This is a genomic window from Metabacillus schmidteae (assembly GCF_903166545.1).
Lineage (GTDB): Bacteria > Bacillota > Bacilli > Bacillales > Bacillaceae > Metabacillus > Metabacillus schmidteae.
Genome location: NZ_CAESCH010000001.1, coordinates 1,637,479 through 1,695,149, shown reverse-complemented (window position 1 = coordinate 1,695,149; position 57,671 = coordinate 1,637,479). Strand labels below are relative to the sequence as shown.

The 57,671-nt window shown below is 36.0% G+C and carries 48 protein-coding genes and 1 pseudogene (2 of these 49 only partly in view); 10 read left to right on the top strand and 39 right to left on the bottom strand.

Features of this window, described 5'->3' with window-relative positions; translation table 11 throughout:
* From HWV59_RS08110 to HWV59_RS08090, 5 genes are all read right to left on the bottom strand, one after another.
* Positions 1-960, bottom strand: the 5' portion of a protein-coding gene (locus tag HWV59_RS08110; protein ID WP_175638561.1) for a TRAP transporter substrate-binding protein. 36 nt of this gene lie to the left of the window's left edge; 960 of the gene's 996 nt are visible here — the first part of the coding sequence; it begins with the start codon at positions 958-960; its stop codon lies off the left edge, out of view.
* Positions 961-1,050: 90 nt separating this feature from the next.
* On the bottom strand, positions 1,051-2,154 hold the full coding sequence (bglB, locus tag HWV59_RS08105; protein WP_175638560.1) for a beta-galactosidase BglB: 1,104 nt from the start codon (positions 2,152-2,154) through the stop codon (positions 1,051-1,053).
* 510 nt (positions 2,155-2,664) lie between these two features.
* Positions 2,665-3,429: a DeoR/GlpR family DNA-binding transcription regulator gene (locus HWV59_RS08100; RefSeq protein WP_175638559.1), complete on the bottom strand. Its 765-nt coding sequence runs from the start codon at positions 3,427-3,429 to the stop codon at positions 2,665-2,667.
* 154 nt (positions 3,430-3,583) lie between these two features.
* A complete protein-coding gene (locus HWV59_RS08095) occupies positions 3,584-4,222 on the bottom strand; it encodes a bifunctional 4-hydroxy-2-oxoglutarate aldolase/2-dehydro-3-deoxy-phosphogluconate aldolase (RefSeq protein ID WP_175638558.1) in 639 nt (212 codons plus the stop codon).
* 12 nt (positions 4,223-4,234) lie between these two features.
* Positions 4,235-5,185, bottom strand: coding sequence for a sugar kinase (locus HWV59_RS08090; RefSeq protein WP_175638557.1), 951 nt, complete (start codon positions 5,183-5,185; stop codon positions 4,235-4,237).
* 256 nt (positions 5,186-5,441) lie between these two features.
* On the opposite strand from HWV59_RS08090, the gene HWV59_RS08085 reads away from it, so the two are divergent.
* The 5 genes from HWV59_RS08085 to HWV59_RS08065 are packed head-to-tail and all read left to right on the top strand — an operon-like array spanning position 5,442 to position 7,760.
* Complete coding sequence (locus HWV59_RS08085; protein WP_102230124.1) at positions 5,442-5,687, top strand: spore gernimation protein GerQ; 246 nt, start codon at positions 5,442-5,444, stop codon at positions 5,685-5,687.
* 17 nt (positions 5,688-5,704) lie between these two features.
* Positions 5,705-6,073 (top strand): spore coat protein, encoded by a 369-nt coding sequence (locus HWV59_RS08080; RefSeq protein WP_175638556.1) that lies wholly within the window; start codon positions 5,705-5,707, stop codon positions 6,071-6,073.
* An 18-nt stretch (positions 6,074-6,091) separates the two neighbouring features.
* The gene (locus HWV59_RS08075) at positions 6,092-7,228 is read left to right on the top strand and encodes a zinc-dependent alcohol dehydrogenase (RefSeq protein ID WP_175638555.1); all 1,137 of its coding nucleotides are present in this window, start codon (positions 6,092-6,094) and stop codon (positions 7,226-7,228) included.
* A 17-nt stretch (positions 7,229-7,245) separates the two neighbouring features.
* Positions 7,246-7,446, top strand: coding sequence for a hypothetical protein (locus tag HWV59_RS08070; protein WP_175638554.1), 201 nt, complete (start codon positions 7,246-7,248; stop codon positions 7,444-7,446).
* Positions 7,447-7,460: 14 nt separating this feature from the next.
* On the top strand, positions 7,461-7,760 hold the full coding sequence (locus HWV59_RS08065) for a spore coat protein (RefSeq protein ID WP_175638553.1): 300 nt from the start codon (positions 7,461-7,463) through the stop codon (positions 7,758-7,760).
* A gap of 74 nt (positions 7,761-7,834) precedes the next feature.
* Here HWV59_RS08065 and HWV59_RS08060 read toward each other — a convergent pair whose 3' ends face one another.
* The 12 genes and pseudogenes from HWV59_RS08060 to uxaC all read right to left on the bottom strand — a co-directional run bounded on the left by HWV59_RS08060 (position 7,835) and on the right by uxaC (position 20,899).
* Positions 7,835-9,238, bottom strand: a complete 1,404-nt coding sequence (locus HWV59_RS08060) for a cadherin-like beta sandwich domain-containing protein (RefSeq protein ID WP_175638552.1) — start codon at positions 9,236-9,238, stop codon at positions 7,835-7,837.
* Positions 9,239-9,287: 49 nt separating this feature from the next.
* A complete protein-coding gene (locus HWV59_RS08055; protein ID WP_175638551.1) occupies positions 9,288-9,701 on the bottom strand; it encodes a hypothetical protein in 414 nt (137 codons plus the stop codon).
* A 47-nt stretch (positions 9,702-9,748) separates the two neighbouring features.
* Positions 9,749-10,927, bottom strand: a complete 1,179-nt coding sequence (locus tag HWV59_RS08050) for an ABC transporter permease (RefSeq protein ID WP_328824323.1) — start codon at positions 10,925-10,927, stop codon at positions 9,749-9,751.
* Positions 10,866-11,606 (bottom strand): ABC transporter ATP-binding protein, encoded by a 741-nt coding sequence (locus tag HWV59_RS08045; RefSeq protein ID WP_328824322.1) that lies wholly within the window; start codon positions 11,604-11,606, stop codon positions 10,866-10,868. The genes HWV59_RS08050 and HWV59_RS08045 overlap by 62 nt, the downstream gene beginning before the upstream one ends.
* Before the next feature lies 1 nt (position 11,607).
* On the bottom strand, positions 11,608-12,582 hold the full coding sequence (locus HWV59_RS08040) for an efflux RND transporter periplasmic adaptor subunit (protein ID WP_175638550.1): 975 nt from the start codon (positions 12,580-12,582) through the stop codon (positions 11,608-11,610).
* Positions 12,583-12,788: 206 nt separating this feature from the next.
* Positions 12,789-14,123: pseudogene (larC, locus tag HWV59_RS27015) on the bottom strand (nickel pincer cofactor biosynthesis protein LarC).
* Between the two features lie 44 nt (positions 14,124-14,167).
* Positions 14,168-14,923 carry a nickel pincer cofactor biosynthesis protein LarB gene (gene larB / locus HWV59_RS08025; protein ID WP_175638547.1) on the bottom strand — a complete coding sequence of 252 codons (756 nt, stop codon included), beginning with the start codon at positions 14,921-14,923 and terminating at the stop codon, positions 14,168-14,170.
* A 50-nt stretch (positions 14,924-14,973) separates the two neighbouring features.
* Positions 14,974-16,446, bottom strand: coding sequence for a gluconokinase (locus HWV59_RS08020; RefSeq protein WP_175638546.1), 1,473 nt, complete (start codon positions 16,444-16,446; stop codon positions 14,974-14,976).
* A 75-nt stretch (positions 16,447-16,521) separates the two neighbouring features.
* Entirely contained in the window at positions 16,522-17,319 is a 798-nt protein-coding gene (gene larE, locus HWV59_RS08015; protein ID WP_102230104.1) for an ATP-dependent sacrificial sulfur transferase LarE, read from the bottom strand.
* A 63-nt stretch (positions 17,320-17,382) separates the two neighbouring features.
* On the bottom strand, positions 17,383-18,153 hold the full coding sequence (locus HWV59_RS08010) for an SDR family oxidoreductase (protein WP_102230103.1): 771 nt from the start codon (positions 18,151-18,153) through the stop codon (positions 17,383-17,385).
* Between the two features lie 60 nt (positions 18,154-18,213).
* A complete protein-coding gene (locus HWV59_RS08005) occupies positions 18,214-19,482 on the bottom strand; it encodes a nickel pincer cofactor-dependent isomerase, group 22 (RefSeq protein WP_175638545.1) in 1,269 nt (422 codons plus the stop codon).
* A 13-nt stretch (positions 19,483-19,495) separates the two neighbouring features.
* Positions 19,496-20,899 carry a glucuronate isomerase gene (gene uxaC, locus HWV59_RS08000; RefSeq protein ID WP_175638544.1) on the bottom strand — a complete coding sequence of 468 codons (1,404 nt, stop codon included), beginning with the start codon at positions 20,897-20,899 and terminating at the stop codon, positions 19,496-19,498.
* Between the two features lie 364 nt (positions 20,900-21,263).
* On the opposite strand from uxaC, the gene HWV59_RS07995 reads away from it, so the two are divergent.
* Positions 21,264-22,442, top strand: coding sequence for an ROK family transcriptional regulator (locus HWV59_RS07995; RefSeq protein WP_175638543.1), 1,179 nt, complete (start codon positions 21,264-21,266; stop codon positions 22,440-22,442).
* Between the two features lie 41 nt (positions 22,443-22,483).
* Here HWV59_RS07995 and HWV59_RS07990 read toward each other — a convergent pair whose 3' ends face one another.
* The 4 genes from HWV59_RS07990 to HWV59_RS07975 form a co-directional block, all read right to left on the bottom strand.
* Positions 22,484-23,617: a glycosyltransferase family 4 protein gene (locus tag HWV59_RS07990; RefSeq protein ID WP_175638542.1), complete on the bottom strand. Its 1,134-nt coding sequence runs from the start codon at positions 23,615-23,617 to the stop codon at positions 22,484-22,486.
* 13 nt (positions 23,618-23,630) lie between these two features.
* Positions 23,631-24,578 (bottom strand): NAD-dependent epimerase/dehydratase family protein, encoded by a 948-nt coding sequence (locus HWV59_RS07985; protein ID WP_175638541.1) that lies wholly within the window; start codon positions 24,576-24,578, stop codon positions 23,631-23,633.
* Positions 24,575-25,864 carry a UDP-glucose dehydrogenase family protein gene (locus HWV59_RS07980; protein ID WP_175638540.1) on the bottom strand — a complete coding sequence of 430 codons (1,290 nt, stop codon included), beginning with the start codon at positions 25,862-25,864 and terminating at the stop codon, positions 24,575-24,577. The genes HWV59_RS07985 and HWV59_RS07980 overlap by 4 nt, the downstream gene beginning before the upstream one ends.
* A 342-nt stretch (positions 25,865-26,206) precedes the next feature.
* Positions 26,207-26,449: a hypothetical protein gene (locus HWV59_RS07975; protein WP_175638539.1), complete on the bottom strand. Its 243-nt coding sequence runs from the start codon at positions 26,447-26,449 to the stop codon at positions 26,207-26,209.
* Positions 26,450-26,807: 358 nt separating this feature from the next.
* Here HWV59_RS07975 and HWV59_RS07970 point away from each other — a divergent pair, with 358 nt between their 5' ends.
* Positions 26,808-27,344: a hypothetical protein gene (locus tag HWV59_RS07970; protein ID WP_175638538.1), complete on the top strand. Its 537-nt coding sequence runs from the start codon at positions 26,808-26,810 to the stop codon at positions 27,342-27,344.
* A gap of 226 nt (positions 27,345-27,570) precedes the next feature.
* On the opposite strand, the gene HWV59_RS07965 is transcribed toward HWV59_RS07970, so the two are convergent.
* Both HWV59_RS07965 and HWV59_RS07960 read right to left on the bottom strand, forming a co-directional pair.
* A complete protein-coding gene (locus HWV59_RS07965) occupies positions 27,571-29,175 on the bottom strand; it encodes a glycosyltransferase family 4 protein (RefSeq protein WP_175638537.1) in 1,605 nt (534 codons plus the stop codon).
* A 1-nt stretch (position 29,176) separates the two neighbouring features.
* Positions 29,177-30,277, bottom strand: a complete 1,101-nt coding sequence (locus HWV59_RS07960; protein WP_175638536.1) for a CotS family spore coat protein — start codon at positions 30,275-30,277, stop codon at positions 29,177-29,179.
* Positions 30,278-30,752: 475 nt separating this feature from the next.
* On the opposite strand from HWV59_RS07960, the gene galU reads away from it, so the two are divergent.
* The gene (gene galU / locus HWV59_RS07955) at positions 30,753-31,634 is read left to right on the top strand and encodes a UTP--glucose-1-phosphate uridylyltransferase GalU (RefSeq protein WP_175638535.1); all 882 of its coding nucleotides are present in this window, start codon (positions 30,753-30,755) and stop codon (positions 31,632-31,634) included.
* A 349-nt stretch (positions 31,635-31,983) separates the two neighbouring features.
* Here galU and gndA read toward each other — a convergent pair whose 3' ends face one another.
* On the bottom strand, positions 31,984-33,396 hold the full coding sequence (gene gndA, locus HWV59_RS07950; RefSeq protein ID WP_102230091.1) for an NADP-dependent phosphogluconate dehydrogenase: 1,413 nt from the start codon (positions 33,394-33,396) through the stop codon (positions 31,984-31,986).
* Between the two features lie 308 nt (positions 33,397-33,704).
* Between gndA and HWV59_RS07945 the strand changes: the two genes are divergently transcribed.
* A complete protein-coding gene (locus HWV59_RS07945) occupies positions 33,705-33,860 on the top strand; it encodes a hypothetical protein (RefSeq protein WP_175638534.1) in 156 nt (51 codons plus the stop codon).
* 200 nt (positions 33,861-34,060) lie between these two features.
* On the opposite strand, the gene HWV59_RS07940 is transcribed toward HWV59_RS07945, so the two are convergent.
* The 4 genes from HWV59_RS07940 to HWV59_RS07925 all read right to left on the bottom strand — a co-directional run bounded on the left by HWV59_RS07940 (position 34,061) and on the right by HWV59_RS07925 (position 39,484).
* Complete coding sequence (locus tag HWV59_RS07940) at positions 34,061-36,460, bottom strand: glycoside hydrolase family 31 protein (protein WP_175638533.1); 2,400 nt, start codon at positions 36,458-36,460, stop codon at positions 34,061-34,063.
* Between the two features lie 78 nt (positions 36,461-36,538).
* Positions 36,539-37,834 carry a TRAP transporter large permease gene (locus HWV59_RS07935; RefSeq protein ID WP_102230089.1) on the bottom strand — a complete coding sequence of 432 codons (1,296 nt, stop codon included), beginning with the start codon at positions 37,832-37,834 and terminating at the stop codon, positions 36,539-36,541.
* Between the two features lie 51 nt (positions 37,835-37,885).
* A complete protein-coding gene (locus HWV59_RS07930) occupies positions 37,886-38,365 on the bottom strand; it encodes a TRAP transporter small permease (RefSeq protein WP_175638532.1) in 480 nt (159 codons plus the stop codon).
* Between the two features lie 90 nt (positions 38,366-38,455).
* Positions 38,456-39,484: a TRAP transporter substrate-binding protein gene (locus HWV59_RS07925; protein WP_175638531.1), complete on the bottom strand. Its 1,029-nt coding sequence runs from the start codon at positions 39,482-39,484 to the stop codon at positions 38,456-38,458.
* A gap of 388 nt (positions 39,485-39,872) precedes the next feature.
* On the opposite strand from HWV59_RS07925, the gene HWV59_RS07920 reads away from it, so the two are divergent.
* On the top strand, positions 39,873-40,871 hold the full coding sequence (locus HWV59_RS07920) for a LacI family DNA-binding transcriptional regulator (RefSeq protein WP_175638530.1): 999 nt from the start codon (positions 39,873-39,875) through the stop codon (positions 40,869-40,871).
* Between the two features lie 84 nt (positions 40,872-40,955).
* Here the strand turns inward: HWV59_RS07920 and HWV59_RS07915 are convergent, their stop codons facing one another.
* The 11 genes from HWV59_RS07915 to HWV59_RS07865 all read right to left on the bottom strand — a co-directional run.
* Positions 40,956-42,617, bottom strand: a complete 1,662-nt coding sequence (locus tag HWV59_RS07915) for a glycerol-3-phosphate dehydrogenase/oxidase (RefSeq protein ID WP_175638529.1) — start codon at positions 42,615-42,617, stop codon at positions 40,956-40,958.
* 164 nt (positions 42,618-42,781) lie between these two features.
* Complete coding sequence (glpK, locus tag HWV59_RS07910) at positions 42,782-44,272, bottom strand: glycerol kinase GlpK (protein ID WP_175638528.1); 1,491 nt, start codon at positions 44,270-44,272, stop codon at positions 42,782-42,784.
* Between the two features lie 324 nt (positions 44,273-44,596).
* Positions 44,597-44,746 (bottom strand): hypothetical protein, encoded by a 150-nt coding sequence (locus tag HWV59_RS07905; RefSeq protein ID WP_175638527.1) that lies wholly within the window; start codon positions 44,744-44,746, stop codon positions 44,597-44,599.
* A gap of 172 nt (positions 44,747-44,918) precedes the next feature.
* A complete protein-coding gene (locus tag HWV59_RS07900) occupies positions 44,919-45,092 on the bottom strand; it encodes a hypothetical protein (protein ID WP_175638526.1) in 174 nt (57 codons plus the stop codon).
* A gap of 475 nt (positions 45,093-45,567) precedes the next feature.
* Positions 45,568-46,854, bottom strand: coding sequence for a Gfo/Idh/MocA family oxidoreductase (locus HWV59_RS07895; RefSeq protein WP_102230083.1), 1,287 nt, complete (start codon positions 46,852-46,854; stop codon positions 45,568-45,570).
* Positions 46,855-46,959: 105 nt separating this feature from the next.
* On the bottom strand, positions 46,960-48,318 hold the full coding sequence (locus HWV59_RS07890) for a sulfatase-like hydrolase/transferase (protein WP_235991809.1): 1,359 nt from the start codon (positions 48,316-48,318) through the stop codon (positions 46,960-46,962).
* 165 nt (positions 48,319-48,483) lie between these two features.
* Complete coding sequence (locus HWV59_RS07885) at positions 48,484-51,762, bottom strand: glycosyl hydrolase (protein WP_175638524.1); 3,279 nt, start codon at positions 51,760-51,762, stop codon at positions 48,484-48,486.
* 151 nt (positions 51,763-51,913) lie between these two features.
* On the bottom strand, positions 51,914-54,238 hold the full coding sequence (locus HWV59_RS07880) for a helix-turn-helix transcriptional regulator (RefSeq protein WP_175638523.1): 2,325 nt from the start codon (positions 54,236-54,238) through the stop codon (positions 51,914-51,916).
* A 125-nt stretch (positions 54,239-54,363) separates the two neighbouring features.
* A complete protein-coding gene (locus tag HWV59_RS07875; RefSeq protein WP_175638522.1) occupies positions 54,364-55,869 on the bottom strand; it encodes an extracellular solute-binding protein in 1,506 nt (501 codons plus the stop codon).
* Between the two features lie 56 nt (positions 55,870-55,925).
* Positions 55,926-56,795: a carbohydrate ABC transporter permease gene (locus HWV59_RS07870; protein WP_102230079.1), complete on the bottom strand. Its 870-nt coding sequence runs from the start codon at positions 56,793-56,795 to the stop codon at positions 55,926-55,928.
* A 14-nt stretch (positions 56,796-56,809) separates the two neighbouring features.
* On the bottom strand, positions 56,810-57,671 hold the 3' portion of the coding sequence (locus tag HWV59_RS07865; protein WP_235991690.1) for an ABC transporter permease. Its footprint extends 101 nt past the window's final position; the window shows 862 of its 963 coding nt (coding positions 102-963); the start codon falls outside the window, past its right edge — the gene reads right to left on this strand; its stop codon occupies positions 56,810-56,812.

Sequence of the window (57,671 nt, the reverse complement as noted above, 5' to 3'; positions counted from 1 at the left end):
TAGCTTTTTAAACGTTTCATTTTTAGCAAACTCATCATGTAACGGCTGCACCGCTACTTGGAATGGTTTTTTATCAACATCATTAAAAACCACATTAAACTCATTTTCTGATCTTTCTTTTGCTTGATCTACAGCATCCTTCCAAACAACTTTTTCAAACTCTGTAGACTCTCTTGCCGCCTCGTATACAGCCTCTTGTTGATCTTTTGTCAGACCTTCTAATGTTTCTTTATTGATAACCATTATATCTGGTACTCTTGTATGTTCATCATATGAATAATATTTTGCTACTTCACCATGTCCAGCTTCTGTAATGGCAAACTCATTATTTTCTGCACCATCTAAGATCCCTTGCTGCAAAGAAGTATAGACCTCGCCACTATCCATAGGTGTTGGTGAACCACCTAGCAGTTGAACCATTTTTATTGCCGTTTGACTTTGCATAACCCTAATTTTCTTTCCTTTTAAATCATCTGGCGTCTCAATAGGTCCGTCTGTCATGTAAAAGCTTCTTTGTCCTGAATCATAATAGGTTAACCCTACAAATCCCAACTTTTCTGTTGATTGATAAATCGGTTTGACAAGATCACTATCCATAACTCGGTAAAAATGTTCTTCATTTTCAAACAAATATGGAAGACCGAATATTGAATATTGATTAGAGAAGCTTTCTAATGCTGATCCGCTAACCTTCGTAATATCTACTGCACCTGTTTGTGTTAATTCAATCAATTCCCGTTCCCCGCCTAGCTGACTATCTGGAAAATATTCAACTGTTACTTCACCATTTGTTTTTTCAGATAGAAGCTTTCCAAACTCAGCCATCGCATCTTTAACTGGTTGGCTATTACTTGCATAAGCAAATCGTAAAACTATGGAATCGTTCTCATTTTTGCTATAACCAGTAATTAAAATAATAGACAATAAGCCTATTATGATAATAGGAATGACCTTCTTCATTTTTTGTCCCCCTTGTGCCTATGTTTTTAATAGACTTGGAATCTGATGAACCAAGTCTATTAAAAATTAAGGATTTACACTCTTTTTAGTTTAGATATACTCATATAAGAATTCAGCCAAGCAAAGTACAGCTAAAGACTGTCCGTATGGCATTGTCGTGATTTTAATTTCTTTATAAAACTCTAATGAATCTCCCATACCTGTTCCTACAGACACTTTTTGTAAGGCACCATCTTCATTAATTTCTTCTACAATGCCTTTGATCGCTTTGTAAGCTACATCCTTGTACTCTTGGCTAATATAACGTTTATGGATAGATTTTAAGATACCATAGGCAAATCCTGCTGTTGCAGATGCTTCCAAGTAAGAAGTTTTATCATTAATTAAGGTATGCCATAATCCGCTTTCATTTTGATATTCAGCTAATGCCTCAACCTGTCTTTGTAACGTATCTATTAAAAATTCTCTTAAGAAATCTCCCTGTTGTAAATCCAGTATTTCAATAATTTCTGGAATTGCAATTGTAATCCAACAATTTCCTCGTCCCCATAAAGCTTCTGCATAATTGTGATTTTCTTCAAATGTCCAGCCATGAAACCACAGACCTGTTTTTCGATCACTTAAGTATTTGATGTGAATTAAGAATTGTTTTTTAGCTTCTTCGATATATTCTTGTTTATTGAAAAGCCTTCCAATTTTCGCTAGAGGTAATACCGTCATCATTAATGTATCATCCCACAGCTGATTTTTATTTTCAGGTCCATATGTCATATGCTGAAGACCATTTTCCTTTGTACGGGGCATATCATACATAACCCATTCAGCCCAGCTTTCTAAGTATGGCACAAATGTCTGATCCTTCGTTTCTTCATACAAAAATGCTAAGGTAAGGAGTGGAGCCATTGTGTTAACATTTTTAGGCGGTACACCCTCTTTAAATCTAGCATTAAACCAATCTGTTATAATTTTTAAAGCCTTCTGATCATTTGTTAGTTTCCAATATTTAAATATTCCATAAAGCCCAACACCTTGTGGCCAATTCCAAACATTCCAGCTTTTATCATCAACAACTAAACCATCAAAGTTTAATAAGAATTCACCCGTATCATCTTTAATTTGTGAAAGATTATCCATTAATACATCTATATAATTTAAGACGTCAATTTTTTCAAGAGATACTTGTTTTTGTACCATTATTTGTTCCCTCCCATTTTAAGTTCAACATATTCCCTAATTAAACGTTTTCATTTTTACTTTTTTCCGCAATGTGTTTTCTTTCCCTTTTGGGACTGTTTATTTATTTCTGTTTTTGTTTACTTATTTCCCTTTTGATTATAAAGAAAATATTTTCTCTGGTCAATGGAATTTTAGGTAATTTTCTAAATAATTAAGAGAATAGAAATCAGTTTTCCCTCTTTATATAAGGTTTTATTAGTAGCATTCCAGCTCTTTAGTATTTCTTATTCAGTGTCTATAAATACTATTTTCCAAATATTTTATACAGTTCTAAATTATCTTTTCCTCTCGTCTAATCGAAATACTTGAAGAAAACTAATGCATTCATCTGTTTGTTATTATTTGTTTATGTTTGTTTTTGTTTGATATGGTTTTATTATAGCACAAACAAAAAAGATGACAACGATAAAATCGTTATCATCTTTTTTCTCCTTATCTCCAGCTCCCTTTAACAAAAATGAAAACTCGTTATATTTTCGCAAGATGAAGTCGAATATTTTTTTCTTGGAATTTTTCTAGAACAAGGTGATCAAGATTAGAGTCTGTTACAATTTCATTCACTTCTTCCAGTGCAGCAAATTGAATGAGGGCCACCTTTTCAAATTTTGTTGAATCTGCTAACAATGTAATTTGATCGGCACACCTAATAATTTGCTTTTTCCAGTCAGCGTGAATACTATTAAATACCGTTAAACCATGATCGACTGACACGCCTGTTGTTCCGAAGAATAATCTGTTTACTCTCATACGACTAAGCATTTCTGTTGCCTGCGCCCCCATTAAAGAGGAAGATTTGTCGATCCTCATTCCTCCTAAAACCATTAATTGAACATTGGTTTTAGTTAGCAGTACATTCGCAATCTTTAAGTCGTTTGTAATAACGGTTATAGGAAAATCACCTAATAACTCAGCAATAGCAAGTGTAGTACTTCCACCGTCCATTAAAATTGTTTCATTTGGTTGAATTAATTTAAATGCCTCTCTTGCAATAGCAAGCTTTACCTCACTATGACCTGACTGACGCTCAGCTATCGGAAGCATTTTCCCGGCGTCCTCAGCTATAACTGCACCACCATGTATGCGATTCAACAATCCTTTATTTTCTAAGAGCTCAAGATCTCCACGAATTGTTTTTTCTGTAACACCTAAAAGGTTACTAAGCTCTGACACTTTCACAATTTTATTTTTATCTAATTGATCTAAAATTCTTTCATGCCGTTCTAAAGCAAGCATATTGTTCCCCCGTAATTTAAACATTTTCTATAACATTATAGGATAAGTTCATACAAAAACAAACAATATATCATTTTTTGTATGAATAATGGTATATCCTATTTAGAGGTTCACAAAAAGCAACCTTCATAAACGAATGGTTGCCAATTATGAGTTATTCTCCTCTTGCTTCTTTCACCGCTTTAATAAACTTGGCTGCAGTTGTTGTGATTTCGCTTAAGTAAGCTGATGTTAGTTCCTTTTTCGTATTTACTAACGAACTGCCAACTCCAACTCCAGCTGCACCTGCTTTAATATATTCACCTACATTATCTACAGAGATTCCACCAGTTGTTATAAGGGGAACTTGAGGCAGAGGCCCATGAATATCTTTAATATAACTTGGTCCAAATACATTTGCCGGAAATACTTTAATTAAATCTGCTCCGTTTTCATAAGCAGTAAGGATTTCAGTTGGTGTTAACGCACCAGGAATGCTCACAACTCCATATCTTTTGGCCATTTCAATTGTTTTACTATTTGTCGTAGGAGAAAAAATAAATTTCGCTCCAGACATAATGGCAATTCGTGCTGTTTCAGCATCGAGAACAGTGCCAGCCCCTACAAGAACATCATCAAGTTCTAAAGATGCTTTTTCAATTGCTGCACATGCACCTGGTGTTTCAACAGTTATTTCTAATACCTTTACTCCACCCGCTTTTAACGCTTCAGCAATAGCAATAATATTGTCAGTTGTTGCCCCTCGAATAACGGCTGCTACTCCAGTTTCCTTTATAATATCAATATGACTCATTTTATTCTCTCCTTATCGAACAACATCTTCACTGTTTTTATTTAGTAATTGCTCTACTTCATCTCTTTCAGGTAAACCATCAACATCTCCATTAACCATTGTTACTAAAGCACCAACAGCATTTGCACGTTCAACTGCTTTGCCCACTTCTAACCCATCAAGTAATCCTGATAGAAAACCTGCCGCAAAACCATCTCCTGCTCCAACAGGATCCACGACCTGTTTAACAGGAAACCCCGGAATTAAAGCGCTATCTTTTCCTGTGAAATAATACGCACCCTCAGCTCCCATTTTCAGGACAACAACTTTTGCACCTTGTTCCAAAAATAAATTTCCGAGTCTTTTAGGATCACTTTCTCCAAATAAAAATTCTCCCTCATCCACACCAGGCAACACAATATCGGCTTCCCTTGCCATCTTTAGCAATGTGTCTCTTGCTGTTTCCTCGTCCCAAAGCTTTGTACGAAGATTTGGATCGAAAACAATTGTACTTCCATTTTCTTTGGCTAACCTTATTGCTTCAAAAACAGTTTCCTTACAGCTTTCACTTAATGCCGGAGTAATACCGGTGATATGGAGATATTTAGCTTTGCCAAGATATTCTTGATTAAGATTAGTTGGCGAAAGCTTACTCGCTGCAGAGCCCTTCCGATAATAGTAAACTCTTGTACTATTCTGTCTTCTCGGCTCCTTAAAATATATCCCTGTTGGTGCATCAGAATCAAAAGTTACCTGACTTACATCAACATTTTCCCCTTTTAAACAGGCGAGGATAGCTTTTCCGAATTCATCATCACCAAGTTTGCTGATCCATCCTACTTGATGTCCTAATCTTGCAAGACCAACTGCAACATTTGACTCTGCTCCCCCAATTTTTTTTGAAAATTGAGAAGCGTTTCTCATGAAACCGTCACTCATTGGAGTAAAAACAACCATTGATTCCCCAATTGTTACAACATCCATATAAATCCCCCACCAACCGAGTTTATTTTTGTTTACAAATTATCTTTTTTGTTCACTTATGTATAGTATATAGTTTGTTGGAGAATTTCTCTATACTTTTTATAAATAATGTAAATGTTTTAGTCGGTGTGTCACTATACATTTTCTCCCCTCAATTACTCTAATAAGATAACTCTACTTACAAAAATTCTCAGTCTGAAACACCAATAGTCGGGAAAAATACCAACAGATATTTCATATTGGAGGTTTACTTATAATGAATGGTAATTCTTTAGCTCCACACGAGTCATTAGATTTACATGAAATAATTAACTTTAAGACACTTTGCGTAGCAAAATCAAAGCTAATGCAAGGTCTTGTTTTTGATGATGATCTTAAAAAGCTCATGCAAAAAGATGTAGAACAATCCATTCAGGCACTTACTGAATTACAGGCTGTTTATCAACGTGCACCATTTGAGGCTCCTGTTCCACAAAATCGTCCAACACCAATCATAAACTAAAAAGGAGGGTAAATGCTGTGAACAATGATTACTTAGATCCAATAAATTCTTTACATGTCCCCGAACTTGCAGATACCACCTTTGCGATGGATTTTCTTATTCGAGCTAAAGAAGGAGTAAGAAATATTGCAGCAGCTTTAACGGAAACCTCTTCCCCTGATCTAAGAGCTATATTACGTAAACAACTTATGCAAGGCATAGCCATGCATCAAGAAATTACTGACCTTATGGTTGAAAAAAAATGGTTTCACCCTCATGACTTAAAAGAACAATATCAATTGGATCAGCTATCAGCCAACAATACAAAAATGATTGGAAACATGAATTTATTCCCAAATGGGACAAATCGTAAAGGCATGTTCGATCGTACACCTGATGAACATTAACATTGGAGGTTTAATAACATGAAGGCTGTAACATATCAAGGCATTAAAAATGTTGAAGTGAAAGAAGTTGAAGATCCAAAAATCCTAAAGCCGGACGACATGATTATTAAAGTAACAAGTACAGCCATTTGCGGTTCTGATTTACATTTAATTCATGGAATGATACCTAATATGCAGGAAAACTATGTAATCGGACATGAACCGATGGGTATTGTTGAAGAGACTGGACCAGGTGTCACAAAAGTAAAAAAGGGAGATCGTGTCATTATTCCTTTTAATATTGCATGCGGTGAATGCCACTACTGTAAAAATCAACTAGAGAGTCAATGTGATAACTCGAATGATAATGGAGAAATGGGCGCCTATTTCGGTTATTCAGGTAATACAGGTGGTTACCCTGGGGGCCAAGCTGAATATTTGAGAGTCCCTTTTGCTAATTTTACTCACTTTAAGATTCCAGAATCCTGTGAAGAACCTGATGAAAAGCTAAGTGTGATCTCAGATGCCATGACCACTGGCTATTGGAGTGTTGACAATGCAGGTGTGAAAGATGGCGATACGGTTATTGTCCTTGGATGTGGACCTGTTGGTCTCTTCGCTCAAAAGTTTTGTTGGTTAAAAGGAGCAAAGCGTGTCATAGCTGTTGATTATGTTGATTATCGATTGCAGCATGCAAAACGAACAAACAAAGTAGAGATTGTTAACTTTGAAAGCAAAGAAAATGTGGGGAACTATCTCAAAGAAATCACGCTAGGTGGAGCTGATGTCGTTATAGATGCTGTTGGGATGGATGGCAAAATGAATGATTTAGAATTCCTTGCATCAGGGTTAAAACTTCAAGGTGGAACAATGAGTGCACTTGTCATTGCCTCTCAAGCTGTTCGAAAAGGCGGCACCATTCAAATTACAGGTATTTATGGAGGAAGATATAACGGTTTTCCATTAGGAGATATTATGCAGCGTAACGTGAATATCCGTTCCGGTCAGGCTCCTGTTATTCACTACATGCCTTATATGTTTGAATTAGTATCAACAGGTAAAATTGATCCGGGCGATGTGGTCAGTCATGTTATCCCCTTGAGTGAAGCGAAACATGGTTATGAAATATTTGACACCAAAACAGATAATTGTATTAAAGTCGTTTTAAAACCATAACGAAAGGAGAATGCAGTTTGGATTACGCTTTACATGAAGTGCTCGAAGTTCAGGAAATGGCAGCATTTAAGACAACCTGTTTAACGAAGTCCAAAACAATGAGAGCTCTAGTGTCCGACCCGGAGTTAAAAGAGATCATGCAACAGGATATTAATACATCAACGAGACAGTTAGAAGAATACTCGTCTATTTTATCAAAAGCAAAAGAAATGCACTAATTGGAGATGATATCATGAACTCAATCTTTGAAAGTTTAACTGGTATGAAGGCATTAACAGATCAAGTTGTCGCAATGGATTTATTGATTTCTGCAAAAAGTGGAGTTAGAAATTATGCAATGGCATTAACTGAATCAGGTACCCCTGAAATAAAGCATACTCTTACTCGCCATTTAGAGGAAGCACTTGACATGCATGAAAAAATCTCCGCTTACATGGTTTCAAAAGGCTGGTACCATGCATTTGACACAAATGAACAAATTGAGTTAAATCTAAAAAACATACACACTGCTATGAACCTACCGACTTTATAATACACTTGTAGAGGACGTTCTCAATTTGTTAATGTAAACGTTCCTCTACTAATATGTGTTTACTAACTAATGAACTATAAACCGAAAAATGATAAAAGTTTTTGCCAAAAAGAAGGATTTTCTGTTTGTCTTTCAGCACGAACATTCATTTGATTATTCGCTGTTGATTCTTTCATGCTTTCAGTATCTTCAGTATCTGTTTTTGACGAAACAGTTGTTGTCTCAGTTTCTGTATTATCACTGGTTTCTTTCTCCTCAGTCGTACCTTCTTCTATATCCTTTTCAAAGATTAATACATATGTTTTGCGATCCGCATCGTTTTTGACAACGATAGAAACGGCTGTTTTTGCTTTATCTCCAATTGTTACTGTCGAATTATCAGAGATCGCCTCATCTTCAATAAAAATTTCCGCGCTTGATTCCTCTGAGTCAGCAGATAAAGTGAGAGTTTTCACATCGTTTTCTAAAGAGATATGATACGTGTACGAATCAGAAGAAAACGTCTTGTTCCAGGTACCGCCCGAAACAGATAATGAGTCAAGATTGGCTGTTGTCTTTGTTTCACTCATACTTGTTGTAGAAGATGATCCAAAACTTTCGGTACTTTTTGTACTACTATCGTTTGAGACTGCCAATACATCAACATTTGCAAAACTGTTTGTTCCGCGATTATTTGACTCTGCCTGTGTTGGAGTAGCTTCCGAGTTATTGCTTTTTGAAGATGTTTCAGCAGTTGGCTGATCTTGAACTGATTGTTCTTTTTCTTCCTCTATGTCGTTTGAACTTGAAGTTTGCTCAGCTTCCCTTACAACAGTGACAGTATATGTTTTTTTGTTGCCGTTCTCTGCTGTTACAATGATCGTAAATGTCGTAGAACCAACAGGCAGTTGTGCCTCATATCCGTCACCACCTTTGACGTTAGTTCCATTAATTGTTACTGCTGACGTATCGGCTTCTGCATTAGGCTTTAGGGTTAATTTACTAATTCCGTTTTTTACTTCTATATGGTAGTCCGTCTTTTCCGGATCAAAATTAAAGTTCCCGTTGGATAAAGATAGATTTGAAAGCTGGTTATTATCATTTTTTGCTCGAACAACCACAATCGAATAAGAAGATACTTCAGTTCCATTTGTAACAGTAATTACAAATTCATTCTCTCCTGTTGATAGTGGTAAGCTTATTTTTACTCCACTGTCAATTTCTTCTCCATTAACTGTAATTGCAGCTGCTTCCTCTTTTTTCTCTACTAATAGATTCATTGTTTTAATATCGTTCTCAACTGATGCCGTATATTCTTTTACATCAGGTGAAAATTCTTGATCCAAGTTAAATTCTTCAATTGATACTGATTGTAATTCAGCAGCGTTCTCTAGAATGGTTATTTCCTCTGCATTTGCGTGAGCTATTGGATAGGCTGAAACATTGGCACCAATGATCGTGCCGGCAGCAATTAACTTTATTCCTAACTGTTTTCTCATTTAGCTTCACCTCTTAGAAATAGTATTTTGTCTTTAGTCTATTAAAAACTTAAACCACTAAACTTTGTTGCTTTTTTCTTGTAAGAAAAAATAGAAGAATCCACACAATACCTAATCCAAGAGATAAGCAATTTATGACAAATCCAGGAATACCGTTTTCAATGCTTCGTAAAGCGGTAGATAAAGAACTGTCTTGAGGTCCTCTATTCATCTGCATTTGACCATTCTGACTTGATGCATCTATACTTTTTTCTTGAGCACTGGAATTAGTTGAATTTGTTCCTTCTTCAGTATTTTGAGTTGGTGTACCACCGAAGCCATTACCTCCCTCAGCATTAAAGCTACCTCTATCCGGAAATCCTTGTGGCGTTCCCGTCGAAGAATAATTTATGATTCCTATCGTTGATTGAATAAGTAACAGTACTAATGCCAAAACTCCTACCAAGTTCATCATTTTTATCATTGAGTAGTCACTCCCTATTGAATTTTTCTTCTTTTAAAAATGTTTAGTTACTCCTGACGCAAAGCCTGAATAGGATTTAATTTAGAAGCTTTATTTGCAGGGAATACTCCAAAAATAATCCCAATGGCAAAAGAGAATAAGAAAGCTGATAATGTAACTGTTGGTGAATACGATATGGACAGACTAGAGAATAACTCAATTAGTTTTGAAATACCTAAACCTAATACAACCCCTATAAGTCCGCCAATTACACTTAAAACAACTGCCTCAATTAGGAACTGAAGAAGTATTGATTTGCGGTTTGCACCAATTGCTTTTCTGATCCCAATTTCCTTTGTTCGCTCAGATACCGAGACAAGCATAATGTTCATGACACCAATTCCGCCTACCAACAAGGATATACTTGCGATGCCGCCCAACATAACTGTCATGGTATCTGAAACAGATGTCATTGTTTCCATTAAATCCTCTTGACTTGATACCGAATAATAATCACTTAGATTTGGAAATAGTGTCGTCATCACACCTTGTACTTGAAATTTCGCTCTGTCTACCATTTGTTCGTCCTGTGCATTTAAATAAATCGTGCCTATCGTTGTATTTTTCGTGACTCTTTGTGTTGTAGAAAGAGGAGCAATGATGACACTGTCACCGCTTGTTCCAAGTGAGCTACCTACAGATTCAAGTACACCAATAACCTTAAAAGATACTCCATTTATTTGAATACTCTCTCCAATTGGATTTGTATTCGGAAACAAAGTTGAAGCAGTATCCGAGCCTAATACAACCACTTTTTGTCTTAACTCATTCTCCATGTCAGATAAGAACCGACCTTGACTTAGTGATAAATCTCTAACAGTTAAATAGGATGAAGTCGTACCCGTAATTGAAACTTGTGTAGAGTTCTCACCATATATTGCTGTTATTCTTCCCGAAACGATCGGAGCTACTTCTGAAATTCCATTTAATACAGTAAATTGCTCAAGCTGATCTTCTTTTAATGAAACTGATTCGGTATCTGTTACACTAAGAGTTAATAGATTTGTTCCAAGACTACCAATTTCCTCTGTTACTGAGTTTGATGAGCCTTGACCGACGCCTACCAACGTAATGACAGACGCAACCCCGATGATAATTCCAAGCATGGTAAGAAAAGCTCTTAATTTATTGCCTTTGATACTCTTTAGCGCCATCTTGATTGATTCCAACAGGTTCAAACCAGTCACCTCCATTTTCAAAAACTTTACCATCATGAATTCTTACAACCCGTTTAGCTTGCTTTGCAACCTCTAAATCATGTGTAATTAAAATGATCACATGTCCTTTTGCATTTAATTCTTTAAGCAATTGCAAGACCTCTTTACTTGTCTTACTATCTAAAGCACCTGTTGGCTCATCGGCCAGCAGGACAGAAGGGTTGCCCGCAAGTGCCCTTGCAATCGCAACCCTCTGCTGTTGCCCACCTGAAAGCTGAGTTGGCAAATGTTGGTATCTCCCAGTCAATCCCACTAAATCTAAGCAAGAAGCAGCCTTTTCTCTACGTTCTTTCGCTCCCATTCCTCGATAAACAAGGGGAAGTTCAACATTTTCTAAAGCTGTCAGCTTATTTAGCAAATTGAAGTGTTGGAAGACAAACCCGATTTTCACATTACGTACCATAGCAAGCTCTTGATCTTTCATTGTTGCGACATTTTTTCCATCTAGTAAGTACTCTCCTCCATCTGGTGTATCTAAGCAGCCAAGCATGTTCATGAATGTAGATTTTCCTGAACCAGAAGGACCAATGATGGATAGGAAGTCCCCTTCATTTATTTGAAGGGAAACATCCTGCAAGGCATGTACCGTTTCATCGCCAAGCTCATATGACTTTGACATGTTTTTAATTTCAATAATTGGTTTCGTCATATTACTCATTACCTCTTCCTGCTCCACTCGGCATTCCTTGTCCCCCATTACCTGGGAATCCTTGTCCACTACCAGCAGCACCCGGGAATCCCTGCTCTCTATTTCCACCTGTGAATCCTTGAGTAGATTCGCTTGCAGTTGACGTATTAACCTGTAACTGGATCGTTTGTCCTTCTGTTAAACCGGAAATGATCTCAATATTTTGATCATCATTAATTCCAGTTTCAACTACTTGATCTGTTGTACTTGCTTCAGTATCACTTGAAGCAGATTCTTGAAGGGTCACATATTTTTCTTCACCATTCACCTTTACTGATTCAATTGGAACATAAAGAACATCCTGCTTACTCTCTGTAATGATGTTGACCTCTGTTGACATCCCAATTAACAAGCTTTTTGGATCTTTTAGTTGTACAGTTACACTGAAGCTTGAAACACCGTTCTCAGCCGTTCCTTCTTTCGAAACCTCTGTTACCGTCCCTTCATATGTTTCATCAGGAAAAGCACTTGCTGTAATTTCTGCTGTTTGTCCTACTTTCATTTTCGAAATGTCAAGCTCATCAATACTAATCACTGTCTCTAACGTTTCATAATCTGTGATATGACCAAGTACTTGGGAATTTTGAACACGACTACCGCTTTCGACATCAATGGTCGTAATTGTACCTGCATGAGCAGCTGTAATCGGGTCACTTCCATCTGTAAAAGTAATAAGCTCGTCTCCCGCTTCAACAACATCATTTACCTCTACTAAAACTTCCTCAACCTCTCCTTCTAAATCAGCTGTGATATCAGAGCTATTAATAGAAGCAACTGTACCTGAGCCACTAACCCCAACCTGGATGTCTCCTTTTTGAACGGTTGTAGTCATGGCTTGTGCTGAAACAGGTGTTGCTGTTTGTTTACTTTGAAAAAACCAAACCCCTCCACCTACTGCTAGAATGATAATTACGATAATTGAAATCCACTTTTTCACAAGTATTCCTCCTATTTATAATGTTTGGTTTAAGTCGTATGTTCACTTCAGAAGTGATTATAGAATGTGAACCTTAACGAATCCTTAAAAATATAAGCCATAAAAAAACTTTTGAGGAAAATTGTTTTTCATTTTTTTACATACAAATAAAAAAGCTCCAATCCCTTGTAAACCAAGGAATTGAAGCCTTCTATATTAAAGTCCCGCTAATCTAGTTGTTTCCAAACCTGTTCATATACTTTCTTTAAAGGAATTTTATATGTACTCGCAATATTTTTACATTCCTCAAATTCAGGTGCCCTTTGGATAACTTGTCCATCATACATCCCTTCCTTAACAGTTACAGGTCCCCATTCCGTTTGAACCTGCCTAAACGTCCTTTCTGCCCTAAATACTGTTAAGGGATAATACCTTATACCAAGAGTTGTGGTTTCTTTTAGCAAAACTTCTCTTATCGTACCAAGTTTTTCACGATGACATAGAAGCTGAAGTAACACACCTGGTCTATTTTTTTTCATATAAATCGGTGTATAAAAAACATCATTTGCACCTGCTTCAAAAAGTAAATCCATTACATACCCAAGCCATTCTCCTGAAATATCATCAAGATTCACTTCTACTTTGAGCATTTGATCATCAATATGTTCCTCGTTTGGTGGTGGTTGAGAAATCATGAAATTACTCCTATCCGTTACCTATTCCCCTATTACTACTCTTAATACATTTGGTCGATCTTTAAATGTTTTTGTTCCTGCTCCATATCCGATTGCCTTTACTTCCATGGACGGAAGTGTACAAAATTCTTCAGAGAGGACCGATACAATGGCAGCTCCAGTTGGGGTGGTCAATTCAAATCTAACATTACTTTGTTCGATTGGAACACCTTTTAACATTTCTAACGTTGCAGGAGCTGGTACAGGATAAATTCCGTGATCGATGTGAATTCTTCCTGTTCCTACTGGAATAGCTGACGATTTTACCTTTTTAATACCTAACTGATGAAGTAATATGGCCGTACCAATAATATCAATAATGGAATCAACCGCACCTACTTCATGGAAATGTACGTTATCAAGAGGTAAACCATGTATATGCCCCTCTGCTTCACCAATTTTTCTAAAAACTTTTAAAGCTGTTTCTGTTACTTCACTTGAAAACCCTGCAGACTCTATTAATTTAACGATGTCTTTGTAGGTTCTGTGATGATGGTGATGTCCATGCTCATGATGGTGGTCATGGTCATGAGTGTGTCCATGCTCATGGTGGTGGTCATGGTCATGAGTGTGTCCATGCTCATGGTGGTGGTCATGGTCATGAGTGTGTCCATGTTCATGGTGGTGGTCATGGTCATGAGTGTGTCCATGTTCATGGTGGTCATGCTCATGTTGATTTTTTAGTATCACATCAAATTTCGTACTAGTAATACCATTTTTAACAACTTTTTTCCATTGGAGTTCATACTCTTCATCTATTTTAAGTTTTTTTAATTCTTCCACAAGATATGCCGGGTCTCCTCCAACATCAATAAGAGCCCCAATCATCATGTCACCGCTAATTCCAGAAAAACAGTCTAGGTAAAGTGTTTTCATTGTTGTTCTTCCCCTTTTTGAGCTAGTCGATCAATTAAAACTGCGTTATATGCAGCTCCAAAGCCGTTATCAATATTGACTACACTTATCCCTGATGCACATGAATTTAACATCGTTAATAAAGCAGACAATCCATTAAAATTTGCTCCATAGCCTACACTTGTTGGAACGGCAAGGATTGGATGACTAACGAGACCTCCAACAACACTTGGAAGAGCGCCTTCCATTCCTGCCACAACAACGGAAACTGTAGCATTCTGGATTTCTTCTATAGAATCAAATAAACGATGTATTCCTGCGACACCCACATCATAAAATCTCCTAACATTGCTTCCCAATGCCTCAGCTGTTACTGCCGCTTCCTCTGCAACCTTTAAATCTGATGTTCCTGCACAGACAATGGCAATATACCCTTTGGATTCCTCACTTTGCTTTTCATCTTTCCAGAAAAGAATTTGAGCGATCTCATGATAAGTAAATTCAGGATACTCTTCTAGAATATGTGTTGCTTTTTCTTTAGAAATCCGTGTAACAAGTACGTTATTTTCCTTTGATCGGATCGCTTTAATAATAGCTAAAATTTGTTCTTTCGTTTTTCCCTCACCATAAACGACTTCCGGGAACCCTTGTCGCTTCTTTCGATGATGATCAACCTTTGCAAATCCTAAGTTTTCATATGTTGAAAGCTTTTCTTTTGCTTCATTTATAGTTAATGATCCCGTTTGTACTTCCTTTAAAATATCTTCCAGCATTGTTTTTTCACTCACCTTAGTTTAAAAGCTTTTCCTTTATTATGCTATATTTAAAAATGCTTTGCTATGTCTTTTACCAATGCCTCATATTTTTTATAGATTTCTAAATAGTTTTTATGTCTATTTTCATCTGGCACAATTGGAGAACTCATCGGAATATTTTCTTTAATTTCTTCAAAGGAAGAAACTTTATCAAGAGCAACTAAGCCTGTCCAGGCTGCACCCCATGCAGCACTATGATGACTCTCGGAAACATAAACTTCTTTCCCGAAGATATCAGCAAGCATTTGAAGCCACAACTTTGATCTCGACAAGCCACCGTTTACATAGATTTTTTCTGGTGCACCTGCAAGACTTTCCAAGCTTTGTCCAATTTGATAGATGTTAAAAGTAATTCCTTCTAAAACGGCACGGACAAAATGTTCTTTCTTATGAGTAATACTCATTCCGAAAAAATTACCTTTTGCTTGTTGGTTCCATAATGGTGCCCTCTCACCATTTATATAAGGAAGAAAAATTAACCCCTCAGCACCCGGATCTACCTTTTCAGCTTCTTTTGTAAAATCATCAAAACTACCTTCATAGTTTAAAAGTTCCTTCAACCATTGTAATGCGATGCCACCATTATTTGTTGGACCGCCAATAATTGAATAATCCTCTGTAAAGGCATAGCAAAATGTTTCACGTTTATCTGTTATGCTGAAACCGTTTGTAAATTGTCTGATAGCTCCACTTGTTCCGGCAGTGATGGCTACCTCTCCAGAGGAAATGGCTCCAATTCCCAAGTTAGCCAATTGTCCATCTGCTGATCCTAGTACGAATGGTAAATCCTCTGAAACTCCCATTTCTTCTGCGATTTCTTTTTTCAGTCCACGTAAGACCGTCGTAGGTGATGCAACTTCCGAAAGTTGCTCCTTCTTAATACCAGTCATTTCCATTAATTCATGATCCCAATCAAGCGTATGTGCATTCAATAAACCTGTTGAAGTTGCCATTGAATAATCAACTACTCGTTTGTTAAACCATTTTAAAAGGATATATTCCTTAATCGAAATAAAATAACTTGCATTCTCATAAGCCTTATATCCTACCTCTTTCATCCACAATAATTTTGATAGTGGTGTCATCGGATGAAGCGGCACACCAGTTTTTTGAAAGACTTTCTCTCCATTCTGCTCTTTCAACATTTCTGCTTGCTCAATACTTCTTCCGTCTGCCCATATAATTCCGTTCGATAAAGGTCGATATTCCTCATCAATACAGACTAGCGAGTGCATAGCAGAAGAAAAGCTAATTGTAACCAGCTCGTCCTTTTGAATATTCGCTTTCTTTATCACATCTCTCACAGCTTTTACAGCAAACTGCTCAATTTCAATAGGATCTTGTTCTACCCACCCTTGCTGAGGGTATAGAGATGAAATCAGTTCCTCTGCTTCTGCCACTACTTTTCCAGTCATTTCAAAAACAACTGCTTTTACACTTGTCGTTCCAATATCAAGTCCAATAACAAACTCCCTTAACATCTAATCATCTTCTTTCGACAATATTCTCTTCTTTTCTATAGAAAAGGCCTTGGACTAATTCCAAAGCCTGTTTGATTATGATAGAACTTTATTCATACTACCGCTCTTATATCCAATTAAATCTAAAGTTATATATTTATATCCGTATTTTGTTAGTTCACTAGCGATCATCTCATGATTCTCAAGGATAATCTTCATATCATTTGGTTCAACTTCAATTCTAGCCATTTCCTGGTGTGTTCGAACACGTACTTGACGAATATTTAGTGTTTTTAAATATGCTTCTGCTTTTTCGACTTTTGTCAGTTTTTCAATTGTTATCTTATCTCCATAGGCTATTCTTGAAGACAAACAAGCAAAGGAAGGCTTATTCCAAGTTGGTAAATCTAATTCTCTTGAAAGTTCTCTTATTTCATCTTTAAATAAGTTTGCTTCCTGCAAGGGACCACGTACTCCCTTTTCCTTCGCAGCCTTCATTCCTGGTCGAAATTCATTTAAATCATCTGCAATAACACCGTATACGATATTTTGAAATCCCTCTTTCTCCATAACAGGGATCAGATGTTCAAATAAGCTGTTTTTACAAAAATAGCATCTGTTTCGATCATTTTCTGTATATCCAGGAATCGCTAATTCTGATGTTTCAATTACTCTATGTTTTGCTCCAATTTTTTCAGCTAATTCTTTAGCTTCCTCAAGCTCACTTGAAGGATATGTTTCAGAATCGGCTGTTACAGCTAGTACATGCTCAGGTCCTAGTGTATCTACTGCTACTTTCAGCAGAAAGGTACTATCAACTCCACCTGAAAAAGCGACAACAACTGATTTCATCTCTTGGAGAATTGACACTAAACTTTGTAGTTTTTCATTCATCGCTGCCTTCTCCCCTCTCTCTAACAATACTAATATACCAGATCCTTTACCGATGGATCTATATTAGATTGTCATGCTGCCAAAACCGCCGTCTACACGAATAAGGGCACCTGTAACAAAGCTTGATGCACTCTCTGAAGATAACCACACCGCTGCACCTTGTAGTTCATCCGGGCTACCAAATCGTTTCATAGGTGTGTGATTCATTATCGATTCAACACGCTCTTCACTTAATATTTTACGATTCTGTTCAGCTGGGAAGAAACCCGGTATGATCGCATTTACCCTAATACCATGTGGGGCAAATTCACGTGCAAGGAATTGGGTCATGCTATTTACACCTGCTTTTGAAACGGAATACGTAAATACTTTTGAAAGAGGTGTTGTAGATGAAACAGAAGAAATATTAATAATACTTCCTTTTCTTCCTTGGTCAATCATTTTCTTAGCGAAAATTTGACACGTAATCATCATTCCTTTTAGATTAACATCCATGATGTCATCCCATTCTTCATCAGTTAATTCAAAGAATGGTGTTGAGCTGTTTTTCCCTGGTGCATTTAGAAGAATATCAAATCCGCCAGACCACTCTTCAATTTCTTTCACTACATTTTCTAAAGATTCACGCGAGCTTACATCTGCCTGAAATGCTTTTGCCGTACCGCCTGATTCTTCAATTTCTTTTACAACTTCGTTTGCTTTTTCGAGGTTACGGCCAACGATTGCAATATTGGCTCCATGTGCAGATAGTCCACTGGCAATAGATGAACCTAAAACACTGTTACCACCTATTGCTACGGCTGTTTTTCCTGTTAAATCAAATAAATTAGACATCTTAGAAGTCCCCCTCATTCTATTCATAAAACAAATGGCATATGTTAAGTGATCAGGTAATTATGATAAGTTTCCTTCTTCATTAAATGTAAGTTCAAAAAGATCTGATAGTTGCTCCATATCCGGATGTTGAGCTACATGATCGATCAAAGCTTCTGAGACTTCAATTTCAGCGATATCTAATGTGTTTTTAATACGAACCATTTTCACCTTTGTAAAATCCAAAATATTACATGTTTTAATCGCTGCTTTAATTGCATCTTCATCATTTGCTAATGTCGTAGCGATTTTTGTAGGTGCACAAACTGTTGAAGTTAATCCGTTTGCATACGTTACTTCCCGATCCATTTTGTCAACAAGACGCTGTGTTGTAAAATCTGCAGTCCCAACTCCATTGGCATTTCCTTCTGTTTGATGAGTTAAATCAAGCACAACCATTTTATTTACATCAGGTCCGCCTTTAGCATACGGTGTTGGGTAACGTCCTGTAATATTTGGATCCATTCCGTCACCACTTATGTTTTTTCCAATTTCATCAATAACAAGGACATCAATTTGATCAAAGAACAGTTTTGGCAATAATTGCTTAGCTAATGCTTGTAGTGCCGGTTCTTTTTCTTCAATCTCCTCAACTGGTAAAACCTCAACCCTTGCTACTTTATCAAATGCGTTTTCAAGTGTGGCTACACCGAATAAAATTGGTGTTTTTTCCATCATCATTTTTGCCATAGCAGGTACATTTTCCGCCATATATTTAAACCCTAACTGATGAGTTGCTTCTGCTCCTTTTTGCTTTCCTAATCCAATACTAATCATTTTCATTATGCCGCTCTCAACAGGTCCCCGGAATGCAGTATGTGGTTTTATACGATTGATCACTACAATTCCATCTGCCTCTGAAGCATATTTATCTATATAAACAGGTAAGCCGTTAGGTAATTCCCCTAATTTTATGACTTCCATTGAAGAACGAATTTCGGCTTTTACGCTTTCTTCAGTTACACCAAGATGGGCTAAAACATCACGTTGACCTTCAGCTGTCGCTCCACCATGACTCCCCATACTTGGGACGATAAAAGGCACAGCACCTAAATCTTTTAAGAATTGAACAGTAAGTGCCGTAATCTCTACAAGTCGATCTACACCTCTGCTTCCGACAGCTACGGCAATTTCCATACCCGGCTTCACCTTTGAACGAATGGATTCTTGTTGAAACTTTTCTTGTATCACTTGTTCCAGGTTTTCTATTTTTGTATTATCAAAGTTCTGCTTCACTTTTGCCATTTTTGGGACAGGAATATCTTTTAATAGATCTTGAAGTATACCCATATTTTTTATCTCCTTACCGTTCAGAAAAATATTTTTTTGCGTTGTTGAAACCTATGTTCTCGACCATTTGCTTTAATATTCTTTCATCATTTGGCACTTTTCCTTCTTCAACCCACTCACCAATGATGTTACAAAGAATTCTTCTGAAATATTCATGGCGGGGATATGATAAGAAACTACGAGAATCAGTTGTCATACCAATAAAATGACTTAATACGCCTAAGTTAGCTAAGTCTTTCATCTGTCTAACCATTCCATCGTATTGGTCATTAAACCACCAGCCTGAGCCGAATTGTACTTTGCCTGGTACACCTTCTTCGAAGAAGTTGCCAATCATTGTACCCAATACATAATTATCTCGTGGATTTAAATTATAAAGGACCGTTCTAGGTAATTTTCTTGCCTGATCCAACGTATCTAAGAAGCGGGATAATCCTTCTGCCAGCAGGTGATCTCCAATTGAGTCAAATCCGCCATCAGCTCCAATTTTTTCCTGCATAAATGTATTATTATTCCTTAATGCTCCCATATGCAGTTGCATAACCCATTCTTTGTCAGCATACATTTTCCCTAGCTCAACAAGCATGTAAGAGCGATATCCAATTAGCTCATCATTTGTTACTTCCTCGTTATTCAAACGCTTTGAAAAGATCTCTTCTACTTTACTTTTCGGTAGTTGTTTATAGGCCATAAGTTGAATATCATGATCAGATGCATAACATCCGTGTTCAGCAAAATAATCTACTCTTTGCTGTAACGCATCGACTAATTCATTAAGAGATCCGATTTCTATACCCGAAACAGACTCCAGTTTTTTCAACCATTCTGGAAAGCTCGCTCTTTCAAGATATAAAGCCTGATCCGGACGGAATGTTGGTGCTACTTCAACAGCAAAAGTTGTATCTTCCTTTATTAACTTATGAAACTCAAGTGTATCTGTCGGATCATCTGTCGTACCGACTAGTCGAACATTCGATCTCTCAATATACCGACGAGTTGTAAAGTCATCTGTTTGAAGCTTTTCGTTGCATTCTTCCCAAATTTCCCGCGCAGTATCTGGTGACAGAAGCTTATTAATTCCGAAGAACGTTCTTAACTCCATATGTGTCCAGTGATATAATGGATTTCCAAATAAATGAGGGACAGTTTCAGCCCATGCTTCAAACTTCTCCCAATCACTTGCATGACCTGTAATAAAATCTTCTTTTACACCATGAATACGCATCGCACGCCATTTATAATGATCACCTGCAAGCCAAAGCTGTGTAATATTTTCGAACGCTTGATTTTCATAGATTTCCTTAGGACTTAAATGACAATGATAGTCAAATATCGGTAAATCCTTCATGATGTTATGATAAAGATTTTCTGCCGTAGCATTAGTTAATAAGAATGAATCACTTAAAAACGGTTTCATTTTATCTCCTCCATACCCTATTATTCTTTAAAAGATTTTTTTATATTCTCTGTTCGTCTTATACTTTTGTGTTATAATGTGTTTACTTCTATTAATTAGTTTACAAAACAAATTAATAATCTATGTGTAGAATATCATTTCTGCTATTTCTCGTCAATCATTTGCTGCCACTTCTCTTATGACTGTTTTTTGTAAGATGTGGCAGAATGTATAATAGATTTCGTTGATGATTTTAGAGTTAATTTTTAAAGCTGTATTTTCAAAGTTTTTTGCTTTTGAGGACTAATTTTAACCTTTAACTGTATTAATAAATAACAAAGTATACGAGAAAACAGACTTTCAAAAAAATGTAAGGGTGATTTACATGGCAACAGGTGACGCTGCCTATATAAAAAGTATTAATAGACGTTTAATTATAAGTAAAATTATTGAAGCAGGCATGATCTCAAGAGCAGATTTATCAAAGATTACGAAACTAACAAGAGCAACTATTTCTGTTCAGGTAGCTGACTTATTAGAAGAAGAATTAATTGTTGAATCACAACAGGAACATAATAGTGTTGGAAGAAAACCGATTATGCTATCCATAAATCTAAAAGCGGGTTATGCATTAGGAATTGATTTGGATCATAAACATATTACTTTCACACTTTCTGATCTTGGGGGAAATCCTGTAAGCACGGATATTATTGAGTTAAAAAACTCTAGCTATAACGATATTCTTAACATACTCATAGCTAAAATTAAACAATATGATGATGAATATTCCGAAAGTCGATTCGGTATTGTAGGTGTCGTTATAGGAATTCATGGGACTGTCTCTAAAAATGAAATAATTAACTTTATTCCACAACATAAATGGAAAGATAAAAACTTAAAAGAAGACTTAGAAAAAGAACTCAATATGCAAATTCATATAGAAAATAATGCAAACCTATGCTCATTTGCAGAAAGAGTATTCAAACATCATCATAGTGAAAATTTAGTCAGTATTAGTATGTACTCCGGTATTGGATTAGGTGTATTAATAAACGGTGAGCTTCTTAAGGGGTATCATGGTTACGCTGGAGAAATGGGGCACATGATCATCGTACCTGATGGAAGGCCTTGTAACTGCGGAAATTCGGGTTGTTGGGAATTATATGCTTCAGAAGCAAGTATCCTACAACAGCTTAGGGAATTACATTCTAATCAGAATCTAGCATATAAAGATGTACACACCTTTATCGCGGATCAAAATCAAGTAACGTGCGATGTTTTGGATTCATTTATTAAGTATGTTGCAATTGGTTTAAATAATATTATTAATTTACTAAATCCGGAAACAATTGTTTTGAATAGTGAGTTATTAAAAATGTATCCTGATGTTATCAAGAAAATAGAGTCAAACCTAACTTCTTCTATAAGCAATTATCATGAAATATTGATTTCTGATCTAGGAAAACAAGCAGCAGCATTGGGGGCCTGTGCCTTAGCAATCAAAAGTTTCCTGGATGTACCTGATATCCGTTTAACGATTGAAGAACATAATCTTGCCCTTTGAAATCTATACAAAAAAAACCCTGCCATTGAAGGTAGGGTTTTTTATTCATTAATTTGAAGATAAGTGTTTAGTAGTCGATCAGCAACGTGTTGAAATTGGAATTGCTTGTTCACATACTCTCTTCCCAACATACCAAATGACTTTTTCTTTGAGGGGTTTGAAAATAAATAATCTATTGCATCTGCAAATGCTTTTGGATTGTCATAGTCATTTATGACAAGTCCATTTTCCCCATGTTGAATAACTTCTCCATTTCCTCCACGATTTGTTGTAATAATAGGAACTCCAGCTGCCATCGCTTCATAATGGACACGTGCTAGTGGTTCATGCCATTGTGAACTGCAAACAAATATATCAGCCATGACTAAATGTTCTGGTATCTTCTCTGTTGGGACGTACTTTGTGAAGAGAACACGAGTAGAAAACCTCGAACTAAGATCAAATAAACTTTGAACGTAATCATCAACAGTATTATCACTAAACCACTTTCCACCTACGATAACCAGCACAATGTCAGGATATTTAGTAATTAAATGATCCAGTGCTTTTATTAACAGGTGTGGTCCCTTGGTTTTACTTAATCGACCAATAAAAAGAATGACTTGTTTTCCTTGAAGATTGTATTGTTTGCGGACTCTTTTTCGTATGATTTTCCCTTGTGTTTCAAAGACAGTTTGGTATTTTTTTAAATCGACACCAGAATAAATGACATGGACTTTGTGGGAGGCATGGGGAAATCTTTTAACGATTGTTTGCTTTATATATTTACTGACTGTTGTGATTGCATCTGCACACTCAATCGCTTTTAACCCTTCTTCTCTTGTTAATTTTAATTCTGAAAACATATCATTATGGAGACTAAGAACAAACTTGCTATTTGGTGAGGACTCTTTGTATAGAGAGATATGACTGGGTCTGTTAAAAACATGGATTACATGAAATTGTTGTTTTTTTATTTCATCAGCAACATCATTTATATAGGTTTCTTTAGGAAAACGGATATATTCTATGAATGATTGCTTCTCAGTATTAGGAAGAGATTGATCAGAGATGGAAAAGATCGTCAGTTGATGATCATGAAAAAAAGGAACAATGCCATCAATCATGATTTGAATGGCTCCACCTTTTATAGCAGGTGACGGCAACTTTTCTGTACATATAAAGGCAATTCTCATTCCACTTTCACCTCTACAAATCATAAACTGATCGGATATAGTTCATTTCTCGTGCTAAACCTTCCTTTAATGATATTTTAGGATCATAGTTTAGTAATGTTTGAGCAAGTGTAATATCTGCCCAAGTATGCTTTGGTTCTCCACTAACTTTATCTGTGTAGTTTATTTTGGCTTTTTTTCCTGTTATCTGTTCCAGCATCGTAATGATTTCATTGATAGAAGCTCTTTCCTTTCCCCCTATATTTATTGTCCTGCCAATTAGATGATCGTGATGTAATACTGATGATGTTGCCTCCACACAATCACTAATAAAAGTAAAATCTCTTGATTGAGTACCGTCTCCAAAAATCGTAATCGGTTCTTCTTTTAAAATTTGAGCGATAAATCGGTGAAATGCCATATCTGGCCGTTGGCGTGGTCCATAAACTGTAAAAAACCTAACAACTACAATCGGTACATTGAAACTCTTATTATAAACATGACAAAGGTATTCACCAGTTAACTTTGTAATTCCATAAGGTGAAAGTGGAGTAGGAATTGAATCTTCTGATACTTTCCCGCTTTTTTCACCATAAATAGATGATGTGGATGCATAGATGAATTTTTTGAGGTTTTTGGTTTTAGCTGTTTCCAAAAGACGTTGAGTAACTAATATATTATATGTTACATAAGGATCAAAGTCTTTTCCCCAACTAGATCGAACCCCGGGCATACCAGCTAAATGATAAATTGTATCGACTTCAGATAATAAATTGTCTAGATCCGCGGTGAGTAGATCTGATTCAATGAACTGAAATCTTGGATGATTCTTAAGTGATTGAAGGTTAATTTCTTTTAAATTTATTGGAGTTGGTCCTATAAAGGTATCGACACCAATTAGTTTATTTTTTGGATCGTTTAGCAGCTTCTCACATAAATGAGATCCGATAAAGCCTGCAGCACCCGTAACTAGTATTTTCATGAGCGAGCAACTCCAACATATTCAAATCCATTTTCATATACTTTTGATTGATCAATGCAGTTTCTTGCATCTAATACAACATTTCCCTTCATCAGCTGCCTAAGTTTCTTCCAATCTAAATAAAGAAATTCAGCCCATTCTGTAGCGATAATAACACAATCAGCATCAGTAACTGCCTGCTCTAATGTAGGAAATTGAGTAATGTTTGGTTCCCCTAAAAAAGGTAAAGTTGCTTTTGGATCATACGTGTTAATGGTACAACCTAATTGACTCAGCTTTTTGATAAGATGAACAGCCTGGGATTCTCTAGTGTCATCTGTATTTGGTTTAAAAGCAATACCAAGAACTGAAATCGTTTTCCCTTTCAACGACTCAAATACCGTTAAAAGCTTTTCAATATAATAATCAATTTGCGTATCATTTGTTGTTTGTATAGCTTGTAATATGATAGGAGTTATCTTTTTATCAATTGCACTTTGTTCTAAAGAACGAACATCTTTAGGGAAACAAGAGCCTCCATAACCTAGTCCTGAACTAAGAAAGTGTGGGCTTATTCTTGGGTCTGTACTTATTCCTCGAACAACGTCATCAATATTGACTTCATATTTATCACATATTCTAGCCATTTCATTAATAAATGAAATTTTTGTCGCTAAAAATGCATTAGATACATATTTAATCATTTCTGCACCTGAAAGACTTGTTACAACATAGGGTGCTTCTATTCCTTTATAAAGAGTCTTTATAATATTTAATGATTTGTTGTCATATTTGTTTTTTCCAACTACAATTTTATCAGCATGTAACATATCGAAAAGTGCTGATCCTTCTCTTAAAAATTCAGGGTTTGAGACGATTGCAAACTGTTCTGGATCAATTCCTTTTTGTAGTAATCTAGCATATATCTTTTCGTTTGTACCAGGTGGAACTGTACTTTTCGTAATGATTGTTTTATAGTCTGTAAGAACTCCCGCAATCATATCGACTACACTGTATATATATGTTAAGTTCGTTTTTCCATCTGGGAGGGATGGTGTTCCAACTGCAATCATGATAACTGAAGCTTTGCGAATATTTTCTACAACTTCAGAACTAAATATTAAATTTTCTGCGTTTCGAGAAATAACCTCCTCTAATCCAGGCTCATAGATCGGGACTTCTCCCTTATTTAATGAAGTAATCTTCTCTTTATTTGTATCAACACAGCAAACAATGTGCCCTAAATCAGCTAAAACAGCTGCAGAAGTAAGACCAACATATCCTGCGCCTACAACACATATCTTCATCTCTATATCCCCTCTCCAAAAAGATTGTATATTTCTTATTGTATTTGTGGATAAGCTTATTTTGTCATAGTGCATCAGCACAATTAACAATGAAAAACATAAAAATGGCTGAGGTTTTAATTAATAGTATGAAAAAAATCCTCCTGGTAGGGGCAAATAATCGAGGATTTTAATAGAATATAGACCGGGACGTGCACAAATAATGCAATTCTTTATGCCGTGACCTCTTTTGTAAGGTAAGAGGAGTTATAAAGCCAACACGAATGACATTACAAGCCAATTATTTTTGTCACTATGTCTTGAAATTAGACAGACTGCGTTTAGCAGTCTAGTTTTTTTATACTATTCATCTTCATCAGAAACATCTTGCATAGAAAATGGTAAATCCATTGATGAAATCTTACTACAATGAATTAATATCGGGACCCCGCCATAACTGTAAAATTGATCAATCATAAACAAAGCTATACTTGTTCTTGGATAAATTTTTTTGAAAATAGCATTATAATAAGACTTATCATTTGTATGAATATTCACCTCAGAACCTGATGGTAGTGAACGTAAAATTGCACAGTAGTCATCCATAAACTTCCCCTCCGATTAGAGTGACATGTCTTCTATTGTAATATATGAAAAACAGGACAAATGTGCTTGAACAAATACCCAAAAATCTATAAAAGAGGATAAAAAACTGTCATCAATAGAAATGTACAATTTTTTTACGGTCAATAAATTGATAAAGTTGTACTATATCAACTATTTTTAAACTTACATAAATTAATATAACTTCCAGCAAACTTTTCTACTTAATACGAGGGTTTTAGAATTTAATTCTATTTATCTTTTAATATGTTTATGGGTCTTATTCAAGTGTACTTTAAATAGTAAATAGCTCATCTATTAAGAGTAAAGGTTGGAAAAAAAAAATCCGGGGGGAAATAAAATGGAAAATGTGAGTTATGGAGAAGATATTTGTGGTTCTTATGAACAAACAGGACAAGAAGGTGAGACTGTTGAAGAGTTATTAACTGAAGAACTAAGTGAATTACTTGTTGATATGGAAAGCGAGCAGCAAGAGGGTAAGTATAAATTTCATGGCGACATCGATGATGACGACGAAGATGATGACGATGATGACGAAGATGATGACGATGATGACGATGATGACGACGATGATGACGACGATGATGATGACGATGATGACGACGATGATGACGACGACGATGACGACGATGACGACGATGACGACGATGATGACGACGATGATGACGACGATGATGACGACGATGATGACGATGATGATGACGACGATGATGACGACGATGATGACGACGATGATGAAGACGATGATGACGATGATGATGACGACGATGATGACGACGATGACGACGATGATGACGACGATGACGACGATGATGACGACGATGATGACGATGATGACGACGATGATGACGATGATGACGATGATGACGACAAATAAATTATCATATTCGCATATATAATTAAATCCCTCTTTTCCTTAAGAAATTTACTTAAGGAAAAGAGGGATTATTTATCGGATAAAATATTTTATAAGAAACTATTAAATCTTTAAAATGTGTAAAACGTCCACAAGGATAAATGTTCATTTTTCTTGTGGACGTTTTCTCACATTATCAGTTTTATTCAAAAGATCTATTCATTAAGTTTTCAAGAGAAGATTTCACTTAAATCTTAATCATTTCTCTTAGTGCTGCTTTTAATGCATTCCTCTTTTCCTCTCTACTAGTTATTATGTTACTATTTTCCTTACTTGTTTTTGTTTCTGCTTTTGTTTCTGTTTTTGTATTTGTCACTTCAGTTTTATCTTCTGCATTAATCATTTGAAGTAACGAATTCTTTGTTCCTTCCATAGTTGAAATTCGTGAATTTACTAAAGAAGATCTAATCATGTCTCTTAACGCAGCTCTTAGTAAGTCTTTCTTGCTATTTATTGCCTTATTTTTTTCCATGCTTGTTTCTTTGTTTGGAATATCCTTTTCTTCTACTTCAATTGATTGATATACAGGTGCCGGATCATTTACTAAAGCATCAATATTTTCTTTTTGTAAAGATTCTGTTTGGTCTAGGTTATTATTTGGTGAATCAATCGTTGGTAATACTTCATGTTGGGACACATTTAGCGGTGCTGCAAATGATTTTCTCCACACCTCAAGAATGTCAGAGGCAACCCTATCCCATTGATATAACCTAAGAGCATACTCTCTTCCTTTTTCCCCCATTTTCCTCATCAAAGAACGATTCGAAAGTATTTGAGAAATCTTTTCTACAAAAACACCAGGATCTTCCGGATTTTCTACCACAAGTCCATTCTCATTTAAGTTGATAACTTCGGCATTTCCTCCTCTTGCTGTTGTTACAATCGGAAGTCCTGCTGCCATTGCTTCGTAATGAACTCGGGCAAGTGGTTCTTGCCATACTGATGTACAAACGAATAAATCAGCTGCTGCAAACCAATTTTGGATTTCACTTGGGGCAACAAATCCTGTCGTAACAACTGGTATAGGCAATTTCTTAGCCAATGCTCTTACGTAAGCTACATAGTCAGTCACATCATTTTGACTAAACCATTTGCTCCCAACTATGACAAGGGCTAAATCCTTATGTTTTTTTGAAAGCTCGGGTAGTGCTCTTACTAACCTATCCACACCTTTATTATTGGAAAGTCGCCCTGCAAATAATAATACCGTTTTATTCTCTAAACCATTTGCACTGCGAAGTTCATTCCTTATTTTTTGCATTTTCGGATGATGACCTGGTAAAAATCGATTTGTATCAACTCCGGAATATACTGTATGCAGCTTATGCGCAGCCTCCGGATATAAATCACGAATGACATTTCCAACATAATTACTTATCGTAATAATGTTAGCCACTTCGTTTATAACTGCTTTTGCTTCTTCTGGATTAATTTTTTCAGGTTGAAACATATCGTTATGCATACTAAGAACAATTTTTGAATTTGGTGCCGCTTGTCGGACTGGAAGGACTAAACGAGGTCGGTTAAAAATGTGAATGAGATCGAATTGGTTGGCTTCCACATAACGGATCACTTCTTCTCGGTAAATCTCTAGTATTTTTCCTGGAACACGTACATACTGTATACCATCAATAGTTTCTTGATCCGGCAGAGATGGGTCATTTACTCCTAAAACTGTAATGTTATGGGCGTTTCTTAAATGAGGCATGCTTCCGGCAATATAGGTTTGAATGGCTCCACCAAGTACGGGAGGTACAGGAAGCTTTTCCGTACAAATCATTAATATTTTCATATTATTCTACTCCCTTCCAATCGTCTTTAATTTCCTCTAGGATCGGCCATTTTGTTTGGTCAGTATCAACAATTGTTTGAATCATCGTTATGACAGCTGGATCATTTAAGAAAGTTTCAGGATCATATACGACTTCCTTGATATTTTTGTAAAATTCATTCGGTAAAGATAAATCGATCATCAAGAGATTATATATATCTTGTGAAATCGGGTTTGCTTCGTGATAAGCTTTAATCATTTCTCTTATCCAGGTTGCATCCCACCTAAATAAGTCTGCCATCGTACCTGTGATTAATTTTCTTAAATCACGGATTGGAATATCATATGCTACACCATCAAGGTCAATAATCCACATTCCGTTGGAACCCATTTGACCATTTGACCAACCATAATCCTGGTGAACTAAGCCCCAATATTCATTGCCTCTACTTGCCAGTTCAAGGTAGTTAGATTGAGTTAACATATCAAGGCTTCTTTTTGCCTGTTCTTCAAATTGATCAACAACGGCTAATATATGAGAGCTTACAGGTAACTCTTCATAAGCCCTGGCAATATTACGAAACCACTCCATTTTATTCACTGTTTTTTGGTAATTTTTTGGCCATTTTAACACCCTTGAGGCTATTTCAGCTTGAGGAGGCGGAACATATCCTTTCGTTAAAGCGTGGAATTCACCAAGAGCATGACAAAGATGTTTTGCTCCTTCTAAATCTTTTGTAACGGGTACTAAAGATTCAATCCATTCGGCAACAAACCATAATTTCCCTCCGGCCTCAACGTAATTTTTTCCATCCTTCGTTTTTACAATAGGCGGTACTCTTGCCTGCCTAACGTCTACAAGATATTCCTGAGCTCCTAGGCTAAACTTACTTCTTGTAGGTCTGCGATGTAATAGTTTTATACTTTTTGGGCCTGCACTAGTTTCTATTTTCCATATTGCGCCACCTTTATCAGGTTTTGTGGTGACGATTTCAAAACTTTTTACAGAGAAATCGTAATGAACTAGGACATCATGTGCCATTTTTTCAATGTATTCAGGAACGTAAAACTCATGTTGGGTAAGTTCATCCACTTCCCATGGCACAATTAGCTGCTGCTCCATGAAAACCCCTCCTTTAATAGGTCAAAGTCATTTCTATCAGAAAAATAAAATTGCAGCATGTTTTTCTTGTTCATCTTAATGGCGAATCTTGTAAGTAATGGAAAATGAGTTTGAAGGATTCCATTTCATAATTCCTTGAAGTTGAATTATTTTACTAAATGAGTAATTGAACGTTCTAGTAATATATAAGAAGTTTGAAAAGATGATGTGGAAGTAAGGGAAAGACATTTCCATTTTTCATTAGTAGTTTTTCTGAAGAATATACTTTTTATTAAACTATGACAGAGGATAAATTTTGTATAGGACAGCTCACCCAAGTCTATATGATATTGTTACTTAATCGGTCCATTCCCTCCCGAAGAAATACAAAAATTTCCGAAAAACTGAGCTATTCTCTCATACAGTTTAGGTTATTTTACAATATGAATATAGTAACAAAATAATTTGAGCTTGTTTTATTGAAGGAGGGGTAGGTATGAAAATTCGCAAAGCAATCATTCCGGCAGCAGGATTAGGCACACGATTCTTGCCTGCAACCAAAGCCTTACCAAAAGAAATGTTACCGATCGTGGATAAACCAACCATACAATATATAGTGGAAGAAGCAGTTGCATCCGGAATTGAAGACATTATTATTATAAGTGGTCGTGGAAAACGTTCGATTGAGGATCATTTTGACCAATCGTATGAATTAGAAGATACATTGATAAAAAAGAATAAACAATTACTTTATGAAGAAGTTCATAACATCTCAAGCTTGGCTAATATTCACTATATCCGTCAAAAGGAACCAAAAGGTTTAGGACATGCAATTCAATGTGCGAGGAGTTTTATAGGTAATGAACCTTTTGCCGTTTTACTTGGAGATGACATTATTAAATCCCAAACACCTTGTTTGAAACAATTAATTGATGTTTACAATCGATATCATTCCTCAATTGTAGCAATCCAGGAGGTATCTGAAGAGGATGTGTCAAAATACGGTATTATTAAGCCAAAAGGAAGAAATGTTGATGATCACATCATTAATATTGATACTCTCATTGAAAAACCAAAAAAAGAAGTTGCACCATCACGATTTGCCATTATGGGACGTTATGTGTTAAGACCGGAAATTTTCGAAGTATTACACAATGTATCACCTGATAAAAGCGGAGAAATCCAATTAACTGATGCAATTAAAATTTTAAATGAATCTCAAGTCGTTTATGCTTATCAATTTGAAGGGGATAGGTATGATATTGGCAATAAAGCTGGATTTATTCGTGCAACAATCGATTTTGCATTAGAACGTGAAGATTTACGAGATGAGGTTATTCATTATTTAAGGAAAACTGTTGCTAAAATGGATAAATGATGTTTGTTTTTAACTTTGTTGTCTATAAGGAGTATTGTGTGTGGTTGATTTCCGCTACAGGATTCTCACTTTCCGTGGGGCGTGCGGTGAGCCTCCTCAGCGCTTTGCCCTTGCGGGGTCTCACCTGTCCCGCTGCTCCCACAGGAGTCTCGCACCTTTCGCTCCAATCAACCTAAAATAGTTTAGTTTACTATAGGTCTTAAAAATAATAATCTTACAAAAAAATCTTAGACTGTAAACAAATTTTATTAATTCACAGTCTAAGAGATTTTAAAACTGAATTTTTTAAAGCTTTATCAGTTACTAACCAATGAAAACAATTGAGAACATATTATATTAATACCTATGATCAAGACATCCAGTTTGTATGGAAAACTCCTTCTTTATCAACACGTTGGTACGTATGTGCACCAAAGTAATCACGTTGTGCTTGCAGGAGATTTGCTGGTAATGTTTCACTACGATAGCTATCAAAGTAAGCAATTGCGCTTGAGAAAGCAGGTACAGGGATACCATTTTGTACTGCTAATGAGATTACTTTACGCAGAGCTGATTGATAATTTGTGGCAATTTCATTAAAGTATGGATCTAATAACAAGTTTGCTAATTGTGGATCACGATCGTAAGCATCTTTAATTTTTTGCAGGAATTGAGCACGAATAATACATCCACCTCGGAAAATCATTGCGATATCCCCATAACTAAGATTCCAATCGTATTCATCTGATGCAGCTCTCATTTGTGCAAAACCTTGTGCATATGACACGATTTTACTTAAATATAGAGCTTCACGTACTGCTTCAATTAACTCTTCTTTATTTCCGTTAAATGCAGCAACCTCAGGACCCTTTAATAGTTTACTAGCTTTTACACGTTCTTCTTTCATCGCTGAGATAAATCGTGCAAATACTGATTCCGTAATAATAGGAAGTGGAATTCCTAAGTCTAGAGCATTTTGGCTTGTCCATTTACCAGTTCCTTTTTGACCTGCAGTATCAAGAATAACATCTACTAAAGGCTTTCCTGTTTCGTCATCAACCTTTGTGAAGATGTCAGCTGTAATCTCAATTAGATAGCTATCTAACTCGCCTTTATTCCATTCAGAAAATACATCGTGTAACTCAGCTGCACTTAATCCAAGTACATTTTTTAGAATAAAATATGCTTCACAGATTAATTGCATATCACCATATTCAATGCCATTATGAACCATCTTTACATAGTGACCTGCACCATTAGGTCCTATGTACGTTACACAAGGATCTTCATTAACTTTTGCAGAAATTGCTTTAAAAATTGGTTCTACAAGCTTGTAGGCTTCCTTCTGACCTCCCGGCATAATAGAAGGTCCTTTAAGAGCTCCTTCTTCACCACCAGATACACCTGTTCCTATGAAGTGAATGCCTGTTGATTCCAATTCCTTATTTCGTCTAATTGTATCTTGGAAGAACGTATTTCCACCATCTATTAAAATATCACCTTTTTCGAGGTATGGCTTTAATGATTCGATTGTAGCATCAGTTGCACTACCAGCTTTAACCATTAACAATATTTTACGTGGTGTTTCTAATGATTGAACAAATTCTTCAATCGTTTGTAATCCAACAAAATTCTTTCCTTCCGCTTCGTTCTTTAAAAATTCCTCTGTCTTATCATAAGAGCGATTGAAAACAGATACTGAATAGCCTCTACTCTCAATATTTAGCGCAAGATTCTTTCCCATTACAGCTAAGCCGATAACACCAATTTGTTGTTTTGACATCATTATTTTCCTTTCTAAATAAATTCGTCTTTAGTTTCCGGGCAAAAAATTACCACTAAAATAAACCTTCTAATTAATTTGTTTTGTAAACTAATTAATAATAGAAAGATACCATTTAATATGTTGTTGTGTCAATATAACAATTAAAAACGTTATCAAAATGCTACAGATTAATAGAACGTTTCAGTATAAGAAGGTGCCTTTTCTACATATTTAAGGGCTTTTAAATATTTTATTTTTCTTAGAGTATTTCTTGTGGATGGTACATTTCTATTTGGGAGAAAATACATCTGAAAGGAGTGTAAAAGATGAAAAAGCAAAATAACACAACTAATCAACCAACAATTGCAGAAGGAATGAATACTGAGGATGAGTTGCAACAAGATGCTACCACAGACGAAATTTCTAAAGGAGAATACACAAATGTAACAACTCTCTCTTTAGATGAGAATGACCCAAGCTAATTGAAATTGATATATGGTCAAAATACTTCTACACCGTTGTATTAACGGTGTTTTTGCTTTCTTATTCTCTTAGTTCTCAATATAGGTATGACTTAAAAAACTGAATTTATACTGTTGACTTCTATACAAAAAGGAAAAAACGTCTCAAATCCCTAATTAAATGGATTTAAGACGTTCCTTCCTAAATTCTTAATATAACTTTACAAAGCTACAGTATATCCTTTAGCTCCCTTTTTTAATTCTTCTCCATTTACATACAGTTTGCGTTCTTCATTTTCAGGTAAATAGAAGTTAATCGATTCATATGGAAGCTTGTATTCTCCATTAATTTTATAACTTACTTCTATTTTCTCAGCATCAGCATTCATTTGAACAGAGACGATTGTATGATTTTCTTTGTAGTTAGCTGAAACACCGTCATCCTCATAAAGATCATAAGATGCACTGCCTGATTGCTTGTGTGGGAATAACCAGAATCCTCGTTCATCCTTCTCTTTATTTTGGAATGTAGAGTCTGCATCATTAATTGGGATAATGCTTCCCCCTTTAATTAATAAAGGATTATATTCTAACGGTGCTGGAATAGTAACAGTCTGACCACCTTCATACCATTTAGATGTATGATAATCATACCAACCACCTTCATATGTTGGTAAATAGACTGTTCTTTCTCTTTGTCCTTCTTCAACAACTGAAGCAACAAGCATAGATTCACCTAACATGAAATCATCATTTTCTTCAAATGTTTTTGTATCAGATTCAAATTCATAAAAAGTAGGACGAAGGATTGGCTCATACTTTTCATGTGCATTGTATAAAGCAGTATAAAGATATGGTGTTATTCTATGACGAAACTTGATTAAATCTCGAATCGTATCCGTTGTCTCTTCATACATCCAAGGAACATTAACTGATTTGTCATCATTCCATGAATGAATGGTAAAACGCGGATGGAAAATTCCGTTCTGTACCCATCTAACCAATAATTCCGGTTCTGGAGCCGGCCCTGAGAAGCCGCCAATATCATGTCCAATATTATAAATACCTGACAAGCTTAACCCAAGTCCCATTTTGATATTGTATTTTATGGATTTCCAACTTGTATAGTTGTCACCAGACCATGTTTGCACGTAACGCTGCATACCCGGGCTTCCTGATCTGGAAATTAAATAAGGCCTAATTTCTGGAGCGAATTCTTTTTGTGCTTCGTATGATGCTTTCATCATAAGAAGCGGCTGCAAAGAGCGCACAGCTTCAAAATTGATCCGCTCTCCAAATCCATTACATTGTGCATCCTTAGACCAGATTTCAAACTCATTATTATCATTCCATGTGGAATCGATGCCATATTCAAGTAACTGTTCTGTTACTTTTTGTTTCCACCAATTAACAGACTCTTCATTTGTAAAGTCAACATACGCGCCCACTTCATCCCAGAATTGAGCCATTTCTGTATTTCCATCACCTGATTTAATAAACATCTCTTTTTCATTTAACTCACTAAAAAGAGGGTGATCATTTAATAAAGCAGGTTTAATATTGGCACAAAGTTTAACACCTTTTTCATGATAGTGATTAAATAATCCTTTTGGATCTGGAAACTTATCTGTATTCCAATTAAACACATAACGTTTGTCTTCTATTGATGTATATCCTGAAGATAGTTGAAAAGAATCACAGATAATATCATGCTCTTCAACTTCTTCAATAAACTTATTCAATTGCTCTTGAGCATTAGGAGCATCCGTATAAGTCATAGTTGAGCCTGAATAACCGAAACTCCATTTAGGTGCAAAAATTGTTTTTCCTGTTAACCAGGAATATTTTTTCACAACATCTTTTACTTCAGGTCCTAACATGACATAATAGTCTAAATCTCCATCCATCGATTGGTAATAACGATACCACCCATGATAATTATCCATTTCCTGTCCCATATCGAAGATGCTTTGTGCCATATTATCATAAAAGATACCAAATGATATCCCTGTTTGCTTACTTCTCGTAATATAAAATGGAATATGTTTATACAAAGGATCAGTATGTTGAGCATCATAGCCCATTGGATCAACGCTCAACATTCTATAACGTTTCCCATATCTGTCCATTTCTCCACTTTTTTCACCAAGTCCATAATATTGTTCATCTTTCGTGCGTTGAAGATAGTGAAAATTTCCTTCGCCTAATGAACCGTCAAAATTATATGCTTGTGTATATCGATCAGCAGCAATTTGCTTCACATTTCCTTCACTGTCTTTTGAGTACCATGTAATTTTAAATCCGTCTAAATTAATATCCAGCTTTAACATTTCTGTCTCAACTGTGAATTGTTTCCCATTATCTTGGAATGAATATTCCGGTAAGGAAAACGGCGATAAATCCAGACGATCTCTACCTTTAAGAGGCACGTCGTCCATTCCTGGAGCGACTAGCCATGTATTCTTTACTTCTAACTGATCACTTTTGGTCATCAATACCCTTATCATATCTTGTTCCAGCACAATAATTCTAGCTAATACATCAGAATCCTCTAGGCTGAAAGATAAAATATTATTCTTTTCTTCTACAAATCGAAATTGATATTTTCCTCTTAATGACATCGAATCACCTTTTTTCTTTATGTTGTCAGTATTTTTGTTTATTTCTTCCAGTAAGTGATTTATATTAGAACATTACCATTAATAGCCAAGTAATCTTGGAAGTACCATACTAATCTCCGGTATATACGTAACAAGAAGCAAGACAATAATAATTACTACATAGAATGGGATTAATGGCTTTATGACATCTTCCAAATCTAAATTAGCAATACTTGCCCCAACAAACAACGCGCTTCCAACTGGAGGTGTAATATTTCCAATACTTAAGTTCATGATTAACATAACACCGAAATGTATTGGATCCATTCCAAAGCTTGTTGCAATTGGCAGGAAGATTGGTGTGAAAATAAGAACCGCTGGAGTAATATCCATGAATGTTCCGATAATTAGTAAGAATATATTAATGATTAAAAGGATGATAATTGGGTTATCAGAGATCCCTAAAATAATTTCACTTATCGCAGTAGGTATGCCAGTAAACGCCATTACCCACGACATAATAGAAGATGCTGCAACAAGAAGCATAATAACAGCTGTAATTTCAACTGTTTCCATAATGATTCTTGGCATATCTGAAATCTTAACTGTACGGTAGACCAATGCTAGTATAAATGTGTAAGCAACAGCGACAGCCGCAGCTTCAGTAGCAGTGAAAATACCACCTAAAATTCCACCTATTACGATAACAATTAGCAATAAGCTCGGGATTGCCTCTAAAAATGTTTTAAAAGCAACGCCAAAAGATACTCGCTCAGATACAGGGTAATTTCTTCGCTTTGCGATAATAAATCCTACAACCATACATGCTAATCCCCATAAAATCCCTGGAATATAGCCTGCAATAAATAGTGCTGCTACTGATGTTCCTCCACTTACCAATGAATAGATAATTAATGCACCACTTGGAGGAATAATAAGACCTGTCGGTGCAGATGCAATATTTACTGCTGCTGAAAATTTAGGATCGTATCCTTCTTTCTTTTGCAAGGGTCCAATCGTACCGCCGATTGCTGCCGCTGCTGCAACAGAAGAACCGGAAAGAGATCCGAATAACATATTTCCTAATACGTTTGCGTGACCTAAAGAACCTGGCATTCTACCTACAAGCACTTTCGCAAAATTAATTAGACGTTCAGCAATTCCACCATTATTCATTAAAATTCCAGAAAGAATAAAAAATGGAACAGCTAGTAACGTAAAACTATCCAGTCCTGTTACAATCTTTTGTGATGCCGTAAATATTGCCATGTCCCAAGGCAAAACGGATAGAATCGCAGCCATTGAAGAAATAACGATACTTACAGAAATAGGCACACTTAAAATAAGCAAGAGTAAAAATACAATAATTAACACAAGCCCTGCCTGTAATGCCATGAATGCTCACTCCTTTTTTCGTACATACCTCTAAAAATTTGTCGTTATGATCTATTCACCTACGACTGTGTTATTTGTTTTCGTAAAATAATCTCTTATATGAAGAATTAAATAAAATAGGAATAAAACGCCTGCAACAATAAGGCTTAAATATAAATATTCCATTGGCATGCCCAACGCTGATGAAACCTGTCCTACTGCATTTTGATAAGCTTTCGTTCCTCCGAATAGGAGAATAACAGCAATGAATACCAATACAAATGCTTCAACAACCAAGTGAAGAAATAATTGGTATTTCTCAGGTACTTTCCTAGCAACAAACACAACGGCTAAATGTTTCTTCTTTCCATATGCATAAGCTGAACCAACCATTGTAAGCCAAATAAGTGAGTATCGTAAAAACTCCTCAGATACTGTACTTGGTGAATTTAAGACAAAACGAGTAAACACTTGCCAACAAGCCACTAAAACCATAACGATCATTAAGGAGCATGTTAAAAATGCTGTTACCTTATCCACTATTTTTCTCATCAGATCGTCACCTTCTCTTTCATATTTTGATAGGCCTCTTATTCCTGAAATATGAATACCAGGAATTGAGAGGCCTATTGTCTTTAGTCTCTATTTAAGATAGCTTTGGAAATCATCAAAGTATTTTGCATTAGTTTCATTTTCTGCTTTGTATGCTTCATGTAATGGTGCTGCGGCATCAATAAAAGCCTTTTTATCAATCTTATAGAAAGTTACACCCATTTCTTCTGAAGCCTTGATTGAATCTTCAACTGCTTTTTGCCATACATCTTTATGACTTTCAGATGAAGCTTTTGCTGCATCTTGAATTGCTTTTTGTTGATCTTCTGATAACTTATCCCACATGTTAGTGCTTACAATCAATACATCCGGTACATATTGGTGTTCTGTATAAGTGTAGGCTTTTGCAACTTCTCCGTGTTTGTTGTTTGTTAAAGCAGTTTCATTATTTTCTGCACCATCAATAACACCTTGTTGTAATGAAGTGTATACCTCACCAAATGACATTGGAGTTGGAGCTCCGCCCATTGCTTCAATCATAGAGATTGATGTTGGACTTTCTTGTACACGAATTTTTAACCCTTTCATATCAGCAGGTGTTGCAACTTCTTTATCAGCAGTGTAAATACTGCGTTGTCCACCATCATACCAGCCAATAGCAACAAATCCTTGATCTTTAGTACCTTGGAAAATTTCCTGAACAGCTTCACTGTTATCCATTACATTATGGTAGTGTTCTCTGCTTTGGAAAATATATGGTAGTGAGAAGATTGCATAGCTTGGATCAAACGCTTCCAATGCACTCGCACTTACCTTTGCCATATCAAGTGTACCTGATTTTACAAGTTCAATTACATCACGTTCTTGACCAAGTTGACCATTTGGGAAGATTTCAATTTTAACGTTTCCATCTGAATTTTCCTCTGTTAATGATTTGAACTCTGATAAAGAAGTGTGAATAGGATGATCTTCTGCCTGGTTATGTGCAAGTCTTAAAGAAACTGCTTTTTCACTTCCACCTTCCGCATTTCCTCCATCACCATTTGAACCACATGCCGCTAATAACGATAACGATAAAATACTAGTTGCAGCAATCGAAAATAATTTTTTCATTTTCATATATTTATCCCCCTAGCTTTCTATTTTTTAAATGTTTTAAATCGTCTAAACTGTAATCCCTTTCAGCACTCCCTAAAAAAATACTTGTTATGAAAGAATAACCTCTAAGCATAAAAAACGTTTTCATTTTTTATAATCAAAGGGTTTACAATCCCGTCTTAACAAATATAACAACGTTGTTATTACATTTACTATCCTACATGATGTAAGCCCTTTTTTCAAGTGTTTTTCGACAAAAATTTCATTAAAATAATATTGAAAGCGTTTGACTTTTATCTATTTACCTGTAAAAATATGAATATATATTTAAAATCTGAGATTAATCATAACAACATTATCAAACGTTGTTATTCGAATATAAAAATAACTGTATAGTTGGTGAATTCTTATGACGATTACGATAAAAGATATCGCAAAACAAGTCGGTGTTAGTTATTCCACTGTCTCTAAAGCTCTAAATGATAGCCCCCTTGTAAAACATGAAACAAAGGCTAAAATCATTAAATTAGCAAAAGAGATGGGGTACGAACCGAATTATGCTGCCCAGAGGCTTGTCTCCAAGCAATCAAAGGTTATCGGCTTAATTTGGCCAACCTTAGAACGTGTTGCCCCTTCTACTTTAATTACAAAAATTAATGAAGAAATTAGTAAGCATGGCTATTCCATGATCCTTTCCATTAACTCAATTGAGGAATCAATTGAAATGTTTAAACGATTTCAAGTGGACGGGGTTATCATATTTAATCGAGACAACTTTGAAATGCCAAAAACCTTTCCTATGCCTGTTGTAACTTATGGGGTAAATAAAAATAAGTCGATCCCTGTTATTGATGTAAATTATAGGGAAGCTATGCATTCAGCTGTTGAATACTTATATCGTTTGGGACATGAAAACATCGCTTTTCTAGGAGACTTTTCTTTTATTGATGAAAGACAAGTCGAAAAATATTACGGTTTTCAGCAAGCGATGGAAAAATTAGGTCTAAAAATAAATAGTCATAACTTAATCAATACCGGTGGACTTGATTGGTATGATGGTTACATGGCTACAAATCGACTATTAAGCTCTGCTTTTCAGCCCACAGCTATTATCGGAACAAGTTATGACATAAGTGCTGGAATTGTTCGTTCCTTAAGACAAGCAAATTATATTCTTCCAAAGGATATGTCTGTTATAAGCTATGACAATATTCCGCAGATGGAAAATTTGGAAGTTCCATTAACAAGCGTTGGAGTGCCTGTCGAAGAAATTGCTCAAAACATGGTGAAAACGTTGTTAAACTATATTAAAGATCCAAATTCGGTTCCAGTTAGTCAAACCTTAACACCAAAAATTAACGAAAGAACATCCTGTGCCACAGCAGGAAGATTACCGTTAGAACAATAAGATCACAACAAATGATTCCAAGCAACAACTTGGAATCATTTGTTTTTAAGTCATGTAGTGTTTACCTAATTTGCAACTCCAGTGTTACTTTATTGGATTATGTCCTGTTGCAGCCTCTATTGCCACTTCAAGTTCAGCAAAAAACCTTTGATTTTGGATATCAGACCAACCAAATTGATCTCTCATATATTGACATACATTATCTTTCCATTCTCTTACTGAATCAATATCAAACAACAAATTACCTGTTCTTCTAAAATAGAAATCAACTGGAGTAGCCGCCATTTCATATTTAAGAGCATAAAGAAGCTTTGCTAAAACAACTAATGGAAGTCCGTACTTTTCCGCTTCTTCTTTCTTTTCATTTAACAATTCAAATACATCAAAAACATTTGAACCATAGAATGATGCAAGATGAACAGCATCTTCTTTTGATAATCCGATATTTACGCCTTTAGCTGCTGCATCTTGAACAAATTTCTCGTAATTTTTAGAACCTCCAACATCTCCACCTGAAATTGGAAGCTTCAATGTTTGACATCCCTTAAAGGTACGTCCCTCTTCTGATTGAAATTTCTGTGCAACAACATTCACAATTGTTTCAGCCATTTTTCTGTATCCAGTTAATTTTCCACCGGCGATGGTGATTAGACCAGAATCAGATTCCCAAATTTCGTCTTTACGTGAAATCTCCGACGGATCTTTCCCTTCTTCAAGAATAAGCGGTCGAACTCCAGCCCAAGATGATTCCACATCAGTTCTTGTCGCCTTAATGTCAGGAAACATAAAGTTAATAGCATCAAGAATGTAATCAACATCATCCAAAGTAATTTCAGGAGACACAGGATCATCATGATAAAATGTATCTGTTGTCCCTACGTAGGTTTTACCGTTTCTTGGGATCGCAAATATCATCCTTTTGTCTTCTTTTGTATCAAAATAGATTGCTTGCTTTAACGGAAAGCGTGACTGATCAATGACGATATGAACACCTTTTGACAAGATTAAGCCTTTTCCTTTTTTAGATCCATCTTTTTCCCTTAAACCGTCTACCCATGGACCTGTTGCATTAATGACTTTTTTAGCTCTTACTTCATATGTTTCACCAGTTAATTGGTCTTCAACAATAACTCCTACTACTTTGCCAGCTTCATAAAGGAAATCTTGAACCTTTGAATAATTTAATGCTTTTGTTCCTTTCTTAACTGCAGCTTTTAACACTTCAATCGTTAATCTTGCATCATCTGTACGATATTCAACATAATAACCGCCACCCTTTAACCCGTCTTTTTTGATCAAAGGAGCTCTTTTTAGGGTTTCTTCAACATTAAACATGACTCTTCGTTCACTTTTTTTTACGCCAGCCAGGAAGTCATAAACCCTTAACCCAATAGAGGTCATAAATTTACCGAAATTTCCTCCTTCATAGAACGGGAGAAGCATCCACTCTGGTGTTGTTACATGTGGACCATTTTCATATACAATCGCTCTTTCCTTCCCAACCTCTGCCACTACTTTGAAGTCAAATTGTTTTAAGTATCTTAATCCTCCGTGTACTAACTTTGTAGAACGACTTGATGTACCTGCAGCAAAATCCTGCATTTCGACTAATGCTGTACTCATTCCACGTGTTGTTGCATCAAGTGCAATTCCTGCACCTGTGATACCGCCTCCGATAACTAATAAATCGAACCGCTGTCCTGTTAATTCAGTAATAATTTCGCTTCTATTTAAATTGGATAACATTTGTTTTTCCTCCTAATATCCCTATTATACGCAAAAAGAGACCACAAACAGCATTACCCCAAAATAGGTAATGTGCCGTGGTCTCTCCGTTTCTCAATACCGTTTATTAACTTGTGTATAGTATACCAAATTTATTTCTGTTTGTATATCTTAAATTTAAAATATCATTTAAATGCCATTGCTGCATGAACGGCCTTTTTCCATCCATTATATAGTTGATTACGTTTGTCTTCTGTCATATTCGGTTCGAATTGGTGATCAATAGCCCATTGTGATTCAATTTCCTTTTGACTCTCCCAATAACCTACAGCCAAGCCTGCGAGATATGCTGCGCCAAGTGCTGTCGTCTCATTAATGACCGGTCTCTCAACCAGTACATTTAATAAGTCACTTTGAAATTCTAATAGGAAGTTATTTTTGACAGCTCCTCCATCAACTCGGAGTGTTTTTAACTTAATGCCTGAGTCAATTTCCATCACTGATAATACATCTTTTGTTTGATAAGCAAGCGATTCGATCGTTGCTCTTACAAAGTGCTCTTTCGTTGTTCCACGAGTTAATCCAAAAACAGAACCCCTTACCTCACTATCCCAATAAGGTGTGCCAAGCCCGACAAAGGCAGGAACCACATAAACACCATCTGTTGACTCCACTCTTCTTGCGTATTTTTCACTATCACTTGCTTGTTTCAACAATCTCATACTGTCCTTAAGCCATTGGATAGCTGCTCCGGCAATAAAAATACTTCCTTCAAGAGCATATTCTACTTTACCGTTTATTCCCCAAGCAATAGTAGTTAATAACCCATGCTCTGATTCAACAGCTTTTTCACCTGTGTTCATTAACATGAAACATCCTGTTCCATAGGTGCTTTTCCCCATACCTTTTTCAAAGCAAGCTTGGCCGAACATAGCAGCCTGCTGATCTCCAGCTGCTCCAGCGATAGGAACCTCTGCCCCAAAGAAATGATATCCAACTGTATGAGCATAAATTTCAGAGGATGAGCGAACCTCCGGCAGCATTGAAGCCGGAATTGTTAAAATATCTAATAATTCACTATCCCACTTCAACTCATGAATGTTATACATTAACGTTCTCGATGCATTGCTATAATCTGTTACATGCGCCCTACCACCGGAGAGCTTCCAAATAAGCCAAGTATCAATCGTTCCGAATAACAATTTCCCCTCTTCAGCTTTACTTCTCGCTCCTTCAACATTGTCCAATATCCACTTTACTTTTGTACCTGAAAAATAAGGATCTATTAATAATCCGGTTTTTTTGCGGATTTTTGATTCATAACCACCTTGCTTAAGCTCTTCACAAATTTCACTTGTTTGTCTTGATTGCCAAACAATCGCATTATAAACAGGTATACCTGTCTCTTTATCCCACACAACTGTTGTTTCACGTTGATTCGTAATTCCAATTCCTTCTATTTGTTCTGCTCTTATACTGGATTCTGATAAAACGGTTGCAATAACAGCGAGGACTGATCCCCAAATCTCACTGGCATTATGTTCAACCCATCCTGATTGAGGGAAAAATTGAGTGAATTCTTTTTGTGCAACATGAACAATTTCACCCTTTTTATTAAAGATAATCGCCCTTGAGCTAGTTGTACCTTGATCTAGTGATAAGATGTATGTTTCCATCTATAAATCCTCCTACAATGTATCTTCGTGAATAGTTTTCTTTTGCGAACATTTATTCAAAATTGTTATTGAAAAAAAAGAGATTCAACAGAAAACACCCTATATCGGGCATTTGTCTGTGAATCTCCTAATCTCCGTCACACTCATTAACTTGTATAAAATTATATCCCGATTGTGGAAACGATGTCAAATGGTTTTGAAATTAACCTATAAAAATGATTCATTCCTTATTATGTTTTTCTACTTTTAGAAGAATTTTTTTGAAACCAGAATAGGCTTATAACAAGAAAAAACACCGTTAAAAAATCCGGTGTTCCCTTGTGACTATAATTTCTTCCCTACCTCATGATTTGGATCGGTTTTATTTCCAGTTGAGGCTTCATAACCAACCATATATGTACCTTTCTCGGCGTTTTTGACCGCATCCGGCATTTTATATTGATCTAAATCATCCTGAAATTGCTTTTCTTTCATATTATGCACCTTCTCTTCATGACATGATTAATAATAGAATCTCCTTCCTAGGTATAATTATTAATGTTAATTTTTAGAATTTCTTTGGAGATATCTATTATTTTCAGACCTTCATCTTGGTTATGAAAGACATTTGGTGTTGTTTCCTTGTGTGAATTGTCCTTCATCTTAGTTATGAAAGACAGTTGATGTTGTTTCCTTGTGTGGATTGTCCTTCATCTTGGTTATGAAAGACAGTTGATGTTGTTTCCCTTCCTTGTGTGGATTGTCCTTCATCTTGACTATGAAAGACAGTTGATGCTCCTTTCTTGTGTGGATTGTCCTTCATCTTGACTACGAAAGACATTTGGTGTTGTTTTCTCGTGTGGATTGTCCTTTATCTTAGCTATGAAAGACAGTTGATGTTGCTTACTTGTGTGAATTGTCCTTCATCTTGACTATGAAAGACAGTTGATGTTGCTTACTTGTGTGAATTGTCCTTCATCTTGACTATGAAAGACAGTTGATGCTCCTTTCTTGTGTTGATTGTCCTTCATCTTGACTATGAAAGACAGTTGATGCTCCTTTCTTGTGTTGATTGTCCTTCATCTTGACTATGAAAGACATTTCGTGTTGTTTTCTCGTATAGATTGTCCTTTATCTTGGCTAGAAACATATTTGACTTTGCTTTAATGAGTGTTTTATCAACATTCATCTATTGTTTTACAAAAGCCTCTGTACCAAGAAAGAGAGCCATTTTAGTAGGCTCTCTTTCATCTTCACAAAGTTTTAAAAATAATATCGGCAACATAAAGCTCAGAACAAAATAGTACCGGCCTTCCTTAGTTTAGCTTAATGAGTTCATCAACCTTCACCGGTTGACCTGTATTAAGAGAGATGTTTCCAGCAATACCCGTTAAAATTGACATCGCCCCATCAACATGTGTAGCCGCACGATTAAACTCGTCTTTTACAGGAGTTCCGAAAATATCTTGTAAAAGAATAGGGTCACCACCTCCGTGTCCTCCTGTTCCTTCAACCACTTCGACTTCATAAGGTTGGCCGAACATAGGCATGACCATAATTGATTTTCCTTGTACCTTTCCTTCATCATCCTTGCTTCCACCGGAATTAATGTATGATTGCTCACGAATGCGCACTTCAATTCTGCCTTTGGTACCATTGAAAGACACCATATATCCTTCCCACGGAAGATAAGCATTTAGAGAATAATTGAGAATCGCTTTATTTTTATATGTCACCATAACACCAAGAGTATCCTCGATGTTTATTCCATCACCGAATACACTTTGATCTCGTTGATAGCCATCTTCAATCTCTGCGTCAAGGTACATCGCTTTTAGATGCGGATTTCCTTCCAGGTCAATGGCAAATGGATCTTCCTTAGCAAATTTGCTTCCATGTGCACGTTGATAAAATTGTGTTACACCTCTTGCTTCAGCATTTTCTCTTCCATAAAAACGCAATCCGCCAGCTGCATAAACCGTTTCAGGGGTTGTTCCAAGCCAAAAATTCACTAAATCAAAATGGTGAGTTGATTTATGTACAAGTAGGCCACCACTATTTCGCTTATCACGGTGCCATCTGCGGAAGTAATCTGCACCATGCTGTGTATCCAATGCCCATTCAAAATTAACAGAGTTCACTTGTCCAATCACATCATTCATTATAAGTTCCCTAATTTTTGTATTGTGAGGAGCATAGCGATAATTAAAGGCTACCCGAACTTCTTTTCCGGTTCGATTTACCGAATCAATTATGGCCTGACATTTCTCCGTATCTACGGTCATTGGCTTTTCAGTAACAACATCACACCCAAGCTCCAACGCTTTTATAATATACGTATGATGGGTACGGTCAACAGAAGTAACAACAACAGTGTCCGGCTTTTCTCTTTCAATCATCGTCTCAAAGTCTGTGTGTAAGTATGTGTTAATTTTCGGATGACCATATCTTTCTTCTAGCAAACGATTTGCATAATCCATTCTAGTTTGATTTAAGTCACAAAAAGCTATCAGCTGACATGTTTCTTTAAAGTCTCTAACAATGGCTCCGTAAAAAAACTCCGCTCTCCCACCTGTTCCTACTAAAACGTATTTCTTCACGATTAAAAACTCCTTATCTATTATTTTTTATCTATCCATTTCACTTTATTACTTTTTCAAGATTTTCATGCTTCCCGGCCTGCCATTTTTTAGTTTATGAGATTTATATTATTGAAATATCTCTTCATCTATTAGTTTCCTTTGACCACTTTCTTTTAGAGGTGCGGATTCTATATAAGGAATTTCATTCTCCACCTCTTCAATTTTTGATAGTAGTCGTTCTCTTAAAAACCTAGTTACCTCTTGGTGTGATTTATACCCTATTAAGTTTGTTAGTTCATAAGGATCTAACTCGAGATCATACAAAAATTCCTCAATATAATGATCTGACTTTGAATGGTCGATCCCATTTTTGGTTGGATCTGAAACACTATATTTCCATTTTTTTGTTCTAATCGCTCTACCTACTTGTGATTCACTTATTTGGACAAAAACTTCCTTTTGCCACGATTGATTGCTCCTGGTAATAAGAGGAAGCACTGATCGCCCAGACATCTCTTCCGGAACTTTTAAACCTGCTGCATCAAGTAATGTTGGTGCAAGATCAACTAAGCTGACCAGTTCTCTCTTTCTCCCGCCCTGAAAGAAACCTGGTCCAGTAATAGCAGTTGGGATCCGGATTGAACTCTCATGACAAGATCGTTTATACTCCGAATTTCTAGTCTTGAAATGACACCCATGATCTGATGTAAATAAAATAATCGTACTTTCCTCTAATTTAAGGCTTTTTAATGCGTCCATTATTCTTCCAAGTGCTTCATCCAGACGTTTTACCATTCCATAATAGCCACCTAATTGTTGATGAGCTAGACCTCCAAGTGAGGCAAGGTCCGGAGGAGTCCACCTTGACGTATACATCTCCTGATAGCTAGTTGGTGCAGGATAGTTATCATTTCTATTTTGATGATGCGGCTCTAAATAAGAAAGGAAAAGAAAAAAAGGTTTGTCCTTTTCTCCATCTATAAAGCGTATTGCTGCGTCAGTTAAAGCATCCACACGATATCCTGGTAATTCAACCGGTTGACAGTTATGATCATAAACGGTGGTATGATAAGGATCAGAAGTATGTTCAAGACTATTAGATGCTAGCCAATATTCGTATCCTCCTCTTCTCTCTTCCTTAACTGGTTCTTCAGCAGCTAAATGCCATTTCCCTATATAACCCGTATAGTAACCTCCTTTCTTGAAATGATTTGCTAGTGTTTTACTCCCAGAGGGAAAAGGTATAGCGTTACGAAAACAACCTATTTCTGTCGCATACTGACCTGATTGAAGGGATGCACGTGCAGGACCACAAACAGGTTGAGATGTAAATGTATGATATAAGTGTGTTCCTTCTTGTGCCATTCGATCAAAATTTGGTGTTAGACCTAATGGGTTACCATGAACCCCAGTTGTATCCCACCTTTGTTGATCAGTAAAAAACACAATGACATTTGGTTTTTCGCTTTGTGTCAATACGATCACTCCACTCTGATAATTAACCTTTTTCATGTATGAATGATGTCTTGTATCTTGTTTTTAATACATCCCTTCGCTGCAAGTTAACATTCACCTACACGAAGAGATGCATTTCAATGAATCTTGTAAAAGCACTATTACACAAAAGAAGCTATAATAGTATTTTCTTATCTATTCATACACATAACGATTCTTGAATTTACCTTCTACATTAAACAAGGTATGAGTTTCATAATCGAAGGTCTTTCCTTCTAATAAACCAATTAACGTATTTGTTACTTTGACTTCAATCTCATTTTTTCCTGCTTTAAGAATGGAGGTCGGCCCTTCCCAGCGATATGGTGTCCAAGCTCGTACCCCTAGTGAATAGCCATTTATCCTAACCTCCAGACAATCATGGAAATTCTTATCCAAGTCACTCAAATGAAGAGCGAATTTATCGCTGTTTGGTAGATTATCAAGATGTTCATTACGCTTGAATAATACCGTTCCTGCATAGTAGGGTAGTAGCGGTAATGGTCCGTGTTGAATTGATATCAACATGCTTTGATCAATTTTCGTCATAATTGGCTGATCATTTGGACCGAACGCAACTCCAAAATCACCAATTAAGTAAATTGGATCAACTACTCCATCCGTATCGTGAAATAGTGTTACTTCAATTCGAAGTTTGTTTTTTCCATTTTGCAAAATCGATGTAATATCACATATTTGATTTCGGTGATCATAAACAAATTGATTCTTAAAATTTGATACTGCCTGATCATTTACCCATATTTGATATTGGCCGGATATCGCCTCTTTATCCATAAATATAGAGCACTGTCCTGGTAGAGCTTCAATGTCAAATTCCTTTTCATAAATACATGATAGTGGATAGTTAACAGACATTTTCATCGGTGTTCCGAAAACTTGATGAAAGGATAGTGGCAAACTTTCTTTATCAGCAACATCTGTAAATTGATCAATAAATGTTTTGACTTGAACTTCTGAACCCGTATCACTGCTTTCTTGACTATCATTAATTGTTAGGTTAAATTTTTCAAATCTCATTACATTTCCTTGCAATGGCTTCATCTGCCATGGTTCATTTGCTTTCACACTCCATATGGTTTGATCTGAATTATCGTACGGTATTTCCTTCGGTTTCGTTGTTGGAATTATTTGGATTAAGTGAGATTGATATGGATTAAAATATAAATTAACCTTCCATCTATCACCTTCACATTCAGAATGAAGTGCTTCAATACGACCTGTCTCCAAATCTAAGGATTGAAACATATAGCTTTGGTTATGATCTAATGGTTGATGATAGAGTGTGGCATTATGTGAACCACCTTCTTGGTTACTCATAAACACAAGTACAGAATCATCTTGCAGAGCCCTTTTCTCAACAAGAAAGCTTTTGCTCTTGTCAGCTGGTTTAAATAGAATCTCATCATGAAGAAAATTCTCTAATAATGTAAGAGGAGTTTGCTGACTGCTTTCTCTTTTGTAAACAAAGAATGCATTTTGATCACCTTTTATCCAATCCTCATGGTGATTTGACTTTTTAAAATAATGAATCTCAGCACCTTTGTTGAAACCAAAAGTGTGCAAGATTTCTTCTCCTTGGAAATCATCATGGATTTGTTCAAATGGAAGTAATCCATTTGCAATTACTACCCCGTCTTGATCATGAAATTCTTTTATTTTTTTCCAAGCTTTCTTTTCGATATTAGAAATTGGAGGTAATATAAGAACTGAATAGGAAGCGTTACCAATTTTGATTTCTCCATTTTCCACTTTTGCTTCCGTAAGTAATTCCGGATCCAAGTGATCATAATCCTTATGATGCAAAGTTAGTTGTTTACAAATATTTGACCAATCTTGTAATAATTCATTTAATCTCTTTTCTTCCTCTTTATTTTCTCCACCATAATCAAATCTATGAAACGGGTTCCCCATATGTGTCCAAAGACTTGTAGTTGGATCAAGAACAGCAATCTTACGTATCGGTTTACCGCAGCTCATAACGTACCCAAGACGTCCTGCATAATCTCCTAATAAACGGAAATGCTCCCAATATGGATTTTGAAGAAATTGTGATGGAGGAGCATCATGTTTTTTTAATCCGTCTAACGTGTAAAAAAAGGCATGAAAATTAAAGAAGTTAATTCCAAATGCTGCTAGTCTATCTAACATCCATTTTGCATCTTGGAGGGTCATGGACCAACCTATACTATGGAAACATTCGATTAATGCCCGTTCTCTGTCAAGCTGATTTGCGAGTGAACTAATTAATTTTGGATTGGCCCTAAGGCTCGTTACGTCTTTTTCAAGAATCCACTGTAAAGAACGACCAAGCTTTTCATGTGCACTATCTCCGCCTGGTACATGACTGTAAGCTTGAGTGGTCATTCGGACAGATGGTACTTCTGCAACATACTGAAGACCATGCTCCTCACACCAATCATGGATTTGTTTGTGATATGTTTTTCTTAATAATAAATGTATGGATTGAAAATAATCATAACGAACCTTAGCTGATTCTGGTGCTTGATCATCGATTAACGCATATAAATATTTTTTTAAATCATATCCATTCGTTTCTTTGAAAAATTCAGGAAGCTGAGTGCTCCACGGTATTTTTCCTAATAGCCCTGTTTCATCTGTAAACATTCCTTTTACCGTAAGACCAAATTCCTCACCCAGTTTTTTCGCATATCGATTATGCGTTAAGTTAATAAAAGTTTTCATCGCTTCCTCATGACATGGGTCAACAAATGTACCATAATACTTAAAATCGTCAATCTCTACTTCCAGGAAACAATGAACCTCCCATTTTCCTTTAGGAGCCTGCCAGTTTAATTTCTTACGTGTATTGTAAGTAAAATAACGTTTTTGATTGTATGCAGTTAAACCTGTCTTTTGAAACACTCGTTCGGCCTGGTAATTTCCAATAAACTCTTCAATACCTAAAGCTTGATCCCAGCTTCGTTTTCCTGTCTCTATATCAATTGAAACAGCTTTAGCTGATAAAATTCGCCCCCATGGCAAATCAAGGCTGCATGACTCTCCATTCTCAACCGTTACAACTTTATGGACTAGTTGATACTGTTTTGCTTCTGGATGCTCTAATGTTACCTCTCCACCTGCTATTCCACTTGGATATGGATATTCATCATATAACCACACTTCTAGTTGAAATTTTTTCGCTGTTGCAACTGCAAACTTTACCTTCTCAAACCATTCCTCAGATAAATATGGAATCGTTAAACCTTGTCGTGGGCAAATAAAAAATCCGCCAACCCCTTTCTCAGCCATTTCCTTAATCTGGTGCTCAATTTCATTTTCCTCCATCTCCCCGTTCCAAAACCAAAACGGCTGTACACGGTAGGCAGCTTTTGGATGAAGAAAGTCTTGTTTTGTAAAAACTGGACGACTTGACTTCGTTTGCACATTAGACATTGGTTCGCCTCCTTCTCATTTGTACTTAACTATAGGTTTTGACAGCGTTTCCAACAACCGTAATTTTTTATTTAATCAATAGGATTTTTTTATAAAAGTTGCACTTTTTTAATACAAAAAAGTGAGGAAAAACTTCCCCACTCCTGCTGCGTTAGCCAGCTTGATCCCTTCTTATTTCACGATATTGACCGGGTGTATATCCCTCATGTTTTTTAAATAGTCTATTAAAATAACTATTTTTATAGCCAATAGTTTCTGCAATTTCATTGATTTTCATATCTGTATGCACAAGCAGTTCCTTTGCTTTCGACAGGCGGATATTTGTTAAATAATCAATAAAATTCACCCCCACTATATCTTTAAAAACTTTACTAAGAATGGAAGGACTCAAATTCACGTGATCTGCACAGTAATCCAATGAAATATCCTCCATATACTTTTCCTGAAGTAAAGATGTCACCTTTTCAATCAATTGTTTCATCCGTTCATCCTGTTTACGGGATAGCTGTTCGAGTAGCGGCAATATGACCTCATGTTTAAACCACCCTTCCACTTCGTCAGGCTCACGAATCTGACCGAGTTGCTCATATAGATTAGCTCCGTCAAAAACAGTGTTTGGAATCAGGCCGGATTGCATTTCAACTTCCACAATTCTTCCTAATAATTGATACATCCCCTGTTTCATAAAAGCTTCATTAACATTAGAAAGGGTTTGGACAAACGTATGCAAATGCATCATTGTATCCTGCTCCATTCTTAGACGGATGGCGTGAACAATTTCCTTTTCTACATCAAACGGATACTCGAAATGAATAGACTTATCCAATAGATCTAAGTTTTCAATTTCAATAATTTGATTTCTCTCTTGCAGATTTCGGAAGCTAAGTGATATTTTTGTCTCCTCAAAAATATTCGGAATGGCTTTTACTGAATCTGTCATTCTTCCAATACAAATTGACACATCCATTTGGGTTGTAAGGTTGATTCCACTTATGACCTGATGATTTAATTCATTGATATTCTCTGTCACTTCACTTTTGTCCATGTGTTTCGGAATAAACAGCAATATACATAGAGAGAGGTCATGAAAATTAATCACACTACTATCTAAATTGATTTCCTGTAATACCTCTTCTACAATATTTGCAGCCATAAATGTCAGCAGACCTTCTTCATCTTTTTTCGTATCCTCCAATTTTCCGTATCCAAATAACTGGATGAAAATCGGCAAATATCTCGTCTCTTCTGCCTTCCACCCAAACTTTTGCATACGCTCCTTCAAATCCGATTCACGTAACGAGTAAAGATATCCATGAATAAGCTGCAAAAGAAATCCTTCCCGCATAAGGGGCAGCTGTGTTTCTAATTGTGTTTTTAATGCACGGCTTTCCTTTGAGAGATTGTTCCATCTTTCTTCAATTAATTCAAACTCATTACAAACGTTGGAATGGGACTGTTCATATTTAGGGTCATTCAATTTCTGGAGTAACTGAGCAAGTGGTGAATAAAGCCGTTTAGAAACAATAATTGATAAAATAATAGCAATAAATAATATACCTAGACTTACTCCAATCATCCATTTTGATACGATGAGAACAGGTGCTGTTATGCTTGATAATGGTGCAGCTGATGCATAAATCCACGTATTGCCTAATCGGGTAAAGGTTTCATATGTGACAGAATAAGTAGATTGTTTCCATTCAAACAAAAATGTTTCCGTTGTATGTTTATGAGTTTTTACTTCATTCAGGATAGCTTGATCCATCTCTTCTGGTTCCATTCTGCTGCTGTTACCAAACAACCATTGTCCCTTGTCTGTTAATAAGAATGCCGTTCCTTCTTCATAAGGAGCACGCAATAAATTGGCCATTTTTTCTTTGTTTAACGAAACAATAATAGCTCCATAAGGTTGATCAATACCGCTTGGTATTTTGTGTACCAGCCTTAAAGGAGAATATTCCTGATCTTCACTTTTTCTCCAATAAAGTGTTCGTTCTCCTTTAACAAAATCATCAAAAGCATCAATTTGCTCAGCTTGTACTAAATGCCTGTATCTATCTTTTGTGAATACGATAGGTGTTGGTTTGTTAATATATAATTCCACTCGATCAATAAGGTGGTTTGATCCCTCCATAATCAAAAGAGATTGATATAATTCATGAATCTCTTTATATTTATTAGCCAGATCTATTTCTTGGTAATTTTCTTTAAAGCTGGAGTCTACCGCCCAATGGGCCACTAATTCTTCAACATATGAAAACTGTTCTTCGATTGTTTTCATTGTGCTATATAAATGATTTTCATGAATTTCCTTTAATTCTCCCTCAATATGTGCTCTACTAATAACAAACATGACAAAGCCAATAATCATTCCTGGTAAACTAGCTAGAATTAATAATGTAATTAAATTCTTCTGATAATAGCTTCTTGATCGAAAATGAATAAACTGATACAACATCCCCTTCAATTTCTTCAATGCTCAATCCCCCTCGAGTATGTAATCGCTTACACAAACAATAGTGTATCACATAATCAGAATTTTCTTAATATAAAAAAGAGAGGTTTTCCATACACAAAGTAGTGAAAACCTCTCTCGATTCATTATCTTTCTTTATAAGATTGATTCATTTCTTCTGTTAGCTTGATAAAGTTTTGATCAGCCTTAAGGTCATTCACAAATGTGTCCCACGCACTTAGCGGCTCTCGTCCTAAAATAATTTTCGTTTTTAAATCCATTATTTTTTTTGTTAATTCCGGTAAGTATGTTTGTCCTGTTTCAGAGTACAACCCTATGCTCACATCTGCAACACTGCTTTTTGCTCTTTCATCTTGAACTTCTGCATAAAACTTCTGTACTTCTTCCGGGAATGTAGGTTTTACTGTACTAGCATATGGATCAGATACATACAAAATTTGATTAAAGTCTGCTACTGCATCCTCCACCATTTTTTCTGTATCAACAACAACTTCACCATTTTCAACCTTATGGTGGACTCCTTCTATTCCTTGTTTATGAAGTGAAAACACATCTTCTTCCACCCAACGGTCTAACACCGCTAATATTTTCTTCATTTTTTCTTCTGGAACACTTTTTGGTATAGCGTTTATTCCTGCGAATCCAGGTCCTTTTGGATTATAACTATTAACACTTGTAAGCGGGTATAGATTCATAAAATCAAAGTCTTTTACAATCTTAGAAAGCGGATCATACGTTTCTTGCATAGCACCTGTTTTTTGACTTATCATCCCGGCTTTGTTGGCTTGGAACATTTCCTTCACTTGTGAAATTTGCAAAGAAGCAAAGTCCTCTGGAATTAATTTTTCTTTATAAGCATTTGCCAAGAATTCAAGTGCTTCTTTCATTTCTGGTAGAGTTGCTGTATGAACAAGTTCACCATTTACCTCTTTCCAATCTCCTGTAGCACCTGTAAAGATTCCTTCAAAATTCACTAAGCTCCCCATACCAATTGGGTCAATTTGACCTGCTACCCCAATTGTATCATCTTTTCCATTTTGATCCGGATCTCCATAAGTAAATGCCTTCATTACTTCATACAACTCATCTGATGTCTTCGGAACATCTAATCCTACATGATCCAGCCAATCTTTTCGTAGAATTAAAAATGTTTCTCCATCAGTTGGTCTTGGTCGAGGTATTCCAAAATTTCCTCCATTCATTTTCGTTAAATCCCAAGCAATTGGATCGATCGTTTTATTTAGATTTGGGTAATCTTTAATATATGGTGAAACATCCCAAAATGCCCCTTGCTCAGCAGCTTTTCGAAACACCGGATTGAATGGATCAGGAATTAACATCAAATCAGGCAAGTCACCAGATGCCAGCATAACATTCAATTTATCAGTATAGTTATTGGCTGAAACCCATTCAATGTTTAACTTAGAATTTGTAGCTTTCTCAATCTCTTTTTTTACCGCGCTATCATTAGATGGCGGTGTTGGATTAAAAAAATGACTCATAACACGGATCTCAGTAGGACCATCCCCACCACTTTCTTCAGTTGATGATTTTTCACCTGAGCATGCTGATAAAATCATTGAGAATACCAATGTAAGTACTAAAAGCAAATAAGCCTTTCTTTTTCCCATCCTTTTTCTCCCCTTATTATTTTTTTATGAATAAGATTTTAGTAATAAAATCTAGTTCACTCCTTAATCGAACCAATCATTACCCCTTTGGCAAAATGCTTTTGTAAAAATGGATATACCAGTAAAATTGGTGCAATTGCGATAATAACAGCCGCCATTTTCAATGTTTGACTTGGCGGGGGCTGAACCAGAGGATCAACATCGCCTAGACTACTGGTGGAAGCGTCAATCAGCATATTTTGCAGTAAAACCTGAATTGGCCATTTGCTAGAATCATTTAAATAAAGTAAAGCATTAAAATATTGATTCCAATACGCTACTGCGAAGAATAAACCAAATGCGGCAATCGCCGGAAGTGATAGTGGCAGAACAATCTTAAAAAATGCTGTTATTTCATTACATCCATCAATTGTCGCTGCTTCTACCAATGTTTCGGGAATGGAATCAAAAAATCCTTTCATCAAAATAACATACCAGCCACTTGATAACGATACTAAGATGACAGACCAAATATTATTTAATAATCCTAGCTCTTTTACAAGTAGATAATTCGGGATAATCCCCGGATTAAAAAGAATCGTAAATAAAATGAATAGTAGAATAAATCTTCTTCCACGAAATCTTTTTCGTGATAGAGCATAAGCCAACGTGGATGTAATGAGTAAGCTACAAAATGTACCTACAACTGCTAGAAATGTACTAACTCCAATTGAGTTAAGAAATGCATCGGTTGATAACAAATATTTATAGGAAGCTAAAGACCAATTTTCCGGAAAAAGCACAAGGTTCTTTTGGATATACTCTGTTGGATCTGTAAATGAAACAACAAAAACATAATAAATTGGAAATAGACTAATTAAAGCCACGATACCTAGAATGACGATATTACATACATTAAAAACCCGGTCTCCCCTCGATACCTTCATCTTAAACACCCCCTCTAATAAATACCTTCTTCTCCAAATTTCTTTGCTAAACGATTTGCACCAACAACCAATATCAGTCCAACAATAGATTTGAATAATCCGATAGCTGTACTGTAACTGAATTGTCCTTGTTGAATACCAACTCTATACACAAACGTATCAAACACTTCCGCTACCTCTGCTACAGCTCCGTTATACATAAGGAAAACTTGTTCAAATCCTACCTCCATAATGTCACCTAATCTTAAAATAAGAAGAATCAAGATAACATTTCGGATTGCAGGCAAGGTCACATGCCAAATTTGCTGTAATCGATTCGCTCCATCCATTTTTGCCGCTTCATAAAGCTGTGTATTTACTCCCGCAATCGCTGCTAAGAAAATAATGGTCCCCCAACCAACTTCCTTCCATATCGATTGAGAGGTTAACATCAACCAAAATGTATTGGGATTCGTCAAAAATTGAACTTTTTCAAAGCCTAAAAAGACAAGAATCTGATTAATTAGTCCTTCTGACTGGGATAACATCATAAATGTCAAGGTCGCAATAATAACCCATGAAAGAAAATGAGGTAAATAGATAATCGATTGCACGGTTCTCTTGTAAAATTGACTTCTTAATTCATTCAGCATGATCGCTAAAATAATCGGTAATGGAAAAAATAATAGTAGATTTAAGAAGCTAATCGCCAATGTATTCCGAAATATTAACCAAAAATCCGGATTAGCAAACAATGCTTGAAAATGTTTAAACCCAACCCAGTTGCTCTCAGCAAAGCCCAGATAAGGTGAATAATCCTGAAAAGCGATGGCAATCCCGAGCATTGGTACGTACTTAAATACAAGGAAATAAAGAATGCCTGGTAATGCAAGGAGG

What these genes read in the sequence shown, in the direction of transcription:
- HWV59_RS07995 (WP_175638543.1), top strand. Translation starts at nt 21,264, where the DNA reads ATGGCAACAGGTGACGCTGCCTATATAAAAAGTATTAATAGACGTTTA.
- HWV59_RS08085 (WP_102230124.1), top strand. Translation starts at nt 5,442, where the DNA reads ATGAATGGTAATTCTTTAGCTCCACACGAGTCATTAGATTTACATGAA.
- uxaC (WP_175638544.1), bottom strand. Translation starts at nt 20,899, where the DNA reads ATGAAACCGTTTTTAAGTGATTCATTCTTATTAACTAATGCTACGGCA.
- HWV59_RS08020 (WP_175638546.1), bottom strand. Translation starts at nt 16,446, where the DNA reads ATGTTAAGGGAGTTTGTTATTGGACTTGATATTGGAACGACAAGTGTA.
- HWV59_RS08045 (WP_328824322.1), bottom strand. Translation starts at nt 11,606, where the DNA reads ATGACGAAACCAATTATTGAAATTAAAAACATGTCAAAGTCATATGAG.
- larB (WP_175638547.1), bottom strand. Translation starts at nt 14,923, where the DNA reads ATGCTGGAAGATATTTTAAAGGAAGTACAAACGGGATCATTAACTATA.
- HWV59_RS08100 (WP_175638559.1), bottom strand. Translation starts at nt 3,429, where the DNA reads ATGCTTGCTTTAGAACGGCATGAAAGAATTTTAGATCAATTAGATAAA.
- HWV59_RS07905 (WP_175638527.1), bottom strand. Translation starts at nt 44,746, where the DNA reads ATGAAAGAAAAGCAATTTCAGGATGATTTAGATCAATATAAAATGCCG.
- HWV59_RS07945 (WP_175638534.1), top strand. Translation starts at nt 33,705, where the DNA reads ATGAAAAAGCAAAATAACACAACTAATCAACCAACAATTGCAGAAGGA.
- HWV59_RS08090 (WP_175638557.1), bottom strand. Translation starts at nt 5,185, where the DNA reads ATGGATGTTGTAACAATTGGGGAATCAATGGTTGTTTTTACTCCAATG.
- HWV59_RS07975 (WP_175638539.1), bottom strand. Translation starts at nt 26,449, where the DNA reads ATGGATGACTACTGTGCAATTTTACGTTCACTACCATCAGGTTCTGAG.
- HWV59_RS07970 (WP_175638538.1), top strand. Translation starts at nt 26,808, where the DNA reads ATGGAAAATGTGAGTTATGGAGAAGATATTTGTGGTTCTTATGAACAA.
- HWV59_RS08095 (WP_175638558.1), bottom strand. Translation starts at nt 4,222, where the DNA reads ATGAGTCATATTGATATTATAAAGGAAACTGGAGTAGCAGCCGTTATT.
- HWV59_RS08060 (WP_175638552.1), bottom strand. Translation starts at nt 9,238, where the DNA reads ATGAGAAAACAGTTAGGAATAAAGTTAATTGCTGCCGGCACGATCATT.
- HWV59_RS07960 (WP_175638536.1), bottom strand. Translation starts at nt 30,277, where the DNA reads ATGGAGCAGCAGCTAATTGTGCCATGGGAAGTGGATGAACTTACCCAA.
- HWV59_RS07930 (WP_175638532.1), bottom strand. Translation starts at nt 38,365, where the DNA reads ATGAGAAAAATAGTGGATAAGGTAACAGCATTTTTAACATGCTCCTTA.
- HWV59_RS07925 (WP_175638531.1), bottom strand. Translation starts at nt 39,484, where the DNA reads ATGAAAATGAAAAAATTATTTTCGATTGCTGCAACTAGTATTTTATCG.
- bglB (WP_175638560.1), bottom strand. Translation starts at nt 2,154, where the DNA reads ATGGTACAAAAACAAGTATCTCTTGAAAAAATTGACGTCTTAAATTAT.
- HWV59_RS08055 (WP_175638551.1), bottom strand. Translation starts at nt 9,701, where the DNA reads ATGATAAAAATGATGAACTTGGTAGGAGTTTTGGCATTAGTACTGTTA.
- HWV59_RS07900 (WP_175638526.1), bottom strand. Translation starts at nt 45,092, where the DNA reads ATGTCTTTCGTAGTCAAGATGAAGGACAATCCACACAAGAAAGGAGCA.
- larE (WP_102230104.1), bottom strand. Translation starts at nt 17,319, where the DNA reads ATGAATGAAAAACTACAAAGTTTAGTGTCAATTCTCCAAGAGATGAAA.
- HWV59_RS07965 (WP_175638537.1), bottom strand. Translation starts at nt 29,175, where the DNA reads ATGAAAATATTAATGATTTGTACGGAAAAGCTTCCTGTACCTCCCGTA.
- HWV59_RS07920 (WP_175638530.1), top strand. Translation starts at nt 39,873, where the DNA reads ATGACGATTACGATAAAAGATATCGCAAAACAAGTCGGTGTTAGTTAT.
- glpK (WP_175638528.1), bottom strand. Translation starts at nt 44,272, where the DNA reads ATGGAAACATACATCTTATCACTAGATCAAGGTACAACTAGCTCAAGG.
- HWV59_RS07985 (WP_175638541.1), bottom strand. Translation starts at nt 24,578, where the DNA reads ATGAAAATACTAGTTACGGGTGCTGCAGGCTTTATCGGATCTCATTTA.
- HWV59_RS07885 (WP_175638524.1), bottom strand. Translation starts at nt 51,762, where the DNA reads ATGTCTAATGTGCAAACGAAGTCAAGTCGTCCAGTTTTTACAAAACAA.
- HWV59_RS08075 (WP_175638555.1), top strand. Translation starts at nt 6,092, where the DNA reads ATGAAGGCTGTAACATATCAAGGCATTAAAAATGTTGAAGTGAAAGAA.
- HWV59_RS08010 (WP_102230103.1), bottom strand. Translation starts at nt 18,153, where the DNA reads ATGTCTAATTTATTTGATTTAACAGGAAAAACAGCCGTAGCAATAGGT.
- HWV59_RS07935 (WP_102230089.1), bottom strand. Translation starts at nt 37,834, where the DNA reads ATGGCATTACAGGCAGGGCTTGTGTTAATTATTGTATTTTTACTCTTG.
- HWV59_RS07990 (WP_175638542.1), bottom strand. Translation starts at nt 23,617, where the DNA reads ATGAGAATTGCCTTTATATGTACAGAAAAGTTGCCGTCACCTGCTATA.
- HWV59_RS07980 (WP_175638540.1), bottom strand. Translation starts at nt 25,864, where the DNA reads ATGAAGATATGTGTTGTAGGCGCAGGATATGTTGGTCTTACTTCTGCA.
- galU (WP_175638535.1), top strand. Translation starts at nt 30,753, where the DNA reads ATGAAAATTCGCAAAGCAATCATTCCGGCAGCAGGATTAGGCACACGA.
- gndA (WP_102230091.1), bottom strand. Translation starts at nt 33,396, where the DNA reads ATGTCAAAACAACAAATTGGTGTTATCGGCTTAGCTGTAATGGGAAAG.
- HWV59_RS08005 (WP_175638545.1), bottom strand. Translation starts at nt 19,482, where the DNA reads ATGGGTATACTTCAAGATCTATTAAAAGATATTCCTGTCCCAAAAATG.
- HWV59_RS08065 (WP_175638553.1), top strand. Translation starts at nt 7,461, where the DNA reads ATGAACTCAATCTTTGAAAGTTTAACTGGTATGAAGGCATTAACAGAT.
- HWV59_RS07940 (WP_175638533.1), bottom strand. Translation starts at nt 36,460, where the DNA reads ATGTCATTAAGAGGAAAATATCAATTTCGATTTGTAGAAGAAAAGAAT.
- HWV59_RS07875 (WP_175638522.1), bottom strand. Translation starts at nt 55,869, where the DNA reads ATGGGAAAAAGAAAGGCTTATTTGCTTTTAGTACTTACATTGGTATTC.
- HWV59_RS07870 (WP_102230079.1), bottom strand. Translation starts at nt 56,795, where the DNA reads ATGAAGGTATCGAGGGGAGACCGGGTTTTTAATGTATGTAATATCGTC.
- HWV59_RS07915 (WP_175638529.1), bottom strand. Translation starts at nt 42,617, where the DNA reads ATGTTATCCAATTTAAATAGAAGCGAAATTATTACTGAATTAACAGGA.